At 40.3% G+C, this 57,671-nt stretch carries 54 protein-coding genes, 5 tRNA genes, 4 pseudogenes and 2 riboswitches (1 of these 65 running past the window's edge); of the genes and pseudogenes, 23 read left to right on the forward strand and 40 right to left on the reverse strand.

What is annotated here, in order from left to right; translation table 11 throughout:
• Positions 1–43: 43 nt before the first annotated feature.
• The 3 genes and pseudogenes from LM917_RS24890 to LM917_RS19190 all read left to right on the forward strand — a co-directional run.
• Positions 44–238, forward strand: a pseudogene (locus tag LM917_RS24890) (YqeB family protein); the annotation flags it as partial.
• 54 nt (positions 239–292) lie between these two features.
• Entirely contained in the window at positions 293–454 is a 162-nt protein-coding gene (locus LM917_RS24895) for a CysS/YqeB C-terminal domain-containing protein (protein WP_444876695.1), read from the forward strand.
• A 303-nt stretch (positions 455–757) separates the two neighbouring features.
• Complete coding sequence (locus LM917_RS19190; RefSeq protein ID WP_444876694.1) at positions 758–1,045, forward strand: amidohydrolase family protein; 288 nt, start codon at positions 758–760, stop codon at positions 1,043–1,045.
• Positions 1,046–1,220: 175 nt separating this feature from the next.
• Here the strand turns inward: LM917_RS19190 and LM917_RS19195 are convergent, their stop codons facing one another.
• A complete protein-coding gene (locus tag LM917_RS19195) occupies positions 1,221–1,415 on the reverse strand; it encodes a GrpB family protein (protein WP_309241966.1) in 195 nt (64 codons plus the stop codon).
• Positions 1,416–1,732: 317 nt separating this feature from the next.
• Between LM917_RS19195 and LM917_RS19200 the strand changes: the two genes are divergently transcribed.
• The 7 genes and pseudogenes from LM917_RS19200 (at position 1,733) to LM917_RS24830 (ending at position 4,849) form a co-directional block, all read left to right on the forward strand.
• Positions 1,733–2,545 carry a helix-turn-helix domain-containing protein gene (locus LM917_RS19200; protein WP_232699348.1) on the forward strand — a complete coding sequence of 271 codons (813 nt, stop codon included), beginning with the start codon at positions 1,733–1,735 and terminating at the stop codon, positions 2,543–2,545.
• The gene (locus LM917_RS19205; RefSeq protein WP_232699349.1) at positions 2,520–3,149 is read left to right on the forward strand and encodes a GNAT family N-acetyltransferase; all 630 of its coding nucleotides are present in this window, start codon (positions 2,520–2,522) and stop codon (positions 3,147–3,149) included. Before LM917_RS19200 ends, LM917_RS19205 begins: the two co-directional genes overlap by 26 nt.
• A 118-nt stretch (positions 3,150–3,267) precedes the next feature.
• Entirely contained in the window at positions 3,268–3,780 is a 513-nt protein-coding gene (locus LM917_RS19210; RefSeq protein ID WP_232699437.1) for an alpha/beta hydrolase family protein, read from the forward strand.
• Positions 3,768–3,962: pseudogene (locus tag LM917_RS19215) on the forward strand (MFS transporter); the annotation flags it as partial. The gene LM917_RS19210 and the pseudogene LM917_RS19215, both read left to right, overlap by 13 nt.
• A 4-nt stretch (positions 3,963–3,966) precedes the next feature.
• Positions 3,967–4,458, forward strand: coding sequence for a CDP-alcohol phosphatidyltransferase family protein (locus tag LM917_RS19220; protein ID WP_232699350.1), 492 nt, complete (start codon positions 3,967–3,969; stop codon positions 4,456–4,458).
• A 14-nt stretch (positions 4,459–4,472) separates the two neighbouring features.
• Positions 4,473–4,562, forward strand: a pseudogene (locus LM917_RS24825) (DedA family protein); the annotation flags it as partial.
• Complete coding sequence (locus LM917_RS24830) at positions 4,526–4,849, forward strand: tyrosine-type recombinase/integrase (RefSeq protein WP_373688810.1); 324 nt, start codon at positions 4,526–4,528, stop codon at positions 4,847–4,849. The pseudogene LM917_RS24825 and the gene LM917_RS24830, both read left to right, overlap by 37 nt.
• A gap of 416 nt (positions 4,850–5,265) precedes the next feature.
• On the opposite strand, the gene LM917_RS19230 is transcribed toward LM917_RS24830, so the two are convergent.
• From LM917_RS19230 to LM917_RS19260, 7 genes are all read right to left on the reverse strand, one after another.
• Positions 5,266–5,347 (reverse strand) — tRNA-Leu (locus tag LM917_RS19230).
• A gap of 176 nt (positions 5,348–5,523) precedes the next feature.
• Positions 5,524–5,598, reverse strand: a tRNA-Gln gene (locus tag LM917_RS19235).
• Positions 5,599–5,603: 5 nt separating this feature from the next.
• Positions 5,604–5,688 (reverse strand) — tRNA-Tyr (locus tag LM917_RS19240).
• A gap of 25 nt (positions 5,689–5,713) precedes the next feature.
• A tRNA-Thr gene (locus tag LM917_RS19245) sits at positions 5,714–5,789 on the reverse strand.
• A 20-nt stretch (positions 5,790–5,809) separates the two neighbouring features.
• A tRNA-Leu gene (locus LM917_RS19250) sits at positions 5,810–5,892 on the reverse strand.
• Between the two features lie 448 nt (positions 5,893–6,340).
• Positions 6,341–6,967, reverse strand: a complete 627-nt coding sequence (locus tag LM917_RS19255) for a TetR/AcrR family transcriptional regulator (RefSeq protein ID WP_232699351.1) — start codon at positions 6,965–6,967, stop codon at positions 6,341–6,343.
• A 196-nt stretch (positions 6,968–7,163) separates the two neighbouring features.
• The gene (locus LM917_RS19260) at positions 7,164–9,119 is read right to left on the reverse strand and encodes an ABC transporter ATP-binding protein/permease (protein WP_232699352.1); all 1,956 of its coding nucleotides are present in this window, start codon (positions 9,117–9,119) and stop codon (positions 7,164–7,166) included.
• 879 nt (positions 9,120–9,998) lie between these two features.
• On the opposite strand from LM917_RS19260, the gene LM917_RS19265 reads away from it, so the two are divergent.
• Positions 9,999–10,517, forward strand: a complete 519-nt coding sequence (locus LM917_RS19265) for a GrpB family protein (protein ID WP_232699353.1) — start codon at positions 9,999–10,001, stop codon at positions 10,515–10,517.
• Between the two features lie 303 nt (positions 10,518–10,820).
• Here LM917_RS19265 and LM917_RS19270 read toward each other — a convergent pair whose 3' ends face one another.
• The 7 genes from LM917_RS19270 to LM917_RS19300 all read right to left on the reverse strand — a co-directional run bounded on the left by LM917_RS19270 (position 10,821) and on the right by LM917_RS19300 (position 18,651).
• Positions 10,821–11,141, reverse strand: a complete 321-nt coding sequence (locus LM917_RS19270; protein ID WP_232699354.1) for an SCP2 sterol-binding domain-containing protein — start codon at positions 11,139–11,141, stop codon at positions 10,821–10,823.
• A 117-nt stretch (positions 11,142–11,258) separates the two neighbouring features.
• Positions 11,259–11,420 (reverse strand): YycC family protein, encoded by a 162-nt coding sequence (locus tag LM917_RS19275; protein ID WP_232699355.1) that lies wholly within the window; start codon positions 11,418–11,420, stop codon positions 11,259–11,261.
• A 114-nt stretch (positions 11,421–11,534) separates the two neighbouring features.
• Positions 11,535–12,107: a thioredoxin family protein gene (locus tag LM917_RS19280; protein WP_232699356.1), complete on the reverse strand. Its 573-nt coding sequence runs from the start codon at positions 12,105–12,107 to the stop codon at positions 11,535–11,537.
• Between the two features lie 97 nt (positions 12,108–12,204).
• Positions 12,205–14,232 (reverse strand): peptidoglycan D,D-transpeptidase FtsI family protein, encoded by a 2,028-nt coding sequence (locus tag LM917_RS19285; protein WP_232699357.1) that lies wholly within the window; start codon positions 14,230–14,232, stop codon positions 12,205–12,207.
• Positions 14,233–14,260: 28 nt separating this feature from the next.
• Positions 14,261–16,318 carry a penicillin-binding transpeptidase domain-containing protein gene (locus LM917_RS19290; RefSeq protein WP_232699358.1) on the reverse strand — a complete coding sequence of 686 codons (2,058 nt, stop codon included), beginning with the start codon at positions 16,316–16,318 and terminating at the stop codon, positions 14,261–14,263.
• Between the two features lie 168 nt (positions 16,319–16,486).
• The gene (locus LM917_RS19295) at positions 16,487–17,443 is read right to left on the reverse strand and encodes a Gfo/Idh/MocA family protein (protein ID WP_232699359.1); all 957 of its coding nucleotides are present in this window, start codon (positions 17,441–17,443) and stop codon (positions 16,487–16,489) included.
• A 119-nt stretch (positions 17,444–17,562) separates the two neighbouring features.
• The gene (locus tag LM917_RS19300; RefSeq protein ID WP_232699360.1) at positions 17,563–18,651 is read right to left on the reverse strand and encodes a tetratricopeptide repeat-containing glycosyltransferase family 2 protein; all 1,089 of its coding nucleotides are present in this window, start codon (positions 18,649–18,651) and stop codon (positions 17,563–17,565) included.
• A 344-nt stretch (positions 18,652–18,995) separates the two neighbouring features.
• Between LM917_RS19300 and LM917_RS19305 the strand changes: the two genes are divergently transcribed.
• Positions 18,996–20,090: a CotH kinase family protein gene (locus tag LM917_RS19305; protein ID WP_232699361.1), complete on the forward strand. Its 1,095-nt coding sequence runs from the start codon at positions 18,996–18,998 to the stop codon at positions 20,088–20,090.
• A gap of 278 nt (positions 20,091–20,368) precedes the next feature.
• Here the strand turns inward: LM917_RS19305 and LM917_RS19310 are convergent, their stop codons facing one another.
• The 6 genes and pseudogenes from LM917_RS19310 to LM917_RS19335 form a co-directional block, all read right to left on the reverse strand.
• The gene (locus LM917_RS19310; protein WP_232699362.1) at positions 20,369–20,983 is read right to left on the reverse strand and encodes a TlpA family protein disulfide reductase; all 615 of its coding nucleotides are present in this window, start codon (positions 20,981–20,983) and stop codon (positions 20,369–20,371) included.
• Between the two features lie 12 nt (positions 20,984–20,995).
• Positions 20,996–21,703, reverse strand: coding sequence for a cytochrome c biogenesis CcdA family protein (locus tag LM917_RS19315; protein ID WP_373688809.1), 708 nt, complete (start codon positions 21,701–21,703; stop codon positions 20,996–20,998).
• Positions 21,704–21,866: 163 nt separating this feature from the next.
• Positions 21,867–22,979 carry an RNA-guided endonuclease InsQ/TnpB family protein gene (locus tag LM917_RS19320; protein WP_232699364.1) on the reverse strand — a complete coding sequence of 371 codons (1,113 nt, stop codon included), beginning with the start codon at positions 22,977–22,979 and terminating at the stop codon, positions 21,867–21,869.
• Positions 22,942–23,297, reverse strand: a pseudogene (locus LM917_RS19325) (MerR family transcriptional regulator). The gene LM917_RS19320 and the pseudogene LM917_RS19325 overlap by 38 nt, the downstream one beginning before the upstream one ends.
• Positions 23,298–23,519: 222 nt before the next feature.
• Positions 23,520–25,277: an aromatic amino acid hydroxylase gene (locus LM917_RS19330; protein WP_232699365.1), complete on the reverse strand. Its 1,758-nt coding sequence runs from the start codon at positions 25,275–25,277 to the stop codon at positions 23,520–23,522.
• 206 nt (positions 25,278–25,483) lie between these two features.
• The gene (locus LM917_RS19335; RefSeq protein ID WP_232699438.1) at positions 25,484–26,386 is read right to left on the reverse strand and encodes a hypothetical protein; all 903 of its coding nucleotides are present in this window, start codon (positions 26,384–26,386) and stop codon (positions 25,484–25,486) included.
• A gap of 707 nt (positions 26,387–27,093) precedes the next feature.
• On the opposite strand from LM917_RS19335, the gene hflX reads away from it, so the two are divergent.
• Positions 27,094–28,368 (forward strand): GTPase HflX, encoded by a 1,275-nt coding sequence (gene hflX, locus LM917_RS19340; protein WP_232699439.1) that lies wholly within the window; start codon positions 27,094–27,096, stop codon positions 28,366–28,368.
• A 126-nt stretch (positions 28,369–28,494) separates the two neighbouring features.
• Here the strand turns inward: hflX and LM917_RS19345 are convergent, their stop codons facing one another.
• From LM917_RS19345 to LM917_RS19385, 9 genes are all read right to left on the reverse strand, one after another.
• On the reverse strand, positions 28,495–29,529 hold the full coding sequence (locus LM917_RS19345) for an ABC transporter substrate-binding protein (protein ID WP_232699366.1): 1,035 nt from the start codon (positions 29,527–29,529) through the stop codon (positions 28,495–28,497).
• A 36-nt stretch (positions 29,530–29,565) separates the two neighbouring features.
• The gene (locus LM917_RS19350; protein ID WP_232699367.1) at positions 29,566–30,402 is read right to left on the reverse strand and encodes an ABC transporter permease; all 837 of its coding nucleotides are present in this window, start codon (positions 30,400–30,402) and stop codon (positions 29,566–29,568) included.
• On the reverse strand, positions 30,395–31,159 hold the full coding sequence (locus tag LM917_RS19355) for an ABC transporter ATP-binding protein (protein ID WP_232699440.1): 765 nt from the start codon (positions 31,157–31,159) through the stop codon (positions 30,395–30,397). The genes LM917_RS19350 and LM917_RS19355 overlap by 8 nt, the downstream gene beginning before the upstream one ends.
• The gene (gene tenA / locus LM917_RS19360) at positions 31,150–31,848 is read right to left on the reverse strand and encodes a thiaminase II (protein ID WP_232699368.1); all 699 of its coding nucleotides are present in this window, start codon (positions 31,846–31,848) and stop codon (positions 31,150–31,152) included. Before tenA ends, LM917_RS19355 begins: the two co-directional genes overlap by 10 nt.
• A gap of 13 nt (positions 31,849–31,861) precedes the next feature.
• The gene (gene thiE / locus LM917_RS19365) at positions 31,862–32,572 is read right to left on the reverse strand and encodes a thiamine phosphate synthase (protein ID WP_232699369.1); all 711 of its coding nucleotides are present in this window, start codon (positions 32,570–32,572) and stop codon (positions 31,862–31,864) included.
• The gene (locus LM917_RS19370; RefSeq protein WP_232699441.1) at positions 32,569–33,345 is read right to left on the reverse strand and encodes a thiazole synthase; all 777 of its coding nucleotides are present in this window, start codon (positions 33,343–33,345) and stop codon (positions 32,569–32,571) included. The genes thiE and LM917_RS19370 overlap by 4 nt, the downstream gene beginning before the upstream one ends.
• Positions 33,346–33,347: 2 nt before the next feature.
• Positions 33,348–33,566 carry a sulfur carrier protein ThiS gene (thiS, locus tag LM917_RS19375; protein ID WP_232699370.1) on the reverse strand — a complete coding sequence of 73 codons (219 nt, stop codon included), beginning with the start codon at positions 33,564–33,566 and terminating at the stop codon, positions 33,348–33,350.
• Positions 33,563–34,210 carry a thiamine phosphate synthase gene (locus tag LM917_RS19380; protein ID WP_232699371.1) on the reverse strand — a complete coding sequence of 216 codons (648 nt, stop codon included), beginning with the start codon at positions 34,208–34,210 and terminating at the stop codon, positions 33,563–33,565. Before LM917_RS19380 ends, thiS begins: the two co-directional genes overlap by 4 nt.
• Before the next feature lie 111 nt (positions 34,211–34,321).
• A riboswitch (TPP riboswitch) is annotated at positions 34,322–34,431 on the reverse strand.
• Positions 34,432–34,533: 102 nt separating this feature from the next.
• Positions 34,534–34,884 carry a hypothetical protein gene (locus tag LM917_RS19385; RefSeq protein ID WP_232699372.1) on the reverse strand — a complete coding sequence of 117 codons (351 nt, stop codon included), beginning with the start codon at positions 34,882–34,884 and terminating at the stop codon, positions 34,534–34,536.
• Between the two features lie 326 nt (positions 34,885–35,210).
• On the opposite strand from LM917_RS19385, the gene LM917_RS19390 reads away from it, so the two are divergent.
• From LM917_RS19390 to LM917_RS19415, 6 genes are all read left to right on the forward strand, one after another.
• On the forward strand, positions 35,211–35,801 hold the full coding sequence (locus LM917_RS19390) for a GNAT family N-acetyltransferase (protein WP_232699373.1): 591 nt from the start codon (positions 35,211–35,213) through the stop codon (positions 35,799–35,801).
• A gap of 115 nt (positions 35,802–35,916) precedes the next feature.
• The gene (locus LM917_RS19395) at positions 35,917–37,680 is read left to right on the forward strand and encodes a UbiD family decarboxylase (protein WP_232699374.1); all 1,764 of its coding nucleotides are present in this window, start codon (positions 35,917–35,919) and stop codon (positions 37,678–37,680) included.
• A gap of 186 nt (positions 37,681–37,866) precedes the next feature.
• Positions 37,867–38,688, forward strand: a complete 822-nt coding sequence (gene nadE / locus LM917_RS19400; protein WP_304502593.1) for an NAD(+) synthase — start codon at positions 37,867–37,869, stop codon at positions 38,686–38,688.
• A gap of 418 nt (positions 38,689–39,106) precedes the next feature.
• A complete protein-coding gene (locus LM917_RS19405) occupies positions 39,107–40,063 on the forward strand; it encodes an acetamidase/formamidase family protein (RefSeq protein ID WP_232699376.1) in 957 nt (318 codons plus the stop codon).
• Between the two features lie 46 nt (positions 40,064–40,109).
• Positions 40,110–40,838 (forward strand): alpha/beta fold hydrolase, encoded by a 729-nt coding sequence (locus LM917_RS19410; protein ID WP_232699377.1) that lies wholly within the window; start codon positions 40,110–40,112, stop codon positions 40,836–40,838.
• Positions 40,839–40,874: 36 nt separating this feature from the next.
• Entirely contained in the window at positions 40,875–41,921 is a 1,047-nt protein-coding gene (locus tag LM917_RS19415) for an ATP synthase beta subunit C-terminal domain-containing protein (RefSeq protein WP_232699378.1), read from the forward strand.
• Positions 41,922–42,173: 252 nt separating this feature from the next.
• Here the strand turns inward: LM917_RS19415 and lplA are convergent, their stop codons facing one another.
• The 10 genes from lplA to LM917_RS19465 form a co-directional block, all read right to left on the reverse strand.
• Positions 42,174–43,163 carry a lipoate--protein ligase gene (gene lplA, locus LM917_RS19420; protein ID WP_232699379.1) on the reverse strand — a complete coding sequence of 330 codons (990 nt, stop codon included), beginning with the start codon at positions 43,161–43,163 and terminating at the stop codon, positions 42,174–42,176.
• A 64-nt stretch (positions 43,164–43,227) separates the two neighbouring features.
• Entirely contained in the window at positions 43,228–44,115 is an 888-nt protein-coding gene (locus LM917_RS19425) for a LysR family transcriptional regulator (RefSeq protein WP_232699380.1), read from the reverse strand.
• An 83-nt stretch (positions 44,116–44,198) separates the two neighbouring features.
• Positions 44,199–46,343 (reverse strand): WG repeat-containing protein, encoded by a 2,145-nt coding sequence (locus LM917_RS24580; protein WP_304502594.1) that lies wholly within the window; start codon positions 46,341–46,343, stop codon positions 44,199–44,201.
• A 168-nt stretch (positions 46,344–46,511) separates the two neighbouring features.
• Positions 46,512–46,781 carry a WXG100 family type VII secretion target gene (locus LM917_RS19435; RefSeq protein WP_232699381.1) on the reverse strand — a complete coding sequence of 90 codons (270 nt, stop codon included), beginning with the start codon at positions 46,779–46,781 and terminating at the stop codon, positions 46,512–46,514.
• A gap of 171 nt (positions 46,782–46,952) precedes the next feature.
• A complete protein-coding gene (essC, locus tag LM917_RS19440; RefSeq protein ID WP_232699382.1) occupies positions 46,953–51,038 on the reverse strand; it encodes a type VII secretion protein EssC in 4,086 nt (1,361 codons plus the stop codon).
• Between the two features lie 62 nt (positions 51,039–51,100).
• Entirely contained in the window at positions 51,101–51,496 is a 396-nt protein-coding gene (locus LM917_RS19445) for a hypothetical protein (protein ID WP_232699383.1), read from the reverse strand.
• Positions 51,497–51,515: 19 nt separating this feature from the next.
• Positions 51,516–52,331, reverse strand: a complete 816-nt coding sequence (locus tag LM917_RS19450) for a hypothetical protein (RefSeq protein ID WP_232699384.1) — start codon at positions 52,329–52,331, stop codon at positions 51,516–51,518.
• Positions 52,328–53,242 carry a PP2C family serine/threonine-protein phosphatase gene (locus LM917_RS19455; protein ID WP_232699385.1) on the reverse strand — a complete coding sequence of 305 codons (915 nt, stop codon included), beginning with the start codon at positions 53,240–53,242 and terminating at the stop codon, positions 52,328–52,330. The genes LM917_RS19450 and LM917_RS19455 overlap by 4 nt, the downstream gene beginning before the upstream one ends.
• A 21-nt stretch (positions 53,243–53,263) precedes the next feature.
• Positions 53,264–54,016 (reverse strand): vWA domain-containing protein, encoded by a 753-nt coding sequence (locus LM917_RS19460; protein ID WP_232699386.1) that lies wholly within the window; start codon positions 54,014–54,016, stop codon positions 53,264–53,266.
• A gap of 86 nt (positions 54,017–54,102) precedes the next feature.
• Positions 54,103–54,705, reverse strand: coding sequence for a hypothetical protein (locus tag LM917_RS19465; RefSeq protein ID WP_232699387.1), 603 nt, complete (start codon positions 54,703–54,705; stop codon positions 54,103–54,105).
• Between the two features lie 512 nt (positions 54,706–55,217).
• Positions 55,218–55,326, forward strand: a riboswitch (TPP riboswitch).
• A 172-nt stretch (positions 55,327–55,498) separates the two neighbouring features.
• Between LM917_RS19465 and LM917_RS19470 the strand changes: the two genes are divergently transcribed.
• The 4 genes in view from LM917_RS19470 to LM917_RS19485 are tightly spaced (at most 40 nt apart) and all read left to right on the forward strand, a layout consistent with a single transcriptional unit that may run on beyond the window.
• Complete coding sequence (locus tag LM917_RS19470) at positions 55,499–56,509, forward strand: ABC transporter substrate-binding protein (protein ID WP_232699388.1); 1,011 nt, start codon at positions 55,499–55,501, stop codon at positions 56,507–56,509.
• 40 nt (positions 56,510–56,549) lie between these two features.
• Complete coding sequence (locus LM917_RS19475) at positions 56,550–56,840, forward strand: MTH1187 family thiamine-binding protein (protein WP_232699389.1); 291 nt, start codon at positions 56,550–56,552, stop codon at positions 56,838–56,840.
• Positions 56,837–57,622, forward strand: a complete 786-nt coding sequence (locus tag LM917_RS19480) for an ABC transporter permease (protein ID WP_232699390.1) — start codon at positions 56,837–56,839, stop codon at positions 57,620–57,622. The genes LM917_RS19475 and LM917_RS19480 overlap by 4 nt, the downstream gene beginning before the upstream one ends.
• On the forward strand, positions 57,619–57,671 hold the 5' end (the start) of the coding sequence (locus LM917_RS19485; RefSeq protein ID WP_232699391.1) for an ABC transporter ATP-binding protein. Its footprint extends 721 nt past the window's final position; the window shows 53 of its 774 coding nt (coding positions 1–53); it begins with the start codon at positions 57,619–57,621; the stop codon falls past the right edge of the window. The genes LM917_RS19480 and LM917_RS19485 overlap by 4 nt, the downstream gene beginning before the upstream one ends.

A 57,671-nucleotide genomic window follows, 5' to 3' on the forward strand; every position in this document is an offset into this window, starting at 1 on the left:
CTTAACCAAGATGTGTCCATGAAACTATACTAACTCCAAAAGCTTAGAAACGTCTGTATACGATGATAAAGTTATATTAAAACTTAGAGATGATGAAATTATCTTAAGAAAGAAAGATATCTCACTTGTATTTATGGATAAAAAGCAATTGGTATTATTAGGTGATGATAAGAAAGAACTATTTCGTTTTAAGCAGGAGGTTAATAAAAGCAAAGTAGGTGCCGCCTTTATAAAGCATAATTATCTTTGGAATGATACGGATCCATTTAAAAAGGATTTTAAAACATGGGTTGTGGATTCTCCTGACCTATCACCTGCTGCGAATGCTCTATTAAAAGCAAGGAAAATAGCCATTGAAAAAGGAGATGATGAAGAAGCTTTTCAGTTGGCTAAAGAACTTTGGAAACTAAGAGTATCAGTAAAAGAAAAAGATAAAAGCCAATATTATCGATAAAAGTCAACAGGTATTTTAAATAGATACCAATCCTCATTCTATTTCTTGGTTTAATATTTGTGAAATACCCCTTTTGACATTGAAATAAAGTATTAATGGAAAATTTATTCGGCTCCGCCGCCAGGAAGCGTATTCAGACCGGCCGCGTGCAGCTCGCGCACCACTTCTTCCAGGAATAAGCGGCGGGAAGCCTTGACCCCGATGGGGCTCGATATGATAGAGGCAGCTTTTCCGAAGCAAGCCGTCTACTGTCGGGATTAATCCCTTCAAGCTGGACAACGCCGGGCTGGACGAGCTGAAGTTGTGTATAAAAACCGCAACGTATTCGCCTATCTGTCCGGTCTGATCGTCGGCCATGCCGCCGAATGCGCGCGACTGAAAGATTCTCCGCTCGTATTCGCACATCTGCGCCAAGCGCTGGCTTACAGCGGCCAATACGAAAAAATGCTATTCGGCACCGACTGGCCGCTTGCCCCAGTAGGGCCTTATTTGCAATTCGTACGGGAATTGATTCCCGAATCCTGTCATAAGGATGTCTTTTATCGTACAGTCTTGCGGGTGTTTCCCAAAATCGCCCCGTTGGTCGGATAGCGGTCGATCTGAACCGCCAGGTCACCTGGACCTGTCAGTACGTCGTCAAACACACCAACACGGGAGGCGAGCTCCGGTGGCTCTTCGCCGACCGATGTCAGTTGGATATTGGTCAACTAACTGAATTTTTAATTCCCCGTATTCCTTACATTTCTGGACTTTGGCGAAGATAATCTCAGAACGATAAGTGCCTTTCGATTTCTTGAATATTCTCATACTGGAAAGCATGAATTTGATGAGTGCGATCATCTTCGCCTTTACGGAAGTCTCTCCTCCCTTTAATTCCGAATTCACCCATCACTTCATAGCCAAGTTTTTCAAATTGGGCAGAGTAAGCATCCAATTCTCCGATACCGTTGACTACGAGCAAAATGTCAATAATCGGTTAAAAGTGCTCCCGATATGAAAACTGGTCTACTACTGTGATATTCATTGGTTCACCTCTCTTCGCTTTTCTTATTTTCACTTTGCAATCAGTTGAAGGCATTACATCGATATACAAAAATTGAGGAACAGTGTCAATCCGAAATTCTTATATTACCCTCTATTACCGTGATCGTTCAACCGCACTTTCCTATCGTGAGAATTAAATAATCTGGTTTAATAAATAATTTTATTGCTTGACCTTAGGCCTGACCTAAGGTGTATCGTTGAGATATTCCAAGCTTGTCCTTAGGAGTGAACGCTATGAAGAGTGAAATTATAATTAGTGAATTAGCTAAGCTTATGAACGTTTCTGTTCACCAAATTCGGTATTTTGAAGAGAAAGGAGTCCTTGAGCCCGCTTACACAGATAACAATCAGTATCGAATGTACAGCACCGAGCAAGTGTACCAGCTAGCGCATATTCTGTTGCTTCGAAAACTGGGGGTGCCTGTTCACTCCATTAAAGAATGCATGACTTCTTTCTCAGCGGACCAAAATCGACAGCTTCTTCAGCGATCCTTACGGGAAATAGAGGGGGATTTGCTGCGACTCGAACAGCTTCAGCAGTTCATCAAAAAAGTACTGCATGAACAACAGAACTTTAGCTCTCGATCTCGCCAATATCAAATAAAGCGTCGAGACACCACCTATTTTGCATGTTGGATTGAAATGGATTCGAGTACGAAGCTTGATGCGAAACTGTTGGCTGAACAGGCGAAACGCGTTCCAAACTTGTTCGAATCGGACATTCATTATATCTACGATGGTTCGAACGTCGTTAGTTTATATACAGAAACGCAAGCGCCTGGCGATTTTTCCTTGCCTGGAGGGAATTACCTTTCCATGCAGAGCCTAATTAATGAAGAAAATGAGCTTGAACATCTGATAGAACAGTTTTATGACTATGCTGCTGCACAGTCTTATGTCATTTCAGGGCCCCTCATCCTCATTGAGAAATCGTATTTATCCCTATTTAGCAACAACAAGCTTCATTACGAGCTCCAAGTCTTGATAGAGACGGTTGCGACTTCCGAAGGAGGGAATGATCATGACTACGGCACGGATAACGATTGAACCGATGCAGGCCAAGTACAATCCACAAGTCGGCCGATTACTCGTTCACGGGTTTCGCGGGAAATTCCAACACCTTACGAACATGAATGATGACGATCTCGCTCTCTTTTTTGAAAAGTTGTTCGACCATTTTCCCACCGAAGCGTCAAACCAAAGAATGGTCGCCCTGCAAGAGGGAGAAGTGATAGGAACTTTGTCTATCAAATGGTATGTAAAATCAAACATGAAACAAGAAAAGCAAAATCTTCCTCCGTGGAAGAGCTTTAACAGCTTTGGAATATGGAACTTTCTTAAAATGTTAATCGGGTTCTCTTTATTAGACCATAAACCGCAAGCTGGGGAATGTTATATTGCTGACGTTGTTGTCCATCCAGATCATCGAAGTAAGGGAGTCGGAAAACTGCTATTTGAATGGGCGCAGCAGTTTGTCCAAACAGAGCCAAACCTGAATATACTAAGCTTGCACGTCTCAGATAAAAACCCGCGGGCCAAGCATCTGTACGAGAAGTTATCATTCCATACTCATTCACAAAAAAATAGTATAATGCGTCATTTTTTATTCAGTGAATTGAAATGGCACTTTATGGTCCAGAGATTGAAATAAATGAACACTTTACACAAGGAGAAATAAGATGAAAAAGAAAATAACGATTGCCATTATGATCATCGTCCTGCTATTTGGCGGTGCAGGACTTTATATTTTGAAGCAACACAGCTTTGCCATGGTTGAGCAAGCTGTTGAAATCCAGACGCCGCAAGGCAAATTGACCGGTACACTTGTACTTCCTAAAAATTACACCGAAAAAGTGGGATTAGTGTTGTTCATCCATGGTGACGGCGAGGTTGATTCGACTCTCGATGGGGGTTACCGACACATCTGGGAACGGATAGCTGCCGCGGGCTATGCTTCCTTGTCGCTGAGCAAGCCGGGAATTGGCGGCTCGGAAGGGAATTGGCTGGATCAAAGTATCGATGATCGCGCGGAAGAGGCGCGTCACGCTATCGCCTGGGCAAAAGCACAGCCGATGATTGACGCGACAAAAATAGGAACGTGGGGAGCAAGCCAAGCCGGATGGGTGATTCCCAAACTGGCCGGCAAAGAACCGCTTTCGTTTAATATACTCGTAGGACCTGCCATTAATTGGTTGAGCCAAGGGGAATATAACACGCGCATGGATTTGCAACATCATGGTTATAGCGAAGCAGACATTGAAAAAAAGTTGTCGCTGGGATGAATTCCATGTATACAAGTCTTGGAATTATTATAGGACCGGCAATAGGCGGAATTTTATTTGATGTAAATATTAATTTGCCATATATTTTTGCAGCAGCAGTCCTGTTTGCCGCTTTTGTAATGTCGGTAATGTGGAAAAGTAAGGCAAGAGAATCCATATCAACAGGACTTAATAATAAGTAGAGGGTTGGTTGAAAAAATGCGGACCTCTGTCACTTTTTCTTTATGTATTTTAATCGCAGGCATCTGTTCGATCCTGGCAGTTTTTCAGGAAGATCGTGCATGGTCCTTAATTAGTTTTGGTTTAGGTGTTATATTACATGCGTTCAAACCAAAGCCTACCAAGGAAGAAGCTTTATCGCAAAGTATCCACTCTCTAAGCCAATTAATTACATTTGGAACAGTTCCCGGGATGATGCTGTATAAGGCTATCCTACTTCCAAATTCATTTTTGGTTTGGGTTTGTATCGGTATATTTGCCAGTGCCTGCGCAATTCAACTAGCACATAAAAATATGAAATTTCCTAGTAAAGTGAACAAAAGAATGTCTGTTGCTGCAGGCGGAAGTCTTTTGGCGCTGTATGCCCTAATAATAGCCAAATATTCAATTTTACTAACGACTTTATTCGTATTGCTTTTGAGCTTGCTTATTGTTTTTCCTATTCGAGAAAGGAATTAAAGGATGTGATATCGATGAATATTGAAGCGTTATTTGAGCAATATGGGTATGCAATCCTGTTCATAGGATTACTGTTGGAGTTCATTGCTCTTCCCTTTCCAGGGTAAAATCGTCAGCAGTCCCAACAGAGACCACCGAGTTCAATGAAGATCAGCTTTTATTTTCTGATTACTTATTGGACTGGCTGGAGATGATGAAACACAGTATTGAGCTCATCACTTTTATTTCCTACACGAATGCAATCAAGCAGCGTATAGTCCCCTACTTCAATGAATGGATAATTTCGCTAAAAAATTTACCTCCAAAACATATCCAAGATTTTTATCGGTATCAGCTACAGGAAAGAGGAATTAAAGCTAACACAGTCATCCATTATCATGCTAATATTTGAAAAGCCCTTCAATATGCAGTAAAAATTGATCTCATTGCAACAAATCCTGCTGACAAAGTTCAACGCCCCAGAAAAGATAAATTTGTAGGTAGCTCCTATAATACTTCTGAAATGAACAACCTTCTGCAAGTCATCAAAGGCAGCAAGATCGAACTTTCCGTTATCTTGACATCCTTTTATGGATTACGGTGCAACGAGGTTATTGGACTCAAATGGTCAGCCATTGATTTAAAAAATAAGACCATTACAATCAATCACACGGTTACTACTGAATCATTGGACGGTAAGCTTATCACTATTGAGAAAGACCGTACAAAAAATAAGGCAAGTCATCGTACCTTACCCCTTGTGGACGCCTAAAATTTAAAATAAAAAAGTTCATCAGGATTAACCCAATGAACATCAGCTTATAAGGTTGGTACCGGCGAGAGGACTCGAACCTCCACCCTTTCGGAAACGATTTTGAGTCGTTCGCGTCTGCCATTCCGCCACGCCGGCACATTTTATATCCTCCATAGCCCCTCAAGAAAAAGGAGAGAACTTCAGGAGAGAACTTTTGAAACAATTTCTAAGAAATTCAGTCATACCAAGGCTTTAGCGGTTAAATTCTTGACTTGCGAACTCGATTTTGAGTCGCGCGCGTCTGCCAATTCCGCCATACCGGCATATATAGTTGGCTGGGGTACCAGGATTTGAACCTGGGAGTGACGGAGTCAAAGTCCGTTGCCTTACCGCTTGGCTATACCCCAATAAGTGGTGGGGAGAGACGGATTCGAACCGCCGAACCCGGAGGGAGCAGATTTACAGTCTGCCGTGTTTAGCCACTTCACTATCTCCCCATATAACCATTTTTATACAAAAAAATGGTGCCGGCGAAAGGACTTGAACCCTCAACCCCCTGATTACAAGTCAGGTGCTCTACCAATTGAGCTACACCGGCACTACTTATGAAACTATGTATGGTGCGGGTGGAGGGACTTGAACCCCCACGGTCGCCCGCCAGAACCTAAATCTGGTGCGTCTGCCAATTCCGCCACACCCGCATGTGTGTTATAGTCGTTTCTCTCAGTTACGTTTTTTAATATAGCATATAAAAAATAGGGAATCAAGGTTTTTTCAATAAAAGTAAAAGTTTTTTTGTGTAGTATTTTTCTAGTTTATTAGCGAAGGAAATGATGACTAGTAATTGATTGAAGATAAGCATGGATCGCTGTAGATTTGATCCATTTACTAAGAAAAAACCTCGATTGAAGTCTTATCGATGAAGCTGATCCATCAGTTGTAGTTGTATTTTACTGGGTACATCAACTACTACAACTATGAACGTTTCCAGAAAAAAAACAGGCGACCTCTCCCCAATTTAATACCAGGAATTGATCGCCGCTTAGGATTTTACTCTTTTATTTGCTGTCTACTTGACGGGGCTATGACTAATCTTGAAATTTCGATTCATCTTTTTTATAAACTGATTACCTATATTTTAAAGCTATATCATGCATGCCCTTCCTGTTTATAAAGCCCTTTTTTAAGTAAATTAATTTCTAACGTATAGTTTCTTATGGATTCAGCCATGGATAATTCCTTTGCGAAAACTTGAATAATATTTTGAAACGTCACAGCCATAATAATTTTCATGACATGAAATACTTCTTGTTCATCTGTTATGTTCAATTTTTGGATATTAATTAGACGTAGGGTTTCTAAAAAGTGATTATTAATTTTGTCCTCGTTTACATTTAGAGTCAATGAATTCTCTACCTTATAATTCATATTCAAAAAGGCGTTTCTAAAAAAGTTGCGATATTCTATGTTTTGAAAGTTTTTTAGTATAATTTTAAAAAATTCAATAAATGCGTCAATTAAATCGCCATCTTGTTCTTTTAATATCGAAATAAATTTATCGTTGTTTCGTTTTGAGTATTCCTCTAATAAGAATAAGAATAAATCTTCTTTATCTTCAAAATATTGATAAAAGCTTCCCCTAGGAATTCCAGCCTCTTTAATAATATTGGAAATTGATGCTTTAAATAAGGGAACTCTTGAAAATTCTTTCATAGCTGAATTTATCAAACTTTCTTTTTTATCTTTTGGTAAATTAAAGAAGGTTTGTTTAGGCATTCATTTACACTCCCATCCAAATCCATAATGACATCGTGTCATATCCAAGCATGAATACATTATAAATAACAATATGTTACATTGCAATAAAAAGCATGACATCATGTCGTAATGATTCAAAATAATGCTCAATAATAATATGTACTAGGCTAAGCACAAATTAGATTTGTGCTTAACCATTGATATACGTAACATTTTATTCAAATCGTAGGGATTCCATCGGATCCAATTTCGCAGCTTTTGATGATGGCATAATTCCTGCTACTATGCTTACAATCATGCTTACAGCAATACCAAAGAGCATATTTTGACCCGTTAGGTTGATGAGCTCTGCACCGAAGCTATTTGATAAGATGCTATTTCCTATACCACTAATTGCGATGGCACCTATCACAGCTATTAAACCACTAAATAAACCAAGTAAAGCTGACTCTGAGAAGAAAATTCGTTTTATATCTTTCTTTCTCGCCCCAACCGCTCGTAATATTCCTATTTCCTTTGTTCTCTCAACTACACTAATATATAAAACGACTAAAATCATAATCCCCGAAACAATAAGAGAAATTCCGGCAATTCCTGAAAGTAACACAGTAGCCATATCTAAATATGATGTAACTTGTTCAAGCATCGCAACCATTTGCGAACCTGAAAATCCATAATCTTCTAATACTAATTTAATATTTTCTACCTGTTCTTGTTCTTCGGCATAAGCATTAATTTGAGTTGGGTTTAAAGTCAATCCTTGACCTGCATAAGCACTTTCCAGTGTTTCATATTGTGCATATGCCATAGTCATTTCACGTGGTCCTACATTTTCAGCTTTATAAATACCAGAAACGGTTAATTCCTTTTCAATGGTAACAGGTTTATTATCTTTATCTATATCGTTCACATAGACAGTTATCTCTTTACCAATTATTGACTTGTAGTCTTCCTCGCTACTTAATGCTTTTGCTAATGCTGGTGTTAAAAGAACTTCATTTTCACTTGGTATCTTTCCTACTTCCAGGTTTTCCTCTTTAACTGAATCGGTCATTGTAGAGAATTGCAAGATATCTGAATGCTTTTCCCCATATGAAGCACTACTTTTCATGTCAAAAGATGTTACTTTCTCTATTCTATTAACATGCTCTATATTTTTGATTTGTTCAATATCTTCTTCATTAAAAGGTTTTTTTGCCCCAAACATAGGCATAGAATTATCAGCATTATCTTCTTCACCCTTAGTGATTTCAACCATTAATGGGTTCATACTAGAGTTGATTTCATCATTAATATAGTTTGTTACGCCGCTACCTAAAGACAACATGAGAATAACACTTAATATACCAATCGAACCACCTAAAGCGACTAATATATTTCTTTTTGCGTTCAATTTCATATTCTTAAGAGCAAGTTTGAATGAAGAAGTTAAGCTTAAACTTTTAGATTTCACTTGTTGAGCCGTTTCATTAGATTTATAACGATCCTTTAGATTAATGTCTTCAATAATTTTCCCGTCATCAATTTTCACAATTCTACTACCAGAATCGGCAACCTTTTGGGAATGAGTTACTGTAATTACTAGCTTGCCTTTTTTGGCAATGTTATCAAGTAATTCAAGTATCTGTTGACTTGTTTCTTTATCTAAAGCCCCCGTTGGTTCGTCAGCTAAAAGGATGTCTGGTTCGTTAGCCAATGCACGAGCGATTGCTACACGTTGCTTTTGTCCCCCAGAAAGTTGATTTGGCTTTTTCATCATGTGTTCTTTTAAACCGACTTCAGTTAAAAGTTCTTTCGCTCTTTCATTTCGTTCTTTTTCATTTTTACTTGCCATTTGCATAACAATCATTACGTTTTCTAATACACTGAGATGGGGGATTAAATTAAAACTTTGAAAAACAAAGCCAATTTTGCTTTTTCTATAATCATCAAGTTCATATTCCTTCATGTCTTTTAAGTTCTTTCCTTCTACAAGAACTTCCCCTTCAAAATCAGAGTCCATTCCACCGATAATATTCATTAACGTTGATTTTCCACACCCTGATTCACCTAGTATGGATACGAACTCACCCTTATTAAAGCTTAGATTTACATTATGCAGTATTTTTGTTTTTTCTTTTTTATATATCGTATATGCTTTATTGATATTTTTTACTTCTAAAAAATTCATTACTTCATCTCCTTAAAAAGTTAAATTTTATGCTAATACCCTTTGGAAAATCATTTCCTCTCCAATTCAGCTCGGAAGTGACAACGTGTCATATCGAAGGGTAAACCAATAATATACGACAACATGTCATATGTCAACAAAAAATATGACAACATGTCATATTTGATTTATTTAATATAAGGCAATTAAACGTGCCAAAATTTTAACTTCAATAAACTAATTCATTTACAAATTGTTATTATTTATATAAAAAACAACATCCATTTCGATCAAATAACAATCAAAATGGATGTTGTTGAACTAGTTTCTTTCTTTACTTTCTTTATTCTTATCCACTTCAGATACTTGATTTGAAGTTCGAAGCGGTAACTCTTTCAGGAAGATAACAAATCTCCTACAGCTGTAAATGAAGTTGACTGAATGATACCAGCTCCCACCCCTTTGACTTTCTTGGAATCCTCAACCATAGATTTTCCTTTGCCTGTAATTTTACTATTTTTATGAACTTCTTATTAGGTGTCGGTACAACTAATTGGCTTAGTGTCGGAGAGATAACCAGCAAAACAGACAATCGTTGGTTCCTGTTTCTCAAAGATGTTATTGGTAAATTGCTTTTTATTAATTTTAGGGTATTCGGATTTTCGTTTGGAAAAACGTTATAGAGGATTTCTGTGAACAGACAATTAAATCGTTTAATTTCGAGTAAATACAAAATACATTCTGAAAATCAACCCAATCCTCGCAATTTTGAACTGGTCTATTTTTTCAAAAAATCGATAAATACCTTTGACAACCTTTAAATTTATTTATATAACAATAGGATCGAAATAATTAGCTGATACAAAATTGGGATTAAATTCAAAGAATGGGGTGTGTCTAATGATTATAAAAGTTGTAGATTATGATCAAAATTGGAACAATGAGTATAAACAAGAAGAACAGGCTATTAAGTCTATCCTTCAAGAAGAATTGGTGAATAGTTTTCATATTGGTAGTACATCGGTTCCAGGTCTAAAAGCAAAACCAATCATTGATATTTTACTTGTAGTCAATGATAGTAATAAATTGGACTCATTTTCTAAACAATTTCAAGATATTGGATATGAGGTTATGGGGGAATTCGGGATCACTGGAAGAAGATATTTCCGCAAAGGTGGAGATAATCGTACTCACCAAATTCACGCCTTTCAATATAACAGCATAGAAGAAATTGAAAGACACTTAGCATTTAGAGATTACCTTCGTGAACACCCAAAAGTTTGCATACAGTATGGAGAATTGAAGAGCAAACTTGCGGAACAGTATCCAAATGATATTGATGGATATGGCGACGGGAAGGACGATTTTGTCAAAAGTGTTGAAAAAGACGCTATTAAATGGTATTGGACTATCCGTTAATATTATCTTTGCTTATTAGATCTTATTAGATCTTTTTAACCCTCTTTCCACACTATTTTCCGAATACCCTAATTTTATTTTTATTGAGTAAATATTGATTTTTTAGATTAAACCTTCTTTGGTCTGGTCGAAATGTACCGTCAGGGAATCCTTAAATTATTCCGCTAGATACCAGCATATCTATTACCCCTATAGCCCAATGGGAAGCGGGAACATCACCTTTATGAACAGTGTATACATTCTAAAACAAGCAACAAGGGTCATTACGTTATCCGCAATGACCCTTGTTTTATTCTGAGAACATTATTTTTTAAATAACCCCTTAAGTTTAAGAGCGAGCGATACATCACCCTTAACCTTTAACTTGCCCGTCATAAATGCTGTAGTTGGATTAAGCTGATTATTAATCAGTTTAATGAAGTTTTGGTCAGAAAGCTGTAACGTACATTGTGGTTCAAATGGTGTTCCCTCGACGATTTCTGCCTTTTCATCCTGAAAACGTGCCTGAAATGTTCCACCGTTCTCTCCACTAATATCAAATTGATAAATAACATCCCAGCCTTTGATTACTTCTGGATTGCCATTAATTTTTGCTACCAGTTGTTCTAATGCCTGCTTAACCATGTTCTCCCCCCTACGTCACAATAGAAAGATTATATCGACAATTGTTAGATTATTCAATAATCTCCTTGATTATGACTGAAAAGGAAAGATACGTGTGCGAAAATAGAATATGAACAACTACTCTTCGTTATTGCTTTTGTTTCCTTCTTCTTCTTTGGACAATTCCATTAGTTTTTCCATCAAAATATGCTGTGGCATATGCATGAGTCTTTCCAGAGGAATCCCCAATTTTTCCGCTAATTTCACCGCTGTGTCAGCAGAGATTTGTAATGGTCTCATTTTCATTCCTCCACTAGTGATATCATTCTACAGCAAAAAGCATGAGAAGTATATATTGTCCTCATGCCCCTTACCTTTTCTTGCTCTTCAGTTTAACCTATTTCTTGCACACCATTACTTCCCGAACGAAGTTAACAAATCACGTAATTCGCGAACAATGACATGCTGATAATCTGTAGTCTCACCATAACGAGCCACCATTTCTTTGCGAGCAACCATAATATTATCTTGGTAATCAGCTGCTTCACGATCCGGATTTGCTAGTTTGAAAGCAATCATGATCTCTTGAACGTGTGCGGGCCTAGGACCCCATGTACCTAGAACATCACCAGCCGGATTAGTAAAAATCAGGACCGGAATCGCTCTGCCACCCATGGTTAAATACTGATCCATTGTTTCCAGATGATCTTCCATCACCAGTACTTCAGTAGGGATCTCTGTATCTTCTAATACCTTAAAGAGTACCGGAACGTTGAGAACTACATCCCCACACCATTCTGCTGCCAGTAAGAAAGTTCTTACTTGATGCTCTTTTGCAAGGGATTTCAGTTCCTGCTCAATTTCTTCATTTTCGAACGAAAAACGTTGGTACCAATCTTCAAAAGCATCCTTGTTTTTCTCCATTGTGTCCATGAACTGCTGCATGCTAATTCCAGTTCCATTTTTATGCTGAAGATTTTCGCTCATGAATGTACCCCCTGAATTATCAAATGATTTCCTTACCTGTAAGAGTAGCAGATCAATCATTCTTTTGGCAAAGTGAGGATTGTAATATTCTCGTACTTTATTTGAATCCTACATGTTTGTCGTAAGCATCATAGACCGCACGGCTAATAATTGATGCAGAACGTCCCCCATATCCACCTTCTGGCACGACTACCGCAACAGCCAAAACTGGATCGTTAGCTGGTGCATATGAAATGGCTACGCCATTATTAACTCGATCATGACGTCTCCATACTGTTTTACTTTCACCCTTCTCATCAGATATTGATACAGGAATGTATATATCTTGTTCAGAGGTTCCTGTTTTAGCTGCAACTTGATAGCTCATTCCCTTAAATGCTTGTACAGAAGTTCCCCCTGGTTGTGTTACTTTGATCATTCCATTTCTAAGAATGTCCCAATACGCTTTGGGTTGTTCAATTGTATTTAATACAACAGGCTCTGATTGAAATACGACATTCCCGTTTTCATTTACAATCTTGTCCACCATTTGCGGTTTCAAACGCTTGCCTTCATTAGCAAGGGTTGCCACATACTGAGCTAATTGCATGGTGGTAGCACGTACTTGCTGACCAAATGATGCCTGAACTATCGCTGCTAACGGACCATACTGCTCATTCATGACTAAATAATCTTCTTTTCCCTTACTCTCATTAGGTAAATCTATTTCAGTCGGGACACCAATACCAAATTGATGGTAATTATCCTGTAATATTGAAACTGCCTTCTTACCCTGTTTTTTTGCTACGCCCTCCCCTATTAATCCCATATAGGTATTAGAAGATTTCGCCAATGCTTTCTCTGGGGTCAGGGTGCCATAGCTATGATGACCGTCATTACTAATCTTGTCTGTTCCCTTGCCATAATAATAGGTTCCAGAATCTTGCCAACTATGGTTAGGGGTGATTACTCCCTGATTTAAGCCCATTAATAAGGTAATTGGCTTCATCACAGAACCAGCAGGAACGATTGATTTCGGATGTTTATCATTTTCTGCCACTGCTTTTTCACCTGTCAAAGGACGTACATCATAAGGAGCCTCTCGAATCGTTCCATTGGTTACAGAATATTTTATCTGTTCATAAGTCTCTTGATCTGGACCGTGAACCCAAACATTGGGATCGTACTCCGGATAACTTATCATTGTAACAACCTTGCCCGTCTTTACTTCAATCGCAACTACATAAGCTGTTTTTGCCCCTCTTGCCAGAGAGATATTGCTTCTCAGCTGGGGAAGAAAATCTTTGATAAAATCTCGCGTTTCCAGCTGTACACGTTCGTCTATGGTTAGATACACATCGTTTCCACGCTGTGGTTGAACGATCTCCACTTCTCGTTGAACAGATTGATCAGCTGCCACCTCATACAAGCGGTATCCGTTCTTACCACGAAGCTCCTCCTCATAGCTACGTTCGATTCCATCCAATCCAACTAATTGATTGTCTAGATAACTATCCTTTGCTTCCAGATAAAAATCGCTTCCCAGATTTTCAGCAACATTGTATGGCCGAACATATCCTATGCTTTGAACGGCAATTTGTCTTGGGTCATATTCTCGAATTGGCTTCATTACCACTTCTATGCCTGTAAACTCTTCTTGATTCTCTTCTAAATAAGCAATCTCTTCTGTCGTTAAGTCGTAATGAAGCTCCTTAGCCAGATAAGTAGGTGCATTTCTGCCCACCTCTACAATCTGATTTTCTTTATTCCAAATGTATCCTACGTCCATCTTCTTTAAGATTTCTTCTTCGGTTGTACCTTCAAGCACCTTGCTAACTTTTTCAGCTAGGAGTATCATTTCATCCTTTGTCATTACCTCTTCTTCTTGAAACATAGCTGCAAAAGAAGCTTTTGAAGTTACTAATTTTTTGCCATTCTTGTCATAAATATCTCCACGTACAGCTGGAATGGGGGATTGCTTAAGGGAACGACTGGAGAGTGCCTCCTGAAATTGACTTCCCTGTTTGATCTGTAATTCAGCCAGTCTGATAATGATCAAGGAAAACAAGACGAATGTTATCAAAAACATGATTTGGATTCGCTTAGCCCTGCTTTTTTGCCTATCTTCTTGTTCTGTATGTTCCAAATCCTTTCGTCCCTCATTTCTTCCTTTTTTACTTCACGAGTGCCTGAGTAAAAATTCGTTTCACTTTCGTATCGAGATAATGGCTTCCACCTCTGCCTTTTACATCCTCCACCATGATTGTTAGTAATAATCTCGAATCTTCCACATTAAAAGCCACCATCCATCCGTATTCCAAGCCATTCTCTCCTTTACGTTTCTTCAGTTCTGCCGTCCCTGTTTTACCTGCCATTCGGATTCCGGCAGGTTTTGCTTTACGCCCTGTTCCTTGTGGATGTTCCATTACCTGAATCAAATCCTTTTGTAACAGTTGTGCTGTCTCTTTTGTCATCACATTTTCTTTCCAATATTCTTGCGGCTTCGTATTATCTATTGTTAAGGTTGGAGTAAGCATATTTCCGTCATGAAGAAATGCACTATAAACCAATGCCAGATGAAGTGGAGTCATGGTAACCTCCCCTTGTCCGTATGCTGAGTCTGCCAACTGAATATCGTTTTTCATCTCATTGCTACTAATTTTTGATTTTTTAATTGGATAAGGAAAGGGAATTGACTCCCCGAATCCAAATCGCTCCGCTCCGTTAAGAAATGTCTTTTCTCCCATATGTAAGGCTGCCTGAGCAAAGAAAATATTATCTGAGTATGTCAGTGCCTGTTCTAAATTTACTGGTCCTTTTGAATTTCGAACCCGTGTCACATAGTAATTTCCCCATGAATTATCCTTTTGCCAATAAAGCCCGTTCACTCGCATCTCCTGCTCCGCGTCAAGAGAGCCTGCATCTAACCCAATTGCTGCTGTTATGGGTTTAAAAGTGGAACCAGGAGCAAATGCATTTGCAAAGCGATTAAGTAATGGAGTATTTGGATCTTCCGAAATTTCCTTCCATTGTGAAGCTGTTAAGCCAAGGATGAATAAGTTCGGGTCATAGGCTGGTGTGCTGACCAGCGCAAGAACTTCTCCAGTCATAGGATGAATGGCAGTTACAGTGCCCGCATCATCCTTTAACTCTTCATAAATAGAAAACTGTATGTCACCATCGATGGTAAGAGTAATATCCTGCCCAAGTTGAACTGGCTTTTCAACCAACACTTCTTTTTCTATTCCTAATTCATCCGTTATGACAATGCGTGAGCCTGGTGTGCCGTGTAGCTTCTCTTCATACACCTGTTCTACTCCTGTTTTCCCAACCAAATCTGTAGAATGGTACCCTTTCTTTTGATACATGTCCCACTCTTCATTATTCATACTTCCTATGTATCCCACTAGATGAGCAGTAGCTTGTCGATAGGGATAATGACGAACTTCCTTTTTACGGAGCATAACCCCGTTTATTTCTTCCAGCTGCGAGAGTGCTTCATCACCTTCTGATCTTATCGCCAGAGGTACAAACAGCTCTGGTTTTACCCACTTAGCATTTCGCTTTGCATGAAGCTCTTCTGATGTGATATGTAATAGCCTGGCCGTCTCTTGCTTTTGCTTCTCTGAGTTGGTATCCCATTTTTTTGGGATAATCCCTATCTCAAAGGCGATTCCGCTTGTGGCCAAGGCCTTTCCTGTCCGATCTAGGATTTCGCCCCGTTTTGAGTTTAAAGTTTGTACTTTTACCTTATCTTTATCCAACATTCCTGGGAAAATCAGAGAAACGCTCCAATTGATTGCCCAATCATCTTTCTCTTTTTGCTGTTCACGGACCAACTCCATGTTATGTACAAAAGAAATGGGACCTGCACTTGTATCCATTCGTAGCTCATAAGGCATCTGGACACTCTTCGTATCCGAGAAGAACTCAGTCTTTTTCGTATGGAGATTGGCCTGAATATGTAGATTCTCTACCTCTATACCTTCATAAATATTTTTATAGCGTTTGATGAACTCGTCTTTTGTTATATCGTTTTTGGATTCGACAGAAAGTTGTTCATACATACGTGCAAAATCCTGATGGCTCCAATTCTCTACATAACTTTGTACTTGTTTATCTGCCTTTTCCTCGAGTGAGCGAGGATCATTTTTGCTCAGTATGATATAGGTAAAAATCCCACCTGTTATTAAGATAATTCCAAAAAATGCGAACAACAGATTCTTCCTCACGCTGATCCACTCCTTATATAAAAAAGAATAGATGATTACCCCTTCTGAATATATAGACGATGGCTGACAGCTTCCTAATAAAATGCTCATACGTATTACATCAATCTGTCATTACCGAGTCATCCTAGTAGCCACAAAAAAAGAACCTCGGCATGCTTCTACCTTGGTTCATTTGGACATCTTTCCTGTTATTTGATTGCTAATTTCGGTTGCCAGCTGCAAAGCAGCCATTCCAGCTTCACCCGTCACAAATGGTTCTTCGATTCCTTCTATGACAGATAGAAAATGATTGATTTCAACACGTAATGGCTCCTGTACAGGGACAATTACTTTTTCTAAAATGTTTTGTTGGCTATAGCCGTCACTTTTCTTTCCTAGATAAAAATTGGTTGCCCGAGAGATGATGATCTTCTTTTCCAATAAATCTGCCTGCACAAATGCATCACGGGTCACAATTCGAAGTGATCTGATCTTTTCTTCTGTCAGATGACTTGCAGTAATTTGGGCAACCACCCCACTCTGAAACTGAAACAAAGCCGTTGCATGTTTTACAGCTCCCTGGAGCATTTGCCCGACTGCATGCATCTCTTTGATTGCACCCTTTTGTAAAGATTGCAGGATATATAAATCATGCAACATAGAATCCAGAACAACATCTATCCCGTGAATTCTAGGTTCTAACGGACTCATTCGATGGATATCGATAGCCACAATCTCTTCTTTTTGTAATACGGAAGCAAGCACTTCGAGCGCCGGGTTAAAAAGCTCAATATGCCCCACTTGCAAAGTTAGATTTGCCTCATTTGCCGCCTCAATTAGCTTTCTTGCCTCATGGACCGTTTCTGTTATCGGTTTCTCCATTAACATGTGAACCTTATGTGTAACACAAGCCATGCCCACTTCATAATGGGCTGGGATGGGGACAGCAATACTAACTGCATCCACTTTCTCCAAAAGTTCTTCCATCTTGGTAAAAGCGTGGATACCATACTCACTCGCTACTTCCTGTGCCCTATTATTGTCTGCATCATATACTCCAATCAGTTCACAGCGGTCATGTAAAGAAGAATAGACGCGTACATGGTGCTTTCCCATTACGCCCGTCCCGATGACGCCTACCTTCACTTCATCATCCCTACTTTCCTCCTGCTGTTGTTGCTACACAAGTTGTTGATTCTCACATGGTATGTAGCAAAACTGGAGGAAGTACCTTATTCGCGATCCTATTTTCAAGTTTTTCACATTTATGCTTTATCTAATAACCTCCCGATCAACTTTTTGTTAAAAAGGTATTTCGGATCATTGGGTCGATACGCTCCGAATTTCTCATTATGTTCGTATGCCTTTTCATTTTCTTCCAGTCTGTTATAGCAAACACATAGCTGAATTTCAGGTAACCACGTCCAGCATGCCTCTGTAAAAAAGCCCCACGTATTCGGCTTTTCTAGTTTTGTAGCTAGATCGTACCAGAAAATCGCTTTTAGATACTGTTCCTTTTCAAAGAAGATTAGTGCAATCCGGCAACACGCCTCCGCACGCGGAATGTCGTAGGCAAATGCACGAATCGCATACTCCATCTCCTTATCCTTATCCTTATTGCCTAGCGCACGATAGCAATCCGCAATTTTTAAGCAAGCGTTAATTTCATCTTCAATCCAACCCTGTTTGCTATCTAGCATTTTTACATAATACTCAATCGCCTTTACATATTGGCCATGATCGCGCAATTCATTTCCATAGTAATAGATATCACGAATTGTGAACTCCTCGCCCCGTTCCAGACGCTTCTCATATATCCGCAAATTACGCGTGGAATACCCTTCTTGTGGATGCGTTTTTTTATGGGAGATCGCCACATCTCCATCAATAATTTTGCCCCACACCATTAAGTATTCGTGAACAGGACCATACCACTGAAAATTATTCACTCGTTTCACCAGGCGATTCCTTCTGAAGGACATAATCGGGTTATCAAATTCGTCGAATGCGATATGATATTTCATCGTGACAGAATCCACGGATGGATCTAGCGTTTGTTTTAAAATCCGCAAACGTTCCCGGTCGATATCCAATAAAAAATCATCTGCATCAAGGTGAAGAATATATTCCTGTGTAGCCTTCGTAAATGCAAAATTACGTGCAGCGGAGAAATCATCAATCCATTCAAAAAAGAATATGCGATCCGTATATTGTTTAGCAATCTCAACTGTTTTGTCAGTAGAACCCGTATCAATAATATTAATTTCATCTACCAAATCCTTGATTGTATCTAGACATCTTGCTAGACTATCTTCCTCATTTTTCACTATCATACACAAACTTATTGTTATCATGCTGTCACCCCATCAATTCCTATGAAGTAAAATTCCTGCTTCTCCTATGTATATGGTAATTTCGTCAGGAAGTGATAAGAAAAACTTCTATCGAAGTCCTTTCGAAGTAGTTGGTTCTTCCTTAGGGGATGTTTTTCATGCGTATCAGGGAGTGACCCTTCGAAGTTTATACTTTCTGATACAGTTAGAAAACTTGGCTTTACCAAGCCTCTGCGCGGGTAAAGCCTTAGTTGCACTTATGCAGATAGGAATCTTTATAGATTCCTATCTGTTAACGATAGTGAAAACGTGAGGTAGCCAGTTACATTGTTTTTCATATGGTAATAACAGAGGGGTGATGCACGATGAATACGTATTTGACTGATACCCTGGACCATTATCAGCTAAAGGTAACTCCTGAAGCTCTAGCCATTTTACAGATGGACAGTACAATTGATGTGAAAGTATCCGCCGAGCTTATTATCAACCAACAAAGCTATAAGGTGCGCCTCTCTTATCGTGGTGCGCACACTCGTAATTTGCCCAAAAAGTCATATTTGGTACAATTCACTGATCCAGACACGTATGGAGGTCAGAAAGAATTTCATCTTAACGCCGAATTCCACGATCCTTCCATGCTGAGAAATCGGCTTTCCTTTGAATTTTTCCAGCAAATTGGCGTGTTAGCTCCTACGGCACAACATGTCATGCTATATATTAATGACGAATACCAAGGGTTATATTTACATCTGGAATCAGTCGATGAAAAGTTTCTAGCTTCACGATCGCTTCCAAATGGCTCCATCTATTATGCAGTGAGTGGTAACGCTAATTTTTCTCTTTTACGTCCAAAATCAGAAGAAGTGAAACCAACACTTCATGCCGGATATCGACTAAAACACGGAAATGATCATACACTTGAATACATTAGTCAGCTAGTTTATCTCATTAATACGGTGAAACGGGTTGATTTTGAACAAACAATCTCAGAGTATCTTCAGGTAGAAAAGTACTTACTCTGGTTAATTGGAGCCGTATGTACACAAAACTTTGATGGTTTCATTCATAACTACGCTATGTATCTTCCTGATGATACGAAGCGATTTGAAATGATTCCGTGGGATTATGATGCAACATGGGGCCGGGATTGTAACGGGGTCATGATGTCTTATGATTTCATTGATGCAGAAGGCTTCAATACATTATCCGCACGGCTACTGGACGTCCCCCCCTTTAAAAAATGGTATAAAGATAGAGTGCTGGATATTCTGGAAACCACCTATACCGCAAAAACACTTTCTCCTCGTCTGAATCATTTACATGACAAATTACGAGCAGCCTACTTACAGGACCCCTATAAAAAGAATCAAATTCATACGTTTGATGCGGAACCTGAATATATTTCCACCTTTATAGAAGAACGGAGAAAATTCTTACGAAGACAGCTTCGATCTTGGTAGAAACATGATTGTTTTATAAGAAAAAGACGCCGTATAATTGTTCAAGACATGGCGTCACAAGTCGTATAAAGCTTACTGCATGGGTCGTCTAGTCAAAAAAGCATACAAACGTTTTCGTATCCAAAGTGGTACTACCAATAAAAATAATGGATTTTTAAAGAAGGATGGTGGATTCCTAGCTTCTCTTTACTAAAAATAATAAAACCCGTGACCTCAAGAATCGCTACTATTATCGCTTCTTGAGGTCACGGGGTACTGTTACAATACGTACTCATATTTTATTTGCTTTTTATTACATTTTTTAATACTTCTTCAAAAGATGCGGGTTCGATCTGCCCGATCAGTTTATGCGCAACCATTCCATTGCGATCCAGGATGAAGGTTGTGGGAAATGCAACAAGCTGATACTTGTTTGCTACCAGTTTTTTCGGATCATGATCTAATAAGATAGGCATAGTCATTTTATACGTGTCTACAAACATTTTCACTTGATCAAGATCATCTTGGACCGTCACATTTACTGCATAGAAATCGATTTGGTCCTTATATCGAGTGTACAAGCGTTCCAGATCAGGAGCTTCCTCTTGACAAGGGCCACACCAACTAGCCCAAAAGTTAATCACAATCGGTTTTTCCCGTTTTCCTCCCGCCGTGAATTTCTTCCCATCGAGTGAGGGTAGCGTAAATGAAGGGGCACGGTGTCCAATAACTGGTTTTACAGCTATTTCCTGCGATTTCACTCCGTCTGATTTTTTTACTGTATTCTGTGATGTAGTCCCTGCTTGCCGTTCACCTTTTTCCTGTGAAATAGCCTCGTCCGCTTTTCGCTCATTGTTATAAATCGCTCCGCCAAACAAGACCAGTACGACCAAAATAATCAAGATGTTTCTCATTATGCGGCTCCTTTACAAGCTAGGTGGACCGAATACCTTATTGAAGTAAATGGCAATTTCGTTTAACTGGTCGGTATATAACATGATTCCGAATAAAACCATGATCCAACCCCCGATTTTCATCATTTTCTCCGAATATTTGTTGATCCATTTCAGTTTGCTTATGAAGAATGTCATCACAAAGAAAGGGGCAGCAAAACCTACTGTATAAGCAAGCGTATATAATAACGCATTACTTGGATCGGTCATACCAAGCGTAATAATTCCCGCGAGAATTGGTCCTACACAGGGAGTCCACCCTGCTGCATATGTAATTCCCACTAAGATAGAACCAGTATATCCCAATGGGCGTTTTTTTATGTCCATCTTGAAGCTTCTTTTCATGAAGCCAACGTGCAAAATCTCCGCCATAACCAATCCGATTACAACTAATAGTAATCCGCCTAATTGACGTATTAGATCATTGTACTCGGCAAAGAAGCCGCCAATCCAAGAGGTTGATAAGCCGAGGGCGATGAATACAATGGAAAAACCAATAATAAAGAACAGGGTGTGTAAGAAAGCTTGTCTTTTAAATATTGCTTTTCCCAGTTTCACATCACTCATGGCAGCCCCAGTGATATAGGAAACAAAGGAAGGATACAAAGGTAAACAACAGGGTGAAATAAAAGAAAGGAATCCAGCTGCCACGGCCAGCCAGACCGTTATTTGCATTTCCATAACCTACCGTTGCCAAAAGATTGTAAAAGCTTATACATTCTCTTGTTTGCTTCCTGATTCCTCGTGTCTGCTTTTGCCGAAGCTACTTGCATTTGATATGACACTCCACAGGCGTAAATTCCGGTACAACGAACCGTACATACTAGCAGTAACTTGTTGGGTGCTAACTTGCTAGTTTAGCTAGATTGATAGCTGCGTTGAGGTCTCTATCTATTTCTAGCCCACAACCACATTTGAAAACTCTGTCTGATAGTTTCAAGTCTTTCTTGATTTGACTACAGCCAGAACAAGTTTTAGATGAAGGATACCATCTGTCTGCTTCCATGAAGCATATGTCGTACTTCTCGCACTTATACTGTAGTTGTCGCTTGAACTCGTACAGTTTTTGCTTTGCAATAGCTTTAGACAAATGGCGATTCTTCATTATACCTGTTATATTCAATGTCTCCATCACTACTGTGCTAGGTTTGGTTTTCACGATAGCATTAGTAGCTTGATGAATGTGATTGGTACGGATATTCGTTAGTCTCCGATGGAGCAAACGAATGAACTTTTCTACTTTTACAATGTTGCAAGTTTTGACAAAACGGTTTCCCTCCTTGTTCTTCTCGTATTTGCGAGAGACCTTACGTTGCAACCTACGTAAACGTTTCTCTACTTTCTTAACAGCTTTTGACTTGTTGATGTTCTTGAATGTCATACCGTTAGAGCAGACCGCAAGGTCTTTCACGCCTACATCTATACCGATAACCTGTTCAGTTCGTACAGGTTTCTCTACATCTTTTTCGATACCGACAGATAAGTACCAATACTTCCCGTCGAATGAGATACGAGGATTTACGTACATAACATCTACAGGAAGTTGTTCAGATGTTTGTACCCACCCTACTTTTTCGATCAGTACGAGATTGCGTTTAACTTTTAGCTTATCTGTATCGTTGTAGAATGAGGGCTTAGAGTGTTTACGACTCTTGAATCTTGGCTCGTCTGATAGTTTCTTGAAGAACTTTTTGTATGCTTCACAAGCATCTTTCACAGCTTGCTTGGTCACATTGTTTGACACATCATACAGCCATGCATACTCTTCTGATTGTTTCAACTGTGTAAGTTCTTTGCGTAGGAGACCGTCAGACAAAAACTTCCCACCGTTCCGGTAGTTTTCTTCTTGTCTTGACAGTGTCCAGTTATAAGCCCAACGAGCAGTACCTACGGACTTCCAAAGTTGTAATTCTTGTTCCTTAGTTGGCTTTATCCTTACTTTCTTCGCAAGTATCATTTTCCATTAACTCCTTGATCATCTTCCTGGCTTTATGTGCCCGTTTACCTTGAAGTCTACTTCTGACAATTTGGATTAAACCCTCAACTAATTCCTGTTCTTCTGTTTTTTCGGTGTTATCGATTACTTCAATAGTCGTTCCAAATTTGCATGTCCCTTTTAATACCTAAGAAGTGATGGAGTTGGTCTTGCGAGTAATACCTGTAACCACTATTCGTCACATGATGTGGTTTGAAAAAATTTTGCTTATCCCAATTTTAATGCTTGGGTTGTTTTTCTTATCAATTTAGCAAATTCACCTATTGAATAGTACTTCATACTTCATTTATATCACCTCTTAGATTTATTATTAAACAAAGATTATAATAAACAAAGGTTATAATAAACAAAAAGGTTTTTTAATCTTTTATAAAGTATTTTCACCTATCGTTACCCTCCTTTAGTAACTTCACTCTATTGTACTTTATTTCTTGGAAGCGGAAACACTTTCCCCCTGTCAAACGCGCCAAAATTGTGACATTCGTCACTTTGGTTATCTCACTATTTCTGTTTAATCATTCCCAACCCTTGCTCAATTACAAACACTAAGTCTTTATGTCTTTCACCTATGTCGGCAAGTTGATTGATTACCATTTTTTGTTCACTCTTATCCATTTGGTGCTGGGCCATTAATTCCAGAATATCCAGACGCAATAACCAATCATCCTGATAATCTTTGTTTAATTCTGCCACAATAGCAAGAACGCTCTCTTCCAGTTCTTCCTCTGCTCCCTTTTCGGTAAGCAGATTTCGAACAATTTGATATAGTTGCTGCTGTCTTTTTTGCATCTCAGTATAAATCGGTCGATCTGCTCTAAGATATTGAGGTTCATGGTAGTCACCATATTTGTGTTTATCTGCTGCTCCTCTAAAGACAGATGTAATGGAGGCACCAACAGCCATATCATACACGCCCCATTCTGCGCAGAAAAGAAGTTGATCCTGATAACGGACGGTACACTCATCAAAGCCCATCAGTTGAATTTTATCCTCGTTTCGTACCACATAGGAAAGACGACCAACAACTTCCACTCCAGACTCAAAGCAGATAAAACTTTTTTTACCTACCTCTAATCCATGTCTAAGTAATTCGTCATGACTCCATTCTTCCAGTGGTTTTTTCATCCCCTTAATTTTACCAATTGGAGAGGAATATCCATGATGATGATAATCCGTGCCGTGTCCTTTTAGTTCCTTTTCATGAAAAGCAAGCGCTGTTTTGCCTTTGGTAGCTACAAAAATGGCTTCCCCTTGATCATTTTCTATTATGTTGGATAGTATTCCGCTTACCTGCAAACCAGAGGAATACTCGATGGTTACAGTGTCATTGTAATTGATGCCTTTCCTTAGTCCATTTGATCCGCCATTCGTTAGTGCCATTCTCTTTTCCATCAAATCTATTGCTTCTAATACTTGCACAAAATCTTGGCAGACAAACAACTGTTGCGGTATTTCGTTCCAGTCATAATCATTCTCCGTACATTCTAAGGAAAAGGGAATATTCAATATTTCACGTTGTTGATAGGAATGATCAAAAAATAACGTTACGAGGCGAGCACCGTATATATTTGGATGAGCCATCTCTCCTATCAATCCGTTTTCTATGGTCCACCAGTGCAGTCGGATCAGTTGCTCCATTTCTGAAACATCTGTGCGAGCATTTTTCTTTTGGGATACTTGATCTTTGGCTTTCTGAATTTGTTGTGAGGAGAAGTTACTATCCTTTTTCACAGTAGCGAGATAAAGAATGGCATCATATAGTTCTTTATCCTCAGAGGAAGGTATTGCTTTTGAACCGAGGAATCCAAGTTTTTGAAGGAATTTTCTATAATTTCCATCTTCAAGTAAGGGGAGAATGCCTAGAGTTCCGTGGATAAGATCAGGTATTCTCGGGCTTATTATATGTTCACAATCTCGTATATAGCTTCTTACTGGCAGAATTTTATTTGCGAGAAAATCGAAATATACAGAAACTGGAATGAGAGTATCGATATTTACAACTCTCCATCCGTAAGCTGACAACCAATTGTTTACATCCACTATATTAGGTATCTTGTCTTGGTTTATGGTTGATTTATGTAATCCCTCTTTATATCCTGCATCTGTCTTTGTTAAGGTAATATGATCATGTAATCTCATTACGTATCGCCAGACTGCTTGATCCACAGGCGTATACTTATCATAATCCTGCTCCGTAATGAATTTCTCTAAATGAGCTGGAACAGAAACGATTGAAAAGTCAGAGTTTATTTGAGCCATTCTAATACCTCCTACTTGAACATAATCCTCAATAATGAAAGCGTTATCATTTATCTAGTTTATCATAAAAAACTCTTCTACAACATCGATTCTAAAGATTATCAATCATAAATGAAGCTTGATTTATAAACGAAATGACTTTGCCTCGTTTCTGATATGGAATGAAATCTAGAGTCCAAACAAAAAGAGGCTAACCTATGCCAGCCTCAAGAATGTTTTCTGCTTTGTTGTTGTTCTATCATGATATCCATTAACAAATGATCTTGTAGCTGATCCATTGGGTCAATGGTTAGAAGTGCTGACACAGCGGCAAGTGCTGCCTTAACCGTCTGATAGGAAAAGAAAGCTTCTCTTTCTTCTTCGTTATAGTTAGAAATATCAGCTAACACATTAGGATTAGGAAACTCACTTTCTAAACCAGCGCGGTCTATTACAACTAACGCCTGTTTGATCGCCAGAATGGCAGAGCTGACACTTAATTGATATTCCTTACGCAGATCATCCCACACTTCAAATGCTGTTCGTTCTGTATGCTCACCATTAAATCGAGTAATCATTCCTCGCTTACGACCTTCTCGTAGCAACCAATCGACCAAAACATCTGGATGTGGCGGAAAAGAGAAATATTGTAAGCGCAGTTCCATTTCGGTAGGGAAATGGCGGGCAAACCTAGCATGCTCCAATTTCATATAGTAGCGTCGAGACGGGTGGTTTGGTACCATCACATGAACGATATCATCACGAATCGCAGTAATTTGCAGCTTAGTCCTTCCGGGAATACGTGCCTGTGGAGCTCGTTCGCGTCGATAATTTCCTGGAATGAGCTCATCTCCGAATAAATGATACTCGATAGGGGAGTCGATCCAAGGTATCGGTTCCAGCATCAAAATTTGATACGTCCCCGTAAACGTTATCCATTCACTAGGTCTATGCTGATACCTGACCAATATGATGTGGAGTTCTTTTTCAGGTGGACCCTCTTGATTAGCCTCTTCCCCTTCTTGAAGGCGATCATGCTGGATCATGAAACCATTCTCTATCTCCAAGCGCTCCAGTAATTCTCTTTTGGATACGCGTTCGTAACCGATGTGGTAAATACACTTCTTCAACATGTCACCTCTATTCCAACATTTATATTTTATTATGCTCGGCAACTGAAAAAAGCGCCATAGACTGGCGCTTTCGAATCGTCACTTACGTAGTAGTGAGATCAGATTAGCGGGCATTATCGTCATTGAGGTACTTATTATACAACAACGACAGAGAAGAAAAAAGAGTAAAACAAGCTGGGTGAACAATCCAAAATTTTGGCGATTCTTTCTTGTTCCAGACAAGTACATCATGTTAAAATGTGTGTAACTAATATGAACGGAGGGGTTCTCCTTGAAGTTTATCAGACTACGTTCCAACCTTTTTGCCACTAACTAAATAGTGCTCAAAGGCTCTGCTTGTGTGCAGAGTAAACGGGATTGGTCTGCCTATTTTCAGGGACCCCATTTTACTAATAAAAAGAGGGGAAGACAAATCTACCCTCTTTTTGTTGTCTCTAAAAATACAAAATAATTTTCCTTGATATGCTTCTATTCGAGTATTCGTGCTCCCGATGCGGTCTTGGTTGATTTCCATCTTGCTGATTTGTTATATCTACGCCCGTTTACCAAACACACAGGCAGACTGCCTATGTGTTTTTTCTAAATCGGAAGGTATAATTACTGCGTATGCTTCCCGATAGTCATGAAACGGAGGAAGATATATGGAAAACAAACAAAACAATCATGACCGTTTTGTTGAAACTCAAGCGATCTCATCCAATTTTATGAAAAACGTCCAGACGTTTTTCACAGAAAAAGCCATACTAGTAGGCGTACATTTACATGATCAGGAAAATTTTCAATACTCAATGGAAGAGTTGGCAAACCTGGCTGTAGCAGGAGATATGAAAGTTGTCGGATCGATTACACAAAAGATGAATCAAATCAATCCCTCACACTTTGTCGGTTCAGGAAAAATGGAAGAGATAAAAGGTCTATTACAGCTTCATCAAGCATCTCTCGTCATCTTTAATGATGAACTATCCCCTACTCAGATTCGTAATCTGGAGTCAGATCTTGCCTGCAAAGTAATTGATCGAACGATGTTGATTCTTGATATTTTTGCTAAACGGGCAAAAACAAGAGAAGCTCAGCTTCAAGTCGAAGTTGCTCGCTTACAATATATGCTGCCACGACTGATTAATACGGGTGAATCATTAGGTCGGCAAAGTGGCGGAGTCGGTACGAAAAACAGAGGTGCCGGTGAAACCAGTCTGGAATTGAACCGTAGAAAAATCGAAAGTAAAATCGTGAAGCTAAACAAGGAATTAGAGCTCCTTGTAGCCCGAAGACATACCCAAAGAAAACGCCGGAAAAAGAATGAAATACCGGTAGTCTCTTTGGTAGGTTATACAAATGCAGGTAAATCCACCATTATGAATGGCATGGTGGAGATGTACGGTCAACACCCCTCAAAACAAGTCTTTGAAAAAGATATGTTATTTGCTACGTTGGAAACCTCCGTGCGTCATATTCATTTACCTGACAAAAAGTCATTTCTTATGACCGACACAGTGGGATTTGTAAGTAAATTACCTCATCATTTGGTGAAAGCATTCCGTTCTACACTTGAGGAAGTAGCAGATGCAGATCTTCTTATTCATGTCGTTGACTATGCGAATGCGGAACACAATCAACAAATCTCCGTTACCAATGAGATTTTGAAAGAATTGAATATGAACCATGTTCCTGTTGTCTATGCCTACAATAAGACTGACTTGACGGATCGCCCCATTCCATCAGTGGATGAAAACAGTGTGTACCTCTCCGCTAAACAACAGATTGGGTTAGATGAACTCTCACAAATCATTCGCGAGCATCTTTTTGCTGATTATATTCAGTGTGATATGCTCATTCCTTTTGATTCAGGAAGTCAACTTTCTTACCTGAATGAACATGGTCATGTCCTATCCACCAGTTATGAGCCTGAAGGCACTAAAATCAGTATCGAATGTAGCAAAGCTGTTTATGAACGGTGTAAAGAGTTTCTTATTAGTTAACTAATGTTCTTTTTCGATAGATAACGAAACAATTGATGCTATACAAACAAAACGAAAAAGAAGTCCCGTTGCCACCTCGCTTCGGGACTTCTTTCTTGCTTATGACTACTCGCTTTTCACAAAATATTATGGCATTACATCTTCTGGTTTCACTTCATTTGTAATCAGGTTCTTTTGTTTCATCCATTCCATTACATTTTGCCATGTCTCTTTATTTTGGCTACCGAATGTTGTCTCTTCTACCCCCATTAACGGCAATAGTAATTGAAGACTTTTTTTCTCGATCTCTTCATCTAACGGAAATTCGGTCACTTCTTTGGCGAGTAATCCAGCAAGAGCTTCCTCAGGGTGCTCATTCACATACTCTTGTCCTTTTGATATCGCTCTCATGAATCCTTCCAATTCTACTTTTTTCGTTTGAAGGGTATCGTCACTTGTAGCTATCACCAATTCATAAAAGGTAGGTACTCCATAATCAACTGGATTAAACATCCGGACAGGAACCTCGTTTTTTTCTAAAATCGGTTTCTCATGATTTAAATACCCGCCGACAATAGCATCTGTTTGATTGGTTGTTAATGTGGGAATAAGATTAAAGCCCACATCCACAAACGTTAGCTTATCTGGGTCTCCCCCGTCCTGTTCAACCATTTGTTTTACGATTTCTATGTCAAGTGGCAAGGAAGGATAGCCGATTTTTTTCCCTTCTAAATCTTTAGGTGAGGTAATCGAGCTCTCTTCTCGTACTAAAAGCGTATTTAATGGATGATGAACCACTGCTCCCAGGGACTTTACCGGCAAACCTTCTGATCTAGCCTGAATGATCTGAGTTTGATAGCTAATCGCCAGATCCACCTTATTAATGGCAGCGAGCTTTAAGGGATCGCTTGCATCTGACGGCATCCTGATTTCTACATTCAGATTCTCTTCACTGAAATAGCCTTGAGACTCCGCTGCATATAAAAAACTATGTACGGCATTAGGATACCAGTCAAGAGCGATGCTTATGGTTGATTTTTCGCCAGTTCGTCCGTTCTCAGAACCTCCCTCAGCTTCACCTGTTACCTGCGGGGCAGAACCACATCCGCTTACCATAAGGCTGATACTTGTAACCATACTCAAGAGTAAGGTATTTCTTTTCTTACGATTTGTTTGTCTCATTTCCACCTACTACTCCTTTCATCCTCCACTTTACTTTTACTTGCGCTTCTCTTCTCGCGCTTCCTGATAAACAAATCTTTTTTCTAACCAGCGAAAAATCAGAAAGAAGATGATACCCATCAGGGAGAGTAGCACTACTGTCGCAAATAAGTTAGGGGCTTGAAAATTACCCGCTGCACGTCTGCCAAAGTAACCTAGTCCTTCACTAGCACCAAGCCACTCACCCACCGTCGCACCTGACACACTAAAAGTAGCAGCTACTTTAACCCCGCTAAAGAAATGCGGCAAGGCACTTGGAAGTTGTAATTTTGTGAAGATTTGTCTCCGGTTTGCCCCCATGGTCTGAAAAAGCTCAACCATCTCTTGTTCGGTTCGTTTCAAACCATCGTAGGTACCGACCAAAATGGGAAAAAAGGTGAATAGCACAACGATGGCAATTTTCCCTGGTAGTTCATAACCAAACCACATGATAAAGACTGGTGACAAGGCAAGAACCGGGATGGTTTGTGACATGATGAGATAGGGGTAAATCATTTTTTCTACCGTGGCACTAATTCTCATCCAGATTGCTAAACCGCTCCCCAAGACGATGGAAATCGCCAATCCCAGTATCGCTTCCTGTAAGGTGGTAGGCAGATGCTCACCAATTAACTGTGTTCGTAAATTCCACAGAGCCTTTGCAATTTCAGATGGCGGTGGGAGTAAAAATGCTGGCACGTTCATCAATCTGCAAAGTAATTCCCACAACAATAGGACGAGCACCAACGATAAAATGAACCATAGTAAAACATTGTGTTTACTTGGATTAAAAGTTTGATTACGTCCTTGTCTCCGCTTCTTTTTCAAGGATAGATCGTTCAAATTACTATTCATCTGCCATACCACCTTGTAGGTATGACAACATTTCTTTACGCATATGCACAAACAACGGTTCAAATCGTAATGAACTATGCCGCGGTTTGACAAACTCTACCTTGTATTCTTTAACCTCTCTAATTGGCTTATTATTTGCCACAAGTATGCGATCGGACAAAAGCAAAGCTTCTTCTATATCGTGTGTAACAAACAGGATGGTCCTTTGCTCTCTTACACACCAAGCAAGTAGCCACTCCTGCATTTCTGTCCTGGTAATTCCATCTAATGCGCTGAAAGGTTCATCCAGGAGCAAAAGCTCACTGTCACTTAACGTCGCTCGCAACAAGGAGACGCGTTGCCTCATTCCTCCTGACAAGGCATTCGGATACGCTTTTGCATAGTCATAAAGACCAAATGCGCATAATCTTTCTTGTACGATATCGCCAGCTTCTTTCCGAGAAAACCCGCGTATTTCGAGAGGAATTGCCGCATTCTCTTCAATTGTACGCCAAGGTAGAAGTAAGTCCTTTTGAGGCATATATCCTACCTTTCCCAACCGGGAAGGAGCAACCAAACCATTAAGATGAATCTCGCCCGAATCAGGCTCCAACAATCCGTTGATCATTTTGAATATAGTGCTTTTTCCTCCACCACTTGGGGCAAGCAGGCTGACGAATTCCCCTTTTGTAACGTGAAAGGAAAGCTTGTCAATAATAAGCCGTTCGTCATACCGCAAGGAAACCTGATGACAACCAAGTACTTCACTCACGGCCATACTTGCTCCTTGTAAGCCATATCCCAAAATTGATACTCCATATGGCAAGTAATGATGAAGTGCCGCTTCATCCGCTCTCTTTCCTCCTGTCCCGCTTGTTCGGCCAGTTCGTCAAGTACTCCTCGCAGCCAGTCGGTAAGTGAGCCAAACTCGTCTGAACTATACATACTTACCCACTCACCATAAAACTCATGTTGAAGAGTAGCTGGATTCATCGCAATCCGTTTTCCAATCTCTCTATAACTCCACGTGCAAGGAAGTAAGGCACTAACCAACTCCCCCAGCGTTCCTTCATGCGCTACTTGGAGCATGTAACTGGTATAAGCAAGCATTACAAAAGCTGGCTCACTTTCTAATAAATCTTGTTCGCTAATTCCTAAGCGCTCTGCATACCCCCTATGTAATGCCATTTCGTCTGTTAAAGTGGAGGTCATTAAAGCCGCAAAAAGCCCGCTCCATTCCAGCCGATCCGTTTTTACACTGGCAAGTGCAAATAATTTTGCATATTGCTGTAAGAATAAATAGTCTTGCTTCATGTAATGTTGAAAGCATGATTTTGGTAAGCTTCCATCTGCAATGCCTGTCAAAAACGGATGCAGGTGCGTTCGTTCCCATAAATCCGTTGCGGTCTGATATAACATGTCCGTAAAGCGATCTGTTTTTATTTCCTCTGGGTTTGAAAGTACCATTGATTCATCACCCCTATTCTTTGATTTCGTTAGATAAACGATGGTTTTTTGACAGTGTTGCCAACCCAAATCCTTGGCGCAGTGCTTGAACTGCATTTGTCGGATTACTAGCACGCGTAATTGCAGAAATAACGGCAACCGCATCAGCCCCTGCAGCACGTAATACAGGGACATCTTCCATTTTGATTCCGCCAATCGCTACAATTGGATATCCCCCCACTTGTTCACGGATTTCTTGAAGACCCTCTGGACCGATTGCAATTCCTGCATCGGATTTACTTATTGTTGCATAGATAGGACCAACCCCCAGATAGTCTACACCCGCTTGGACAGCAATTTCTGCTTCTTCCCGATTACCCGCCGACATACCAAGAATCATCCACGCTGGAATCCGCTTTTTCACTTCTTCTATCTGCATATCTTGCTGACCCACATGAACTCCATCTGCTTTAACGGCACACGCTAGTTCTACATCGTCATTGATAATGAAGGTACTTTGATACTTTTGGCACAGGTCTTTTAGTTGAAAAGCCGTACCCATTTTCTCCTCATGCGAAAATGTTCTACCACCCTTTTCCCGCCATTGCAGACATCCAACGCCTGCTTGTAATGCCTCTTCTACCAGCTTCATCATGTTAGGAATTGAGTTTTGGCAATCCTGTGTCCCTACTACAAAATACACCTGCCAACGTTGAAACAGTTTGGCTAATCGCGAAAGCTTCATGTAAACATCCCCTCCATTGGGCTACTTGCTGAAGCAAAACGTTTCTTGCCAATTCTTCCAGCCAGATATCCTAGTCTGCCAGCCTCTATTCCTAACTTCATTGCTTCTGCCATCATGACAGGGTCTTTTGCCAAAGCAACAGCTGTATTTAATAAAACTCCATCTGCTCCCAGCTCCATTGCGTGAGCAGCATCTTTCGGAGAACCTATACCAGCATCAATAATTACTGGAACCGTTGCCTCTTCTACTAGTAAAGAAATATTATACGGGTTTAAAATACCTAACCCCGTACCGATTGGAGATGCGCCTGGCATGATAGCATGAACGCCTTCTGCTTGTAATCTTCTCGCCAAAATAGGGTCATCGCTTGTGTAGGTGAGAACTGTAAAGCCTTCCTCTACCAGCGCTGCTGATGCCTTTAACGTTTCAATCGGATCTGGTAACAAGGTTTTCGTATCTGCGATTACCTCCACTTTAATCATGTCACATAACCCGCTTGCTTTAGCCAGACGAGCTATCCGTATCGCTTCCTCAGCTGTTACTGCACCTGCTGTGTTTGGAAGGAGTGTATACTTTTTTACATCAAGTCTTTCTAAAAAATTCGGTTCATCTGGATGCTCCAGATTAAGGCGACGGACAGCAAAAGTAATTACCTCTGCACGAGATGCTTCTAAGGCTTGCTGCTGAATATCCAGATCACTAAATTTACCTGTTCCAATAAGAAATCGTGAGTGAAACGTATGCACACCGATTTGTAACTTATCCTGTTTCATCATTATCCTCCTCCTACAAAATGAACTATTTCAATTTGATCTCCACCCTGTATCGGAGTCTTTTCGTATACAGAACGATCAATGATATTCCCGTTCTGTTCGACAACCACCATCCGTTTTTGCACATCAAAATGCCGTAGAACGCTTGCAATCGTAACTGGTTCTTGGTCATGCTGATCTAGTTGCAGCGATTTCCCGTTTACTACAATGTTCAGGTTCAAGCATATTTCCTCCCTTCATCAAGTGCCTTTTTATAACGTTTCGTCATTTCAAAAGGATCATTAGCTTCCATGATCGTTGACATAACAGCAATTCCATCTGCACCCGCTTCCAGAACATGCGCCACATGCTCTGGCTTAATACCGCCAATCGCCAACAAAGGAATAGACTGATAGCTGCTAGCCAATATGGATTTTAGTTCTCGTAAGAGCTCTAATCCTCTAGGAGGTGAACCAGGTTTGCTTTTTGTTTCGTAAATATGTCCCGCTATCAGATAAGAGGGTCGTATTTGCATGGATCTGTGTAATTCGTCCATGTTATGTATAGAGCACCCAAGAAGCTGATCAGCTAATGCTACCTTCGATTTTGATGTTGTTATTTCTGAAATTGCCTGTTGACCAAGATGGACCCCTTTGCACCCGTAGACTTGAGCCAGGACGATTCGCTCATTAATGATCACTTTTTCTTTTGGCACAACACTCGTTATAGCATGTAACCATGCTTCCATTTCCTTGTCGGTACGATGCTTTTCCCGAAGATGAATAGTATCGGCACCACCTTGTACCACCTGTTGTAACACGGGAAGAATTTCTCGTAGTTCCTGTTTCCCGTTTGTAATGACATGAAGATAAGTCAGTCTACTCACTCCTTTCTACAGGAAAAGTAATAGTTCATAACGCAAAAAAACCATCCTACTAGCGGATGGTTTGGTTATGTTACAGATAAACAAAGCTAGGCAAATAGCCTTACCGTACACTTTGCTTCTATTCCCTCTTCCTCCGCTGGTATTAACCAGATCAGGTTCAACGGTCAGTAACGCATCTTGTTACAATCTCAGCCATATGCTTGGCCCCCGCTCGGTACAACTGTATATGAAGTTATGTTCGTCTCCTACAGTATCACGAACATTCTTACTTGTAAATAACGATTCTTTTGAGAATTAGCTTTTTTCCAGTAGCATGCAGATTCTTATGATGTCATTCCTTCTGTAAATGCCTGCAAACATTCTTCTAGCCAAGCTACGGCACTTACCTGTTCTGGTGCTTGTTTTATGTCCGCTACTGATTGCTCAACCAGTTTTTTTAACAAAAATAAGCTTGGGAAAGGCAATGCCAAGATTACATGTTTAGGCTGTGTCTCTTGTTCCTTCAAAATCGAAACACCGTTTAATAAAACTTGTGCAGTCGTTTCAACGGTATCTTTCCATCCATCATTTTTGGTTAGTTCATCATAATAGCCATCAAATAATCTGCAAAGAATGAGAAAAGCTTGTGTCGTTATCGTAATTTCCTTGATTATCTGTTCATTCGTATCGCTCATCATAATACCTCCGTCCTGCCTGTCAAAACTTGCATTATTATAGCACAAAGCAGGACGAATGGTCTTCTTTTCTAACGTTTGTTGTAATCGCCATCGCGAATATTGCTGTTTTGGTCGTTTTTATCCAGGGTTTTCCCCCTATTCTTACCTTTATCTTTTGACTTGTTGTTCTTGCTTGACATAAACTCTTCACCTCCAGATCAGGATGGGTATAGTTTTGCCCCTCCCCTTACCTCCTATCCTGTATTCCGTCCATTGCTTTTTTCCCTTACAATAAAGATAGATATTTGAATAGATTCAGAAAATAATAGAATTGGGTGAGTGAGATGCTACACATTAAACCAATAACACTAACTGGTAGATTGGTTAGATTAGAGCCTTTTCGTAAAGAACATGAATCTGGCTTAAAAATCGCTGGAGCTTTTCCAGAAATCTGGACCTATACCTCTGTTTCGAACCAAACAGAGGAGGATTGGGAAAACTACTTTACACAGATGTATCAAACAACCGCAGATGGCTCTGCCCTTCCATTTGTAATCATTGAACAATCAACAGGAGAAGTTATTGGCTGTACGCGCTTGTATGGAATCTCCCATCAACATAAACAGGTGGAAATCGGATATACCTGGTTAACCCCTCGGGTCTGGAAAAGCTCACTTAATACTGAATGCAAAAGTCTACTATTAACCTACTGTTTTGAACTGGCTGGTTGCGTTCGTGTTCAGATCAAAACAGATAGTCGCAATGAAAACTCTCAACGAGCAATTAAAAGAATTGGGGCATTGTATGAAGGTACACTTCGTAACCATATGATTCTTCCATCTGGTTATGTACGGGATACGGTCCTCTTTTCAATCATTGATAAGGAGTGGGAGGGTGTGAAAGCACATCTTGCCACACTTCTTTCACGTAAGTAACAATCTGAATCTATAAAAATACAAGTATGAGGGTAGATGCACGGAGTTTATTCGTGTAAAGTTAGGAGTAGACTTGTTTCACTATTGATAGCTCTGATGAGGTGACTTTCTAATAATGCATACCAATTTGCGATCATTTATTGACCAACTGCGAAGAGAAGGGCAGCTAGTACAAATTGATGCTCCCGTAGATCCTTATTTGGAACTGGCGGAAATTCATCGTCGTGTGATTGATGAAGAGGGCCCAGCCCTTTTATTTACCAACGTAAAAGGAAAAGATTTTCCTGTCGTAACGAATATGTTCGGGACAAAACAGCGTGTCGATATGGCGTTTGGTCCTAAACCAGAAAACATTGTTAAAGAGCTGGTTAAAAATATGGATCGCCTGATGCCCCCAAAAGCCTCTGCGATTTGGGACTTGCGTGATCCGATTTTAAGCGTCTTGAAAACAGGGACTAAAAAGGTTTCCATGCAAAATGCACCCGTTGCACAAGTACATACAACAAATGTTAATATGACGGAATTACCTGCATTAACGAGCTGGCATGAAGATGGTGGCCCTTTTGTCACGCTTCCGCTTGTTTACACGGAAAACCCTGTTCACAAGGAGCATAATCTGGGGATGTATCGAATCCAGATTTATGATGAGAATACAACAGGCATTCACTGGCAAATTCATAAAGGTGGAGGCTTCCACTACTATGAAGCCGAAAAGCGTAATCGCTCCCTGCCTGTTACCTTAACAATTGGTGGACCACCAGCGCTTGTTATGGCTTCGATTGCTCCGTTGCCTGAAATGGTTCCTGAATTAGTTTTTGCCTCGCTATTGATGGGTGAAAAATTGGGAATGACGGAGGTTGCTAATCATCCGCATCGCATCATTTCTGAAGCGGAATTTGTATACGCCGGGATTGTACCACCGCATGTGAGACGTCCAGAAGGACCTTTTGGCGATCACTTCGGGTACTACTCATTAACACATGATTTCCCTGTTTTCCATGTTCAGCAAAGCTGGAGACGTAAAGATGCCATTTATCCGGCTACGGTCGTTGGAAAACCTCGTCAGGAGGATTTCTATATTGGGAACTATTTGCAAGATGTTCTCTCTCCACTCTTCCCGGTTGTAATGCCAGGTGTTAAAGCAATCTGGGCATATGGGGATGCTGGTACTCATGCTCTAACAGGTGCAATCGTACGCGAGAGCTACTATAAAGAAGCGATGGCAAATGCATTCCGTATTCTGGGTGAAGGTCAGCTTACTTTGACCAAATTCCTGATGGTAACGGATGTACCGTGTGAACTAGAAAACTTTAGTAAATTCATGGAGATTGTTCTTGCTCGATTCCAACCGGAGCGTGACCTGTTAATTGTGAACGATACCTCTACTGATACGCTTGACTATACCGGTCGTAAGATGAATTCTGGTAGTAAGGGCGTTATGCTAGGTATTGGTGATCCAGTTCGAGAGCTTCCGCATGTATATCAAGGTGGGGAAATTCCTCGCTTCCCACATGTTGAAGTGTTCTGCCCAGGTTGCCTGGTTGTAGCTGGTCCTAGCTTTGAGAAAGAGCCAGAACTTGGCGAACAATTCGTTGCCTATGCGAATGAACATCTGAGCAATTGGCCGATGATCTGTATCGTTGATGATTCTTCCATCGCCAGAAAAGATACCAGCTTCCTGTGGACAATCTTCACGAGATTCGACCCGGCACATGATTTATATGCCAAGTCAGAGATTGTTCGGAATAAAATTCGTTACGAAGGTCCATTAATTGTTGATGCACGTATGAAGCCTTTCTACCCTAAAGAAGTGGAAACACGTCCTGATATCGACAAGCTGGTAACCAAACGTTGGAGTGAATACTTCCCAAATAGATAATCTGCCTACTCCTAATTGGTTATCTTACGTTACACGACCATTTCATACGGGTATTAAGAAAATGATAAGAAAACAGCTCAGAACATTTGTTTCTGAGCCTTTTCTATATGGGTATTACCTCATTTACTTTTAACCCAAAAGCCATATACTAATAAAAATAGAGATGGAAAAGGTGGAGATATGTCCATGCTACAAAAACAAATCATGGAAGAGCTACATGCAAGACCTAAGATTGATCCGAATGAGGAAATTACGAATCGCGTTACCTTTTTAAAAGAGTATTTAGTAGCGACTGGTGCCAACGGGTATGTACTAGGAATCAGTGGTGGTCAGGATTCCTCCTTGGCGGGACGTCTGGCTCAATTAGCAGTAGAAGATTTGCGTGCTGAAACAGGTACACCCTACCAATTTATTGCGGTTCGCTTACCGTACGGTGTTCAGCTGGATGAAGAAGATGCACAAGCTGCTCTTGATTTTATTAAACCAGACAAAACACTCACGGTTAATGTAAAGCCTGCTGTTGATGCTTCCCTTCAAGCCTTTGAAGAAGCTACCGGAGAAAAACTGGCTGATTTTTATAAAGGAAATTGTAAAGCACGGGAAAGAATGAAAGCACAGTACGACATTGGAGCTCACTATAAGCTGTTAGTTATTGGTACCGATCATGCAGCTGAGGCAGTAACAGGCTTCTATACCAAACATGGTGATGGTGGCGTTGACCTCGTTCCCTTGACTGGCCTCTCCAAACGCCAAGGAAAAGCATTGCTTAAAGAATTGGGTGCAGAAGAGCGTATCTATATGAAAGTTCCTACAGCTGATTTAGAAGATAACAAGCCATTACTTCCCGATGAAGCTGCGTTAGGAATGACGTACGAGCAACTTGATAGCTACCTTGAAGGAGAAGAAGTACCTCAAGAAATTGCGGATAAAATTGATAAGCGCTACCTGCTTACACGCCATAAACGTCATCTACCTGTCTCTCCTTATGACACGTGGTGGAAAAACTAAATGGGGAGCAAATTAGAATAGTCGTTGTTCCTATTCAGATGGCTCTTATCTCCGTCAAGTAGAAGGAACTAAAAAAGCCTGAGCAGCCAGTGTGTTTCGGTATTCAACCGGAGCACACTGGTTTCATTTTTTCTAGAACCGTTCATGATTATAAAACCATATGTACTCCTCCACAGTACTAGTTTTGATCCAAGACCCCTTCTAAAAAGTGATCATAAGAACTTGCTCTACCTCGGCATTCCCCCAATCCTTCTCTCTTTTTGTTGCTACAGTTTCACATCTTATTTATTGAATATATTTTATTTTAAGTAAGAAATTGACATTTTGAGTAATTTAAATTACTCTGTAAAGTAATGGAAGGTGGTGAATTATTTATAAATTTTATATTCAATAAAAAATTTATAATGAGGAGAAGAAAATGCCTAAAACTCATTTTTTAAAACCTAATTCAGACACACTTCATGGTTTTTTCAGTAATGAGTTGGAGCCTGCTTTGACTATTAATTCTGGAGATACAGTAATCTTTCAGACGCTAGACTCTGGATGGGGTATTGAGAAACGCTCCGCTATGGGAGCACCTAGAAAAAAATTTACAGAGGTAAAAGCTATTCGGCAATGTAATGAGTTCGGACACGCTTTGGTTGGTCCGGTATTTATTAATGGGGCAAAACCGGGTCACACATTAGAAATTAAGATTAATGAAGTTATTCCGGGTTCCTGGGGATGGACATCTGCAGGAGGTTTTCCTAGTTATTGGAATCATAAGATGGGAATGGTCACGAATAAAGAGGTAGTTCTGGATTTCGACCTGGATATTGAAAAAATGATAGGAAAAAGTCAGTTTGGAAATTTCGAATATAGTATTGCTCTACATCCTTTTATGGGGATTATGGGAATGCCTCCAGTGGAAAAAGGAAAACATACTACGTTTATCCCCCGTCCTTCAGGAGGAAATATGGATTGTAAAGAATTACAAGCAGGCAGCACACTGTATTTACCAATCCCAGTTGAAGGAGGCCTTTTCTCGACAGGAGATGGTCATGCTACCCAAGGTGACGGTGAAGTAAGTGGTCCCGCACTAGAATGTCCAATGGAAAAAGTAAGTTTAACCTTCACCGTAAAAGAAGATATGAAGATTCGAATGCCAAGAGCTAAAACAAATATTGGTTGGATAACAATGGGGTTTCATGAAAACCTTGATGAAGCTATGTGGATCGCATTAAATGAGATGCTAGATTTAATGTCATCTTTGTATCATATTTTTCGTACGGAGGCATATGCATACGCATCGTTGGTAGTTGATTTACGTATAACACAAATTGTAAATTTCTCCAAAGGCGTTCATGCTATTCTTCCGTTTCATGCATTAAGATAATCACTATTATTCGAAAATTGAATTATATAAAGGTGTGAATAGGTTGATGAATTATAGCGATAGTTGGGTTGATAATCGTGGTACTGCCATTCACTTTGTGGATGTTAACAATACAATAAAGGAAAATGTTCCGCTCATCATTATTCCTGGACTATCGGAATCAGCAGAAGATTATATTTCTTTAATGGAAAGATTTTCACCTAGACGCTGTGTCGCTATTACACTTAGGGGGCGTGGAAAAAGTGACACACCTGAAACTGGATATACATTAGAAGACCACATAAGCGATATTGATACTGTAATCAATCATCTTGCGCTTAAAGAGTTTATTTTATTGGGTTATTCAAGAGGTGTTTCTTATGCAATCGGTTATGCAATTAAATACACAAAAAACCTAAAAGGTTTAATAATATGTGATTATCCAGCTAATCATACACAACTTCGTCAGGGATGGGTCGAATTCTTTTCATCATTACCACCTTGGAGAGGCAAACCATTATCAGAACGAATGAATCTACAGGCTTTACATGGGCTACAAAGCGAATCTACTCAAGTCTCATTTTGGGATGATTTACCATCAATTACATGTCCTACTCTTATTATTCGTGGTGGAAAAGAAGGTGCCCTGATATCATTAGAAACGGCAAAACAATACGTAGAGAAAATGCCACAAGCAGACGTAGCAGTATTTGTTGACTCGGATCACAATATATTTGAACCTAATGTAGAAACTTTCATCGAAACTACAAATTTGTTTTTGAAAGATATAAAATAAAATTACAACTATTCAAATTTTAAAGGGTGTTATCAAGTGGAAAATATAAGGCTTAATGTATCTTTATTAAGAAAAAGGGTTCCTAACCTCACAAATGCAGCTCGTTCAGTGGGTTTACGGCCTGCTACAGTTTCAAATTTATGTACTGGAAAAATCCCCGTCGGACGTTCAGAAGTCCGAACAATAGTGGCACTCGCAGCTTTAGCTAAGTGTAGTTTAGATGAGTTGATACTACGAGAAGATACAGTTGAAATTATTGAATCAAAAATTAAGGTAGTGGATTTGTTTGCTCCAATAGCAAAAGGAGGAACTGTAGGTTTCGTAGCACGTCCAGGAATGGGACAACTAGTGATTTTAGCTGAGCTATTCCACAATTTGAAAAAAGAAGGATATTTGACAGTTTTACTTAAGCCTAATGGGGAATATCCGGAATTAAAGGATGTGCTGGATGAAGTAGATATTATTTCGTATTCAATTGAGGAAACATACAAAATCATAAAGGATACAGCTCAAAATAAAGAAATTATCTTTGCCACAGATCGTGAACATGTCTTGACTGGTAAAATATTTGATCTCCAAGAGAAAATACAGAATATTGGCATTAATACTCTTACAACTTTCCTCGTTGATTTGAAGGGTGAGGTTGTTGATGAGAACATCCCGTATGGTCCACTGGAAACCCTATGGAATTTTGATGCTGATCTTGTTGCAAGACGCATGTTTCCAGCTGTTAATCCTATTTATTCAACCTCTTCCGTTTTAGAAGGAATAGATCTTGAAGATAATCATTTGTCCTGTCAACAACGTGCCAAAAAACTCTTGCGCCGATACCGTGAATTGCGTTCACTAGTAAACGTAAAAGGAATTGATAGTCTACCTACATCTGAATTACAAACTTATAATCGAGGCGAACGCATAGAGGCCTATCTTACCCAACCATTTTATGTAGCAGAGAGTTACACTGGTAAGAAGGGCGAATCAGTAAACCTTAGGGACACATTGAAGGATGTTCATTCCATTCTAAATGGCAGTATGGATACAAAATCAATTGAAAGCCTTACCTATATTGGTCGGATTAAATAAGTATGAGTATAGAATAGTAGTATTCATTAGAAGTAACTCTCCACTTACCTCCCCACTTGTTATAGGAAACAAGTTAAATAATGCTGCTAATCCCGATTCATCTATTTCTATATAGAAAAATAGACGAATCGGGATTATTACATTGTCTACATAATAGAGCTAATAACAAATAACTAAAGCTCAACTATTTTTATTTGTAACTCGTTACATAACTCGCTTTACATATTACTAGATACGAAGGCAGCGTCATTCCTACGAGAAAAACAAACTAATCAATTCATCCGCAGTAATCGCACCAAAATAAACGTGCAGGTCAGCTGCTTGCAGCACATCATATATCGCTTGTTTCTCAAAAGGTGTTCCACCCAATTTCTCCTCTAATTCCGCCACTTCTTGCGTTCCAAAGAAATCGCCGTAGAATTTGGCCATTTCTATTTTCCCTTTCGCAATATCCAATTGTACTTCAATCGTACCTACAGGAAAGCGTTTTGTTTGCTGGAAATTACTCTTAGGAGATTTTCCATAATTCCAATCCCAATTCTGATAGCGCTCCTCGGAGAGCTTATTGATATTCTCCCAATCCGTTTCTGTTAATTCGTACTCCTCCACATCATCCTGCTCAAAAATAGATGACAGGATATGCTGTCTGAACTCTTCAATCGTAATTGGTTCTGTAAGGAATTCACTAATATTAGCGACTCGACTGCGAATGGATTTGATCCCTTTCGAAGCAATTTTTGCCTCGTTTACCTTCAGAGCAGAGACCACGTTCTCCATTTCAGAATTAAAAAGTAGGGTTCCATGACTAAACATGCGTCCTTTTGTGGAGTATTGGGCATTTCCTGAGATTTTTCGCTCTCCTACTTGAATATCATTGCGACCGCTCAATTCAGCCTGAACACCCAGCCCTGCCAAAGCCTTAATTACTGGTTCGGTGAATTTTTTGAAGTTATGGAATGATTTACCGTCATCATTTGTGATAAAACTGAAGTTCAGGTTACCCAAATCATGATAAACGGCTCCACCACCTGATAGACGTCTTACTACATGGAGATTATTTTTTTCTACGTAATCTGAATTAATCTCTTCTATGGTATTTTGATTCTTCCCGATGATAATGGAAGGCTCGTTTATGTAAAAAAGTAAATAGTCATCATCAGAAGGTAGATGCTTTAGTGCGTATTCTTCTATAGCTAGATTCATTTTAGGTTTCGTAATGCCTTTATTATCAATAAATTTCATGTTGTGACCTCCTTTTTTAAAAAACAACAGGCTTGTCTTATTATCTCACCCGTTTCTGTTCCTCTCAAGTACTGGAATTCAGCAAAATCATGTCAAGAAATAACTGGCATGCCCTGCTACGTACTTTATTCTTTTTGGTGATCAAAGAGAATAGACGTGTATGCTGACTGCTATCTAATTTGATTGCCCTGCACTCCCCTAATAATACTTCTCTCTTTGCGATCAACTCGGAGACGATTGCAACGCCAAGTCCTGCCATGACAGCCTCCTTAACAGCCTGATTGCTGCTTAGCTCATAATAGCGAACAGGGATTATATCAAGTTCAGACAAAATCAGATCACAATGCCATCTCGTGCCAGAGCCCTTCTCACGCAGAATCCATGTCTGATTACATAAATCATTTGCCTGAATCAATTGCTTGCGTGCCAACAAATGATCTTTTTGTACAAGCAGAACCATTTCATCCTTTTTAAATACCCATTCCTCTACTTCACTACATTCGTGCTTACCTTCTATTAATCCAATATCAACCTTTTCGTCGCGTACCAAATCAACAATCTGCTCTGTATTAGCAATTTCCATATTAACTTGCACAAGGGGATACTCACGACTATAACTAACGAGCTGATAGGGTAAATAATACTCGCCAATCGTATAGCTGGCACCCACATGTAGCATTCCTGATACCTCTTGCTTCATCATTTGAAGCTCCATTCTTGTCTCGTCAAACATATGTAAAATTTGTTTTGCCTTTTGATAAAACAGCATTCCTTCCTTCGTTACCTGCACCTGTTTAGGGGAACGGATAAGGAAAGTGGTCCCATATAATTCTTCTAGCATACGAATATGCTGGCTAACCGCAGGTTGCGAGAGGGCTAGGTCTTCGGCAGCTTTTGAAAAATTTTTCTTTTCTACTACCTTTACATAAATAAGCAGCGAATCAAGATTCATACTGCGCCTCCTTTCCGTCAAGAAAAAAAATCACCGTAAGAAATTAGGAAACTCTCTTCTCGGCGATTTTATCAACTTTTTTGTTATTTTACTACTTGCCCTCTTTCATTTATGGTAATATTCTTCCCGTCCTTTTTCACAGTTGCTTTTCCGCCACTAAAAGCAGAAGCCCAGTCGTACTGAATTGGAATACGTAGATTACCATTTGTATCAACATAACCGAACTTACCATTCTTTTTAACAACGGCTAGCCCTTCCGAAAAAGCTCCAGCATGATCATATTTATACCCAATCACAACGGACATATTGCCCGTGTTGTCATATTTCACAAAGCCCCATTGCCCATTCTGTTGTTTTGGCGTTGGTGTTGCAGAAGGTTTTACTACAGGCTTGGGAGCTGGTTTAGGTGCTGGCTGTGGCTTTGGAACTGGTTTTGGTTGTGGAGCAGGCTGCGTCTGTGGTTTTTCAACTGGTTTTCTCACCACTTTTCTTGTAGCAATACGCTTGTTTGCTTCTTCCTGCGCTTTTTTGGAATCAGCTTCTGCTTTTAGTTTGGCTGCTAGCGCATCTTTTGCTTGCTGCTCAGCTAATGCTTTTGCAGCTATCTCTTTCTGTTTCAGCTCTTCTTCCATCTTTATTTTCTGTGCACGTTCAGCATTTAGTTTGTCATTTAGTAAAGTAAGACCTGCCAAGCGGTCCTTTTCTTGTTGTTCCTTTTGTGCGATGGCTTCACGGGTCTTGGCTTGATCACTCGCCCATAATATCCCACCACCAACTAATACGAGTAATAGGGCTGCTGCCGAACTTATGATTATCGCCTTCATGGGACTCTTCTTAGGTACTTGCTGGGAAGCCATGGCTGCTCTTCGTCTTTCTTCCTCTTCCTTCTCTAACAGCCTTTTCGCAGCAATGCGTGTCTCCAGCTCAGAAATAATCATATGAAGATCCTGCGACAGAGCGTTAGTAGGAGGTAAATTAATCTGGATTGCTTCATAAACGGCAAGAGCGCTCTCCCATTTCCCTTGTTCCTCAAATTGCTTCGCTTTTTCTACGTTCTCATAATAAAAACCTAAACTAAATTGAGAGGTTTTTAGCTCATGCGCATTTTTTGCATATTGTGCGAATCGTGGTTCCTGGTTACTCGCAGCTGACGGTTTTAAATGCTCACGTTCCGTTTGAACAGGTTCAACAGCTTTATTCAGTTGCTCAGGCTGTGTAGGTACGATAGGCGCAACAGGTTCTGCCGCTTTGATAATTGGCTTAGGCTCTTTTCTAACTGGCTTTAACGGTTTCTCTTCATCGAGATCCATGAGAGCAATCAGCCACTCGCCAAAGGTTGGACATTGATTTAATTCCTGACTCAGCCATGCACGGTCAATTAACGTTGCTACCTCTTCACCCCAATTATTTCGAATAGAGGATAACAGCAGAGGGTAACGTTGTTCACTCGTAGGTATCTCTTCCGGCATGAAGTAGCTTTCGCCCCACGCATTCTTGCGTATCGTGGGGTCACTCCATCCAAGCATCTCTGCCAAAAGGATAGCTCCAGCAAAACGGTCGGCATATTGGCTCCAGAGAGCTGTTTCTGATGCTTGCGTTGGCGAGTATCCTGGTGATGCACCAAATACTACGTGTGGTCTTTCCATTCGAGGGGCATACATTTGCTCCACATCTACTAATTCTACATAGGAAAAACCATCTTCTATACTATCCTTCACCAAGCGTGGTAACAGAATATTCGGACCAGATAAATCACAATGAGCCAATCCTTGTTGTTCCATCGCGGATAATACCTTAGCTAGTGAACGTGCTAATAGAAGGCTCTCACTGCGTGTTAGGACTCGCTTGTCAAGGATGACATCCATCCAGGTAGGGCCTTCTATCCACGGCATAACCACCGCATACATTAAATCGCGATGTTTAGAAAGAAGTGCACTGTGTGCCTGAGGAGTTAATACATGTCGATCACATACCAATAAACCTGGTAATTTTGCATTTTCTCCTAATTTCTCGGAGATATAGACTTGCTTCGGGTCCTTGTATTGATCACGAAATACCTTAATTGCTTTCCAACTTGATGCTGTTTCCTTCGTAGGAACTAATTGATAAACGATCCCTTGACGTCCCTCTTGCCCATAAGGGATATGAGGGGCAATAGGATGTTCACCAATGGTATAGGTAATTCCGTTAATCTGGAGCTCTTCTCCTACACTTGGTTGAAACACCATGATTGGCTACTCCTCTCTTCCTGATTGTTACCTTCAACACCTAACTCATCTATATAATTGCGTTCTTTTCTTTATAAATGATCGTAATCTGTATTTGGTAGGGAACCATATCAGATAGGGAAAAGGACTAGGCGATAAGCTTCCCTAGTCCTTTTTCCACCATTTTCATTATTGCGCGTCCGCTTGACGGAATTTCGTTGCGATGTTGCGCAACTCTTGGGAAATGCTCTCAAGGAGTTGTACAAAGCTAGTCATTTGTTTATTAGCTTCCTGGAATTCTTGGAAGAACTTTTGTTTTGTCATACCATCCCATTGACCTTCCATTTGGTTGATCTGTTGGTTTAAGCGTTGGATGATCTCTTGGCTTTGTTCCTTTCCTTGTGTAAACTGATTTGCTACCTCATCTACCTGATCTGGTGTAATTAAAATTCTTGCCATGTAACATTTCCCTCCAAATCAATATTATTACTCTCTTCGCTATTTATTGTAGCGTAGTATATTTTGACAAACAATTCCTATTTTTTCGTAATATTTTGTAGAAATATACTACCATTTTCTACATAAGTGATACAGGACTTTAGTCTTTCTAATGATGTTAATTACCTTATTCTATAAATCGCTGTACCCAGAACTAGCCATTTCTGTCCATTTATCTCTAACCAGCTTTATATGGTCCTGAATCGTTTGGGCACCTCTTATTGGTAACACACCTTTAATTCGTACATATTTTCTCTTGGCATAGTAACCTTGACCTGGTGGAAGCATCTTATTGTATGAAGAATTAGGATAGTGACTTGATTCTGATGTAGGAATCTTGAAAAACTGTAGATCATTCGCATCAATACTTCCAAACAGAAAGCCTGTTTGCATGCTTTTAATCTCAGAGAGCCAATCATTGCTGCTATATGGAAAGTCCGATGTAACTCCTGAAATAATGACGTAGAAGTCCCGATCTCTTCCTTGACGGATTATGTTGGTCATTTGGTCCTTCATGGTGAAATCTGTGAGCTGTTTAAAAAACAGATCAGCATCATCAATAACCAGCAGCAGCGCAGGCTCCTTGCTCTCTGGTTCAACTGTTAGCATGGAATCAATTGGCTGGTCCATTAAGAAGTCCTGCTTATTACGTGCCTTCAGCCGCTCTAACAGATTAGGTAGCATCTCAGCTAACTGCCCATCATTCGCTGCGAAGCCTTTGACATGAGGCAAGCTATGTAGGGATATTAATCCCTGATTGCTTCTTCTGTAATCGATTAAGTAAATTTCCAGATCTTCTGGCAAGACATGTCTGGCTAATGATAATACCCAGCTTTGCAGGAAGGACGTCTTTCCTCCCTCCATCGGACTGCCTACGACAAAATAAGGGCCATCTTGTAAATCTGCCTCAAATGTCAAGAGATCATCAACATGAATCCCAACTGGTACTTTTAATGGTGATGCAAGTTGATACTCGTAATCCTTCAGAATATCAGTAAGAAATACTTCTTCTGGCAATGGTAAAATTTCCTTTGGTCTCACTCCAGTCCAAGCTTGATTCATTTGAAGGATCAAGCTTTTCAATGCAGCTGCACGTTGTGTCTCGTCCTCACCTTCAGCAGGCAGGGCTGCCTGGAATTCGAGGGGCGGAACCTGTCCTTTAACCAATCCACGTCCTTCCGGCAGATTTACAGGCGGTCTGGTAGGTCGACCTACAGCAAAGTAATAATCACTCGGATCAGATAGCTCAAACGTAATTCCTAGGGAGAAGTTGCTTCTGAACTTTTCAAAAATATCAGTAATCCGGTTGGCTGTGACGATAAATGTGATTCCTACGCTGCCACCTTCACGTAAAAACTGTTCCAATTGGTCATTTTCATTGGGATAGGTATTGCGGAAGTTCATGTATCCATCTATCACGACCACAATCGCCGGAATCTCTGCACCTGTAGCAATCTGATATGCTCTCAACGTCTTAGCGCCCACACTTGCAATCATTTCGCGTCGATTTGCCAGCTCCTGACCAAGAAATCGGAACAAGCGTTTCACTTTATCAGCTTCATCATCTAAAATGACAGAACCGACATGTGGTAAATGCCTAAAATCACGAAGCATACGTCCAAAGTCCAGAATGTAGAAATGAACATCATTAGGTGAGTGACGTAGGGCAAGCGACATGATCATGGTCTGAATAAAGGTTGTCTTCCCAGTACCTGGCATACCATAGATTGGTAAATGACCTTCTTCCAAGGAAATGAGTAGCGATTCCTGCCGTTGATTAGCCAAATCATCAACGAGTCCTACTGCCGGACTTAGATATCCATCTCGTCCAGACCAACCGTTACCATTCCAACCAGCCTGACGTTTCTGATCAATTTCTGATAAGATCAGTTGCTCCGGTAATGGTGGCAACCAAGGTCCAGGGAGTCGCGTAAGCCCCTCACGATTAGCTGCATCAGAGAGATATTCCATTAAGACTTGTAACTGTTTCTTGCTCTTTTCATCTTTTTCACTATTTTTTTCCATTCCTCGAATCTTGCGTTTCAATCGTTTTCCATCTAAATGAACATCATAGATTTGAGCCTGTTTATTGCGACTTTCAGCATCTGGTAAATAAGGAGCTCCACTCCAGGCAAACTGGACGAGTTCAAATACCTCGTTACTTCCCACCTGCAAATATCCTCTACCTGGTGTCGTTATCCATGCAGCATCTGGAATCTTCAGCATTTCACGGCTATCTGCATCATCCTGTACGCGTAAACAGACACGAAAACGGGAGTTACTCCAAATTTTATCGTCCACGACACCACCTGGTTTTTGTGTGGCAAGAATTAAGTGTACCCCGAGAGTACGTCCAATCGCTGCAATAGAGATCAGTTCATTCATAAATTCAGGCTGATCCTTTTTTAACTGGGCAAACTCGTCTATCACAATAACCAAGTGTGGAAGTGGATTAACCTCACGCCAAGGTGATTCGTAATACTCGTCAATATGTTGTAAGTTGCCAGCTTCATTTAACAGCTTTTGTCTGCGAATCAATTCCGCTTTCAACGAAATCTTGGCTCGCTCTATCAAATTCCCTTCCAGATTGGTGATAGAACCGACGAGGTGGGGCAAATCATTAAAGGTGTTAGACATCCCGCCACCTTTATAATCTATCAACATGAATGCCATCTCATGCGGGTGATAATGAATAGCAAGTGAGGCAATAATTGATTGGATAACCTCACTTTTACCAGAACCAGTAGTACCAGCCATCAAGCCGTGGGGGCCGTGCCCGCTTCGTTCAATTTTGTCATGCAGATTAAGCATAATTTGTTTGCCCCCTGCACGAACACCTACTGGGACTGGCAGGGTATCGGGAAAGCGTTTCTTCTTCCAAAGCTCTTCAACCTGTAATTCTTCCACCTGGTTGACACCAAACATGTCGAATAGTGTAAGTACTTTTGGTATATCACCTGAGGATGAACGCTTTAATTTCATCCCAGACATCGTTCTTGCTATTCGTTCAGCAGTTTGCAAGCTTACCTTATCAGGTATGTATTCATGTTCAATATCGCCCATGCCTGAGTTATCCACAACTACTGTTTCTATCATCTTCCCACTGTCAGCAGTCACTTCCACGATAACATTACATTGCATCGGCAATGAATCTTTGCTATCAGCAAGTAAAATGGTGCAGGCGCCAACCGCTTCCGCTTCTTTTAATAAGAGAGGTAAAATAGGTTCGTCTTCAATCAAATGAGGCGCTGATAGAAGAAAGATATAGCATGGTGCCTCAAATGCTTTCCGGTAATCTGAATTACGAGCGAATTTACGTCTGTTTACTATCCCATATAAAAAGTCCAGTAATTGATGTGCGGGACCCTTATCCTTGGCAACAAAGCGCATGATAAATTCATCATCCCACGTGTGAGGTAACCAGCGCATCCAACGCCATTGCTCATCCTCCCACTCTGGATAAAAGCTGGCGAACTTCACTTCATCAGGAGAATGGTGGGTAACGGCTTGTAATACCATAACTCGGATGGCATTTAATACGGCAGTCTGGTTACCGACAACACCTATTACCTTTGATTTATAAAGAGGTAATTGAATCGGCACATTTTCAACCCTCATATACTCTGAAGCAACATGTTGTGCTTCTTCTATTAGTGGGTCTACCTCATAACCCTCCTGCTTAGGCGCATTAATAGAGAATGTAGCTGGTAAAGCTCCTAATCCCAAGCGTAAACTAAGAAAATCCTCATCCCGTGGGGAACGTTCCCATAATGAACTAGCCTTCTCTTCAATATTTGTTACACAGTGAAAAGGAGAAGGATTCATTTCATTGGCAACGGTGGTCTGGATTTGTTTTAATTCCCCTAACTCCACACGATGTTTTTCTAATTGTTCTTTATATTTAGTTTCCCGTTCTGCCATATTTCGCTTGTATGTTTTCTTGTTATGTACAAACATAAATAAAGGGATCGTATAGGAAAGCATCATTGCACTCATAGATATGATCTGAAATATCATAAAATTAGGGTTTCTCTGCATCCTCGAGCCTAAAAAAAGAAACGCGCCTAATGTAATGCACGTAATGATCACCGGGATAACAATGGAGATAATTGAAAAAGAGGGGGGCTGAGGAACCATTGGTGGCTTATGTATTTCAACCTTATCACGAGGCATCGATCGTTTTAAGCGCGGTGACCGCTGAAAGTAATCAGTAGACATGAACTCTCACTCCTCCCGCATTTTGCAGTCTAGTTCTCATATTTATTTTATTTAGGTTCATCTTACTCTAATAATTTCCAGACATACCCTCTTAGCTCTGTTTCTTCCTCGGCATACTCCGGAGGTTGGTAGGAAGGCTTTTGCTCATAAAGAGAACGCCAACCATCCAGCTGCGTCTCCTCTTCCACCGTAGAAAATCTCCGTTGGACTCGGAGATAGGCCCCATTTTGGACGCCTAACTCCGCAAGTGACAAGTGGGAAGGTATCACTTTCCACTCATCATCTCCCACCTTGATTTCCAATAGATAGGTAATATTTTCGATTACCTGACGCTCCCCTCTAAGTGCAAATGCAACTTGCTCTGCTAATTGTCTGCAGGGAATCTCTGTCGGTAATTCATAATCGGGATTTTGTCTCATATTAGCACTAGTCACTATGGTTACGATTACAGTATTCACTGTCGTTACTCACTTCCTTTTACATGGCACGAGGCAATAGTTTTTCCATAATCATGCCCTGTAAGACTTCATTCATCTCCATATCTGTAACAGAAGAAATACTGACCCAGTCTTCCCGGTCCTGAACAAACAGACGTATTAACCAGTTTCCATTTGCTGAAGTGATAAAAGTAGCACCGTTTAAACTCCAGTCATTCTGATACCAAGACATGACGATTAACTGCCCCTGACACCAGATTTTATTTAGTGACTCGGCAAATACTGCTGCCTCCACCCTGGGACAACCATGCGCAAGCAAGCTATTCTCAAGCTCGTTACTCTCTTTTTCCTCAGCCATTTCCCGCAATTCCTGGAAATAGACATTAGGCAACAAAATCGCTTTTGACTCCAGCTTTTTCCCATCATACAGACGGAGACGATTACACATATCCTGAGAAGAAAACTGCGGTGTTCCCAGTGCAATCAATTCGTAGGAGTCTCCTTCCCCTTTGGCAGCACGTTTTTCCACAACGCTTTCCTTGTCAAAATGAAAATAACCCTCGTAAGCTTTTTCATTTTCATTCGCATAGCGAAAATAGCAACAGGTAGTGGCAAATCCACAAGGAGAAACCAAGGCATCTACAATTGAATCAATGTATATCCCTGTTTCATCTTCATAGAGATAGCCTTTCCCAAGCAACTTTACTTTTATTTGGTCCCACTCTTCCTGAATATCTTCGGTTAAATATCCCGAGTAAGGTTCTGCGATTCCAAGCACCTGGTCAGCTCCCGTCAGGCAAGCTAAAAAGTAAAGCTCTTTATCTGTGATTGAAATAGATTCAATCGTACTTTTCATACTAGCCTCCTCACAATGCTATTAATCTTCCCTCGAATGCCAGATTGTGCTTGTAACCGCTCTTCACGGTCTAATGCTCTGTTGACAAACCCTTCAGGATTCCAAGAAACCTCTAAAAGTGCAATATCGTCACTGGCAGGCTTTTCACCAGCCTGATTAATCAATGACTGTAGCTGACCATCAGACGGTAGACGCCCCCATTCGTCCAATTCTGCTAAACCATCTGTATAGGCAATGAGTCTCGTGATTCGCTGATTGTCTCTCAGTGTACCAACAAAGAGATGTGGCTCTCCTCCCACTGGACCATGCAAGGTGGACCAGCGCTCAGATGTATGAAACACACCCGGTAAACAACTACTTACCTCCTGCCCAGCGTCGAAAAGGCGCAATCTGGAATCTCCTTGCCAAGCTACTATGATTCTGCCGCTTGGATATCTCGTACTTGGAAGATCTATTCTTCCACATACAAAAGTAGTTTCGCTTCCTCGCTGACGTTTGGCCTCTAAAACGTCTCGTAGCATTCCTGTAACATTTGTCGGAATAGGATGTTTCGCTACCAATTGGCTTGCTGGCTTCGTTAAATCACGTAAATGATGGTCTAAATGTTTTTGTAATCGTAGAGAATCATCCTCTAATTCTGCTATTTCCGAGGAGAGCCAGTCTAGTAGAGCATCACCAAGGATTCTGGCTGCGATATCCCCGTAGTAAGAAAGACTTACTCCATCACAAAGAGAAAACAAAAAACTCCGTTGATTGCGAGCAAATGTTAAATAGTCTTGCCCTTTTTCCCTCATTTTCCTGGTTTCCTGCGCTCTTGAATAAGCGTACCGCCAAGCGAATTGCTCATTTTCGCTCGTAACTGGCATCTCTTTTAATTGATCCACCTTCATATAGGTGTAGGTTTTTGTCATTTTAGTACCACCTGAACACTATCAGCGTACTGGCGTTGCCGCAGACATTTGAAAACCGAGTGATACTAGCTCTGGGCTAGTAGCTGGTAGCATGAGCAACGCTCCCTTGTTTAACTGATAATTAGATTCACCCATCATTTCACGGTAACTTTCAGGCAAGACAGATGACATGCTTTGTAGCTTGATCGCATGTTCATCAACCAACACTGAATCTGGCATAATGCCTCCCCACCGTTTTGGATCGGCGATAGGTTCACGTAACATTTCATCCGAGATAAAAATATTCTCTACTAGCACATTCCCATCTGGTACAGACAATTGCATAATTCGTTTAACAATAGGTTCCGGGTCTTCCCCCGTTGCTGCACCATCCGTCATATGGCAAATGAGCGGAGCGGGACAATCCTGCATAAATGGTAGTTCTGCCTGTAATAACTTCTCAACCTGCAGAAAAGCCTTTGCAGTATCTGTAAGACGGCGTGGGCTTAATTCCGGTAAAACACCCAAGCGGGCAACTTCATCAATCCCACGAATGCCATCCAATAAATCATAAACCTCATCACTATATGCCAAGATTGCTACTCGATATCTTGGTGACATGCGGCTTCCTTTTGTAGAGCGAAAAATCATCTGCCGAATGGCAGTAGATAATGACTCCATTACTACATCAATTCTTCGCTTTTCTCCCATTGGAAGACACATAGAACCACTTACATCAATAACATAAATGATTAAAGCAGGTGTTCTTTGCGTAGCTTGTAACTCGTAGCTCATAGTGGCATCTCCCTACTAGGTCGTTAAAAGTTCTATTTACCGAGATTCTTTATGTTCCTATTGCGAATGTCAAGGTGTTATACAGATTAGTGCACATTCTTAAGATAAGCACTTGGTTTTACCAATCCCGATAACGATTGTGGTACTTCTTTCAATAAAGGAGTGGTTTCTTTTGCACGCTGCTCTTCCATAATCGCTTCAGATGGCATAACAGGATCTGGTCCATAGTGTAGTTGCTGGCGAATAAAGTGGAGTCTGGCAATCGGCATGGCTGCTTCTGGTCCCATAACGGATAACTGCCTTTGCATCTCCTTATGAGGAAAGTGGAGAGCTGTTGTACCACCAAAAGCCTGGCCGTTCATCACAAGATTCATCTCCCTTACTTCGTTACTTGCATTTCGCAGGCTTGTAGCAACTTGTTCTGAACAAATTTGATCAGTCTCTTCAAATCCATTTGCCCAGCTTTCAAGTCGCCCTCCATTTTTATTCAGGTGCTCCGTAACAGTAGCACTTAGCATTCTAACTTGGCGCCAGTTTTCCTCAATTCGAGATTTTTCCTGTATCTCCCATGTTAGACTATCCATGGCTCTCTGCAGGCGTAGCTCAATGTTTCTCCATTCCATCTCCGTACGTTTATACTCAACCCCGAGTTCACGTAGCTGATTAGGGTAAATTAATATTCGCGACATCATGATCTCTCCTGAATTCATACTCGTACCTTTGAAAAAGAAGATATTATTCCCATGAAAATAGATTTACAGAACCGGGACGTACATACTAGAGAAATTCGACCTGTTTTTACTTATTATGACTAGGAACTTAGAACGTAACTGCCGTATAGAAATTTTTATCACGGATACATAAACTGTGGTTAGGCCCCAAAATTTCCCATGTACATACAAATTATACACGTATTATGAGATTCCTTCTCTACTCACTCTACGGGGGATAAGATATACAATACAGGAGGAAATGACTTCCATAAACAACTCCCATTAACATATGTATTTTTATCCTATATTGAATAAAATGTAACGCAAAACTGAAAAATTGTAAATTTACTAATATTCCTTCCACTACATTCAGGATGAAATACCTAGGCAAGTTTGGGACAGAATACCTTGTGTTACAATTACACAACCGTTTTTGTACTTGCTGGACAAGATATTGGAATACGAGTATGATGGCTATAGAAAACCAAATAATCGCTTTGGGGAGCTGGAAATGGCCGGCTGAGAAAGTATTCCGCAAATACTGACCCTTAACCTGATCTGGATAATGCCAGCGTAGGTAACACTAACGTTTTTGTTACAGTAGACGCTTCCATCCCAGGGAGCGTTTTTTTGTTGACAGATAAGAATTCATAAAAATTCTCATCTGCATACGTGCAACTAAGGCTTTGCCTGCGCCAAAGGCTTGGCATAGCAAGTTTTCTACATACATTAATGAAGTAACTATCATCTAGATGGGGGTCCCTAATTCGTGAAAAAAAGAAATCGCTTTTTAACAGCTGCTCTCTCTTCCGTACTAATTCTTTCCTTGGCAGCATGTAGTGGACAACAAGCTTCTGAACCAACAAAATCAGTAACTGCACCAGAGAAAATTCAAGTTGTCCTGGATTGGACACCAAACACCAATCATACTGGATTATATGTTGCATTGGAAAATGGCTATTACAAGGAACAAGGGCTTGAAGTAGAAATTATCCAACCTGGAGTAAATACAGCAGACGCTATGGTAGCTTCTGGGGAAGTTCCTTTTGGGGTTAGCTATCAGGAAGGTGTAACCCAGGCACGTACGCAAGGAGTGCCACTCGTATCTATTGCTGCTGTTATTCAGCACAACACTTCCGGTTTTGCTTCACCTGTTGCTAAAAACATCAAATCTCCTAAGGATTTTGAAGGAAAAACGTATGGTGGATGGGGTTCCCTTGGAGAAGAGGCAATTCTTACATCTCTCATGAAACAAGAGAATGCTGATTTTAATAAATTAAGTATAGTAAATATTGGTGATGCTGATTATTTCACAGCTGTAAAACGTGATATTGATTTTGCCTGGATTTTTTATGGCTGGACAGGAATTGAAGCAGAGCTACGCAATGAGCCGTTAAATATGATTTATGTCAAGGATTACTCAGAGAAGCTGGATTACTATACCCCAGTTCTTGTGACCAATGAGAAGATGATTGCAGAAAAGCCGGAGACAGTTAAAAAATTCATGGCTGCTACCAGCAAAGGATATGATTTTGCAGGGAAAAATCCAGATGAAGCAGCAAATATCCTTCTAAAACATGCTCCTGATCTAGAAGAAAAGCTAGTGAAGGAAAGCCAAAAATGGCTAAGTCCTCGTTACCAGGACGATGCCCCTCGTTGGGGTGAACAGAAAAAAGAAGTTTGGCACAACTATTCTGACTGGATGATTGAACATAAACTTCTGGATAAACCGCTTGAAGTAGACAAGGCCTTTACTAACGATTTCTTGCCAGCTTCCTAACTAATACAAATTAATATGGAGACAATGAGGAGAGATAAACATGGCAAATGCATTAGTCAGCATTCAAATCATCCCGAGCACACCTAATGGGGAGAGCGTAATCCCTTATGTGGATAAAGCAATCGAAGTAATTCAGCAATCAGGGGTAAAATATTTGGTCAGTCCGTTAGAGACAACGATGGAAGGTGAGCTAGGCGAACTACTTTCCATTATCAATAAAATGAATGAGGTAATGGTGGCAGAAGGCTGTGCTTCCGTTATTTCCCAGGTAAAGATCTATCATCGTCCTGAGGGAGCTTCAATGGATGTATTAACGGAGAAATATCGATGAAAAAAAGCTTTGGATATGTAAAAGCAGGATGGCCGCCAATTCTGGCGGTTTTTCTGCTTCTCCTGTTGTGGCAAGGTGCCACGATGATTTTTCAGATTGAAGATTGGATTCTCCCTAGTCCACTCGCTATTGTGCAAGAAGGAATTAATCAGGCTCCACAATTGGGTAAACATTTGTTAGCTACATTAAAGATTACTTTGCTTGGATTTGCAATCGGCTCAGGGATTGGGCTTGTTCTTGCTTTTGTACTACATAGTTTGCCTATGATTCGAAGAGCCATTTACCCCCTCTTGATCGTTAGTCAGAACATCCCAACCATCATCTTGGCTCCATTACTGATGATTTGGTTCGGATTTGGATTGCTACCCAAGATGATTTTAATTACGTTAATCTGTTTTTTCCCTGTTACGTTATCAACCATGACAGGATTAGCTCAGACAGATCCTCAGATGAAACGATACATGATGATGATTGGAGCAAATCGCAAACAAATTTTTTGGAAATTGGAGCTACCCAACTCACTCCCCTCCATTTTTTCCGGGTTAAAAATCTCAGCCACCTATAGTGTGATGGGTGCCGTCATTTCTGAGTGGTTAGGAGCGAAGGAAGGTCTCGGTTTGTATATGCTAAGAGCTCAATCATCCTTCCACACTGATCGGGTTTTTGTGACAATGTTTATTATTGTACTAATGAGTTTTGCGATATTTGGTCTAATTACCTTCATAGAACGTCGATTGATTGGCTGGCGTCCTAGTAATGAAGGGAGGGAGGGAGCAAAATGAATACGGATACTTACGCATTAGAATTACAGCAGATTTCTCATACCTTTTC

Origin of the sequence: Brevibacillus daliensis, from assembly GCF_021245735.1 — a bacterium.
Lineage (GTDB): Bacteria > Bacillota > Bacilli > Brevibacillales > Brevibacillaceae > Brevibacillus_B > Brevibacillus_B daliensis.

Bases quoted from the DNA above. Each gene is read 5' to 3' on its own strand.
- LM917_RS19200 (WP_232699348.1), top strand. From the start codon at position 1,733: ATGAAGAGTGAAATTATAATTAGTGAATTAGCTAAGCTTATGAACGTT.
- LM917_RS19205 (WP_232699349.1), top strand. From the start codon at position 2,520: ATGACTACGGCACGGATAACGATTGAACCGATGCAGGCCAAGTACAAT.
- LM917_RS19210 (WP_232699437.1), top strand. From the start codon at position 3,268: ATGGTTGAGCAAGCTGTTGAAATCCAGACGCCGCAAGGCAAATTGACC.
- LM917_RS19255 (WP_232699351.1), bottom strand. From the start codon at position 6,967: ATGCCTAAACAAACCTTCTTTAATTTACCAAAAGATAAAAAAGAAAGT.
- LM917_RS19260 (WP_232699352.1), bottom strand. From the start codon at position 9,119: ATGAATTTTTTAGAAGTAAAAAATATCAATAAAGCATATACGATATAT.
- LM917_RS19265 (WP_232699353.1), top strand. From the start codon at position 9,999: ATGATTATAAAAGTTGTAGATTATGATCAAAATTGGAACAATGAGTAT.
- LM917_RS19270 (WP_232699354.1), bottom strand. From the start codon at position 11,141: ATGGTTAAGCAGGCATTAGAACAACTGGTAGCAAAAATTAATGGCAAT.
- LM917_RS19275 (WP_232699355.1), bottom strand. From the start codon at position 11,420: ATGAGACCATTACAAATCTCTGCTGACACAGCGGTGAAATTAGCGGAA.
- LM917_RS19280 (WP_232699356.1), bottom strand. From the start codon at position 12,107: ATGAGCGAAAATCTTCAGCATAAAAATGGAACTGGAATTAGCATGCAG.
- LM917_RS19300 (WP_232699360.1), bottom strand. From the start codon at position 18,651: ATGATAACAATAAGTTTGTGTATGATAGTGAAAAATGAGGAAGATAGT.
- LM917_RS19305 (WP_232699361.1), top strand. From the start codon at position 18,996: ATGAATACGTATTTGACTGATACCCTGGACCATTATCAGCTAAAGGTA.
- LM917_RS19310 (WP_232699362.1), bottom strand. From the start codon at position 20,983: ATGAGAAACATCTTGATTATTTTGGTCGTACTGGTCTTGTTTGGCGGA.
- LM917_RS19315 (WP_373688809.1), bottom strand. From the start codon at position 21,703: ATGGAAATGCAAATAACGGTCTGGCTGGCCGTGGCAGCTGGATTCCTT.
- LM917_RS19320 (WP_232699364.1), bottom strand. From the start codon at position 22,979: ATGATACTTGCGAAGAAAGTAAGGATAAAGCCAACTAAGGAACAAGAA.
- LM917_RS19330 (WP_232699365.1), bottom strand. From the start codon at position 25,277: ATGGCTCAAATAAACTCTGACTTTTCAATCGTTTCTGTTCCAGCTCAT.
- hflX (WP_232699439.1), top strand. From the start codon at position 27,094: ATGAAAAACGTCCAGACGTTTTTCACAGAAAAAGCCATACTAGTAGGC.
- LM917_RS19345 (WP_232699366.1), bottom strand. From the start codon at position 29,529: ATGAGACAAACAAATCGTAAGAAAAGAAATACCTTACTCTTGAGTATG.
- LM917_RS19350 (WP_232699367.1), bottom strand. From the start codon at position 30,402: ATGAATAGTAATTTGAACGATCTATCCTTGAAAAAGAAGCGGAGACAA.
- LM917_RS19355 (WP_232699440.1), bottom strand. From the start codon at position 31,159: ATGGCCGTGAGTGAAGTACTTGGTTGTCATCAGGTTTCCTTGCGGTAT.
- tenA (WP_232699368.1), bottom strand. From the start codon at position 31,848: ATGGTACTTTCAAACCCAGAGGAAATAAAAACAGATCGCTTTACGGAC.
- thiE (WP_232699369.1), bottom strand. From the start codon at position 32,572: ATGAAGCTTTCGCGATTAGCCAAACTGTTTCAACGTTGGCAGGTGTAT.
- LM917_RS19370 (WP_232699441.1), bottom strand. From the start codon at position 33,345: ATGAAACAGGATAAGTTACAAATCGGTGTGCATACGTTTCACTCACGA.
- LM917_RS19385 (WP_232699372.1), bottom strand. From the start codon at position 34,884: ATGAGCGATACGAATGAACAGATAATCAAGGAAATTACGATAACGACA.
- LM917_RS19390 (WP_232699373.1), top strand. From the start codon at position 35,211: ATGCTACACATTAAACCAATAACACTAACTGGTAGATTGGTTAGATTA.
- LM917_RS19395 (WP_232699374.1), top strand. From the start codon at position 35,917: ATGCATACCAATTTGCGATCATTTATTGACCAACTGCGAAGAGAAGGG.
- nadE (WP_304502593.1), top strand. From the start codon at position 37,867: ATGCTACAAAAACAAATCATGGAAGAGCTACATGCAAGACCTAAGATT.
- LM917_RS19405 (WP_232699376.1), top strand. From the start codon at position 39,107: ATGCCTAAAACTCATTTTTTAAAACCTAATTCAGACACACTTCATGGT.
- LM917_RS19410 (WP_232699377.1), top strand. From the start codon at position 40,110: ATGAATTATAGCGATAGTTGGGTTGATAATCGTGGTACTGCCATTCAC.
- lplA (WP_232699379.1), bottom strand. From the start codon at position 43,163: ATGAAATTTATTGATAATAAAGGCATTACGAAACCTAAAATGAATCTA.
- LM917_RS19425 (WP_232699380.1), bottom strand. From the start codon at position 44,115: ATGAATCTTGATTCGCTGCTTATTTATGTAAAGGTAGTAGAAAAGAAA.
- LM917_RS24580 (WP_304502594.1), bottom strand. From the start codon at position 46,343: ATGGTGTTTCAACCAAGTGTAGGAGAAGAGCTCCAGATTAACGGAATT.
- LM917_RS19435 (WP_232699381.1), bottom strand. From the start codon at position 46,781: ATGGCAAGAATTTTAATTACACCAGATCAGGTAGATGAGGTAGCAAAT.
- essC (WP_232699382.1), bottom strand. From the start codon at position 51,038: ATGTCTACTGATTACTTTCAGCGGTCACCGCGCTTAAAACGATCGATG.
- LM917_RS19450 (WP_232699384.1), bottom strand. From the start codon at position 52,331: ATGAAAAGTACGATTGAATCTATTTCAATCACAGATAAAGAGCTTTAC.
- LM917_RS19455 (WP_232699385.1), bottom strand. From the start codon at position 53,242: ATGACAAAAACCTACACCTATATGAAGGTGGATCAATTAAAAGAGATG.
- LM917_RS19460 (WP_232699386.1), bottom strand. From the start codon at position 54,016: ATGAGCTACGAGTTACAAGCTACGCAAAGAACACCTGCTTTAATCATT.
- LM917_RS19465 (WP_232699387.1), bottom strand. From the start codon at position 54,705: ATGTCGCGAATATTAATTTACCCTAATCAGCTACGTGAACTCGGGGTT.
- LM917_RS19475 (WP_232699389.1), top strand. From the start codon at position 56,550: ATGGCAAATGCATTAGTCAGCATTCAAATCATCCCGAGCACACCTAAT.
- LM917_RS19480 (WP_232699390.1), top strand. From the start codon at position 56,837: ATGAAAAAAAGCTTTGGATATGTAAAAGCAGGATGGCCGCCAATTCTG.